Origin of the sequence: Massilibacteroides sp., from assembly GCF_028705895.1 — a bacterium.
GTDB lineage: Bacteria > Bacteroidota > Bacteroidia > Bacteroidales > Tannerellaceae > Massilibacteroides.
The window spans coordinates 57,672-113,737 of sequence record NZ_JAQWCQ010000003.1 but is presented as its reverse complement, the minus strand read 5'-3'; the positions used below and the strand labels follow the sequence as shown (position 1 = coordinate 113,737).

Annotated in this window: 44 protein-coding genes (1 of these 44 only partly in view); 26 read left to right on the top strand and 18 right to left on the bottom strand. The window is 39.3% G+C overall.

Features of this window, described 5'->3' with window-relative positions:
* Window positions 1–138: 138 nt before the first annotated feature.
* A complete protein-coding gene (locus PHT93_RS01635; protein ID WP_300238670.1) occupies window positions 139–1,242 on the top strand; it encodes a hypothetical protein in 1,104 nt (367 codons plus the stop codon).
* A 135-nt stretch (window positions 1,243–1,377) separates the two neighbouring features.
* The gene (locus PHT93_RS01630) at window positions 1,378–3,156 is read left to right on the top strand and encodes an SUMF1/EgtB/PvdO family nonheme iron enzyme (protein WP_300238667.1); all 1,779 of its coding nucleotides are present in this window, start codon (window positions 1,378–1,380) and stop codon (window positions 3,154–3,156) included.
* Here the strand turns inward: PHT93_RS01630 and PHT93_RS01625 are convergent.
* Window positions 3,131–3,541, bottom strand: coding sequence for a DoxX family protein (locus PHT93_RS01625; protein WP_300238665.1), 411 nt, complete (start codon window positions 3,539–3,541; stop codon window positions 3,131–3,133). The genes PHT93_RS01630 and PHT93_RS01625 overlap by 26 nt on opposite strands.
* Before the next feature lie 352 nt (window positions 3,542–3,893).
* Between PHT93_RS01625 and PHT93_RS01620 the strand changes: the two genes are divergently transcribed.
* The 11 genes from PHT93_RS01620 (at window position 3,894) to PHT93_RS01570 (ending at window position 15,502) form a co-directional block, all read left to right on the top strand.
* Window positions 3,894–4,847 carry a metallophosphoesterase gene (locus PHT93_RS01620; RefSeq protein WP_300238663.1) on the top strand — a complete coding sequence of 318 codons (954 nt, stop codon included), beginning with the start codon at window positions 3,894–3,896 and terminating at the stop codon, window positions 4,845–4,847.
* A gap of 269 nt (window positions 4,848–5,116) precedes the next feature.
* On the top strand, window positions 5,117–6,571 hold the full coding sequence (gene rpoN / locus PHT93_RS01615; protein WP_300238660.1) for an RNA polymerase factor sigma-54: 1,455 nt from the start codon (window positions 5,117–5,119) through the stop codon (window positions 6,569–6,571).
* Window positions 6,572–6,576: 5 nt separating this feature from the next.
* The gene (locus tag PHT93_RS01610) at window positions 6,577–7,197 is read left to right on the top strand and encodes a hypothetical protein (protein ID WP_300238658.1); all 621 of its coding nucleotides are present in this window, start codon (window positions 6,577–6,579) and stop codon (window positions 7,195–7,197) included.
* Window positions 7,198–7,215: 18 nt separating this feature from the next.
* The gene (gene gcvH, locus PHT93_RS01605; protein ID WP_300238656.1) at window positions 7,216–7,596 is read left to right on the top strand and encodes a glycine cleavage system protein GcvH; all 381 of its coding nucleotides are present in this window, start codon (window positions 7,216–7,218) and stop codon (window positions 7,594–7,596) included.
* 234 nt (window positions 7,597–7,830) lie between these two features.
* On the top strand, window positions 7,831–8,337 hold the full coding sequence (purE, locus tag PHT93_RS01600; protein WP_300238654.1) for a 5-(carboxyamino)imidazole ribonucleotide mutase: 507 nt from the start codon (window positions 7,831–7,833) through the stop codon (window positions 8,335–8,337).
* Between the two features lie 15 nt (window positions 8,338–8,352).
* On the top strand, window positions 8,353–10,188 hold the full coding sequence (locus PHT93_RS01595) for a 4-hydroxy-3-methylbut-2-en-1-yl diphosphate synthase (RefSeq protein WP_300238652.1): 1,836 nt from the start codon (window positions 8,353–8,355) through the stop codon (window positions 10,186–10,188).
* A gap of 391 nt (window positions 10,189–10,579) precedes the next feature.
* The gene (locus tag PHT93_RS01590; protein ID WP_300238650.1) at window positions 10,580–11,032 is read left to right on the top strand and encodes a transposase; all 453 of its coding nucleotides are present in this window, start codon (window positions 10,580–10,582) and stop codon (window positions 11,030–11,032) included.
* A 124-nt stretch (window positions 11,033–11,156) separates the two neighbouring features.
* Window positions 11,157–11,591: a dUTP diphosphatase gene (gene dut / locus PHT93_RS01585; protein WP_300238648.1), complete on the top strand. Its 435-nt coding sequence runs from the start codon at window positions 11,157–11,159 to the stop codon at window positions 11,589–11,591.
* Between the two features lie 12 nt (window positions 11,592–11,603).
* Window positions 11,604–13,364 (top strand): tetratricopeptide repeat protein, encoded by a 1,761-nt coding sequence (locus PHT93_RS01580; protein ID WP_300238646.1) that lies wholly within the window; start codon window positions 11,604–11,606, stop codon window positions 13,362–13,364.
* Window positions 13,361–14,209, top strand: a complete 849-nt coding sequence (locus tag PHT93_RS01575; protein WP_300238643.1) for a DUF4292 domain-containing protein — start codon at window positions 13,361–13,363, stop codon at window positions 14,207–14,209. Before PHT93_RS01580 ends, PHT93_RS01575 begins: the two co-directional genes overlap by 4 nt.
* Window positions 14,210–15,502, top strand: a complete 1,293-nt coding sequence (locus PHT93_RS01570) for a peptidoglycan DD-metalloendopeptidase family protein (RefSeq protein ID WP_300238641.1) — start codon at window positions 14,210–14,212, stop codon at window positions 15,500–15,502.
* Window positions 15,503–15,531: 29 nt separating this feature from the next.
* Here PHT93_RS01570 and PHT93_RS01565 read toward each other — a convergent pair whose 3' ends face one another.
* The 4 genes from PHT93_RS01565 to PHT93_RS01550 all read right to left on the bottom strand — a co-directional run bounded on the left by PHT93_RS01565 (window position 15,532) and on the right by PHT93_RS01550 (window position 21,746).
* The gene (locus tag PHT93_RS01565; protein ID WP_300238639.1) at window positions 15,532–18,327 is read right to left on the bottom strand and encodes a T9SS type A sorting domain-containing protein; all 2,796 of its coding nucleotides are present in this window, start codon (window positions 18,325–18,327) and stop codon (window positions 15,532–15,534) included.
* A 4-nt stretch (window positions 18,328–18,331) separates the two neighbouring features.
* Window positions 18,332–19,435 (bottom strand): heparan-alpha-glucosaminide N-acetyltransferase domain-containing protein, encoded by a 1,104-nt coding sequence (locus PHT93_RS01560; RefSeq protein WP_300238636.1) that lies wholly within the window; start codon window positions 19,433–19,435, stop codon window positions 18,332–18,334.
* Window positions 19,419–21,143, bottom strand: coding sequence for a sulfate permease (sulP, locus tag PHT93_RS01555; RefSeq protein WP_300238633.1), 1,725 nt, complete (start codon window positions 21,141–21,143; stop codon window positions 19,419–19,421). Before sulP ends, PHT93_RS01560 begins: the two co-directional genes overlap by 17 nt.
* A gap of 99 nt (window positions 21,144–21,242) precedes the next feature.
* Window positions 21,243–21,746, bottom strand: a complete 504-nt coding sequence (locus PHT93_RS01550; RefSeq protein WP_300238631.1) for a GNAT family N-acetyltransferase — start codon at window positions 21,744–21,746, stop codon at window positions 21,243–21,245.
* A 375-nt stretch (window positions 21,747–22,121) separates the two neighbouring features.
* Here PHT93_RS01550 and PHT93_RS01545 point away from each other — a divergent pair, with 375 nt between their 5' ends.
* The gene (locus PHT93_RS01545) at window positions 22,122–24,926 is read left to right on the top strand and encodes a TonB-dependent receptor (protein ID WP_300238629.1); all 2,805 of its coding nucleotides are present in this window, start codon (window positions 22,122–22,124) and stop codon (window positions 24,924–24,926) included.
* A 78-nt stretch (window positions 24,927–25,004) separates the two neighbouring features.
* Complete coding sequence (gene cls, locus PHT93_RS01540; protein ID WP_300238626.1) at window positions 25,005–26,441, top strand: cardiolipin synthase; 1,437 nt, start codon at window positions 25,005–25,007, stop codon at window positions 26,439–26,441.
* Here cls and PHT93_RS01535 read toward each other — a convergent pair.
* From PHT93_RS01535 to PHT93_RS01525, 3 genes are read right to left on the bottom strand one after another with little or no spacing between them, the layout of a single operon-like run.
* Complete coding sequence (locus PHT93_RS01535; protein WP_300238624.1) at window positions 26,413–26,973, bottom strand: RsmD family RNA methyltransferase; 561 nt, start codon at window positions 26,971–26,973, stop codon at window positions 26,413–26,415. The genes cls and PHT93_RS01535 overlap by 29 nt on opposite strands.
* Window positions 26,964–27,785: a DUF3822 family protein gene (locus PHT93_RS01530; protein WP_300238622.1), complete on the bottom strand. Its 822-nt coding sequence runs from the start codon at window positions 27,783–27,785 to the stop codon at window positions 26,964–26,966. The genes PHT93_RS01535 and PHT93_RS01530 overlap by 10 nt, the downstream gene beginning before the upstream one ends.
* A 22-nt stretch (window positions 27,786–27,807) precedes the next feature.
* On the bottom strand, window positions 27,808–28,434 hold the full coding sequence (locus tag PHT93_RS01525) for a hypothetical protein (protein ID WP_300238620.1): 627 nt from the start codon (window positions 28,432–28,434) through the stop codon (window positions 27,808–27,810).
* A 92-nt stretch (window positions 28,435–28,526) separates the two neighbouring features.
* On the opposite strand from PHT93_RS01525, the gene PHT93_RS01520 reads away from it, so the two are divergent.
* The 5 genes from PHT93_RS01520 to PHT93_RS01500 all read left to right on the top strand — a co-directional run bounded on the left by PHT93_RS01520 (window position 28,527) and on the right by PHT93_RS01500 (window position 35,280).
* A complete protein-coding gene (locus tag PHT93_RS01520) occupies window positions 28,527–29,954 on the top strand; it encodes an AAA family ATPase (RefSeq protein ID WP_300238617.1) in 1,428 nt (475 codons plus the stop codon).
* A 169-nt stretch (window positions 29,955–30,123) separates the two neighbouring features.
* Window positions 30,124–32,229 carry a ribonuclease R gene (gene rnr, locus PHT93_RS01515; RefSeq protein ID WP_300238685.1) on the top strand — a complete coding sequence of 702 codons (2,106 nt, stop codon included), beginning with the start codon at window positions 30,124–30,126 and terminating at the stop codon, window positions 32,227–32,229.
* Window positions 32,230–32,245: 16 nt separating this feature from the next.
* Complete coding sequence (gene umuD / locus PHT93_RS01510) at window positions 32,246–32,683, top strand: translesion error-prone DNA polymerase V autoproteolytic subunit (protein ID WP_300238615.1); 438 nt, start codon at window positions 32,246–32,248, stop codon at window positions 32,681–32,683.
* 10 nt (window positions 32,684–32,693) lie between these two features.
* Window positions 32,694–33,944 carry a Y-family DNA polymerase gene (locus PHT93_RS01505; protein WP_300238682.1) on the top strand — a complete coding sequence of 417 codons (1,251 nt, stop codon included), beginning with the start codon at window positions 32,694–32,696 and terminating at the stop codon, window positions 33,942–33,944.
* A 94-nt stretch (window positions 33,945–34,038) separates the two neighbouring features.
* Window positions 34,039–35,280, top strand: coding sequence for a hypothetical protein (locus tag PHT93_RS01500; RefSeq protein WP_300238613.1), 1,242 nt, complete (start codon window positions 34,039–34,041; stop codon window positions 35,278–35,280).
* A 12-nt stretch (window positions 35,281–35,292) separates the two neighbouring features.
* On the opposite strand, the gene PHT93_RS01495 is transcribed toward PHT93_RS01500, so the two are convergent.
* The 3 genes from PHT93_RS01495 to nadB all read right to left on the bottom strand — a co-directional run bounded on the left by PHT93_RS01495 (window position 35,293) and on the right by nadB (window position 40,013).
* Window positions 35,293–37,020 carry a S41 family peptidase gene (locus PHT93_RS01495; RefSeq protein ID WP_300238609.1) on the bottom strand — a complete coding sequence of 576 codons (1,728 nt, stop codon included), beginning with the start codon at window positions 37,018–37,020 and terminating at the stop codon, window positions 35,293–35,295.
* A 51-nt stretch (window positions 37,021–37,071) separates the two neighbouring features.
* On the bottom strand, window positions 37,072–38,289 hold the full coding sequence (locus PHT93_RS01490) for a GNAT family N-acetyltransferase (RefSeq protein ID WP_300238607.1): 1,218 nt from the start codon (window positions 38,287–38,289) through the stop codon (window positions 37,072–37,074).
* 146 nt (window positions 38,290–38,435) lie between these two features.
* Window positions 38,436–40,013 carry an L-aspartate oxidase gene (gene nadB, locus PHT93_RS01485; RefSeq protein WP_300238605.1) on the bottom strand — a complete coding sequence of 526 codons (1,578 nt, stop codon included), beginning with the start codon at window positions 40,011–40,013 and terminating at the stop codon, window positions 38,436–38,438.
* Between the two features lie 153 nt (window positions 40,014–40,166).
* Here nadB and PHT93_RS01480 point away from each other — a divergent pair, with 153 nt between their 5' ends.
* The 6 genes from PHT93_RS01480 (at window position 40,167) to tyrS (ending at window position 44,268) form a co-directional block, all read left to right on the top strand.
* On the top strand, window positions 40,167–40,898 hold the full coding sequence (locus PHT93_RS01480) for a DUF4271 domain-containing protein (RefSeq protein WP_300238603.1): 732 nt from the start codon (window positions 40,167–40,169) through the stop codon (window positions 40,896–40,898).
* Window positions 40,895–41,653, top strand: coding sequence for a uroporphyrinogen-III synthase (locus tag PHT93_RS01475; protein WP_300238679.1), 759 nt, complete (start codon window positions 40,895–40,897; stop codon window positions 41,651–41,653). The genes PHT93_RS01480 and PHT93_RS01475 overlap by 4 nt, the downstream gene beginning before the upstream one ends.
* Entirely contained in the window at window positions 41,653–42,045 is a 393-nt protein-coding gene (gene rnpA / locus PHT93_RS01470; protein ID WP_300238601.1) for a ribonuclease P protein component, read from the top strand. The genes PHT93_RS01475 and rnpA overlap by 1 nt, the downstream gene beginning before the upstream one ends.
* Window positions 42,042–42,263 (top strand): membrane protein insertion efficiency factor YidD, encoded by a 222-nt coding sequence (yidD, locus tag PHT93_RS01465; protein WP_300238598.1) that lies wholly within the window; start codon window positions 42,042–42,044, stop codon window positions 42,261–42,263. The genes rnpA and yidD overlap by 4 nt, the downstream gene beginning before the upstream one ends.
* Before the next feature lie 3 nt (window positions 42,264–42,266).
* The gene (locus PHT93_RS01460; protein ID WP_300238595.1) at window positions 42,267–42,908 is read left to right on the top strand and encodes a TatD family hydrolase; all 642 of its coding nucleotides are present in this window, start codon (window positions 42,267–42,269) and stop codon (window positions 42,906–42,908) included.
* A gap of 67 nt (window positions 42,909–42,975) precedes the next feature.
* Entirely contained in the window at window positions 42,976–44,268 is a 1,293-nt protein-coding gene (gene tyrS, locus PHT93_RS01455) for a tyrosine--tRNA ligase (RefSeq protein ID WP_300238592.1), read from the top strand.
* 209 nt (window positions 44,269–44,477) lie between these two features.
* Here the strand turns inward: tyrS and PHT93_RS01450 are convergent, their stop codons facing one another.
* The 7 genes from PHT93_RS01450 to PHT93_RS01420 all read right to left on the bottom strand — a co-directional run.
* Entirely contained in the window at window positions 44,478–47,198 is a 2,721-nt protein-coding gene (locus tag PHT93_RS01450) for a prolyl oligopeptidase family serine peptidase (protein ID WP_300238590.1), read from the bottom strand.
* 311 nt (window positions 47,199–47,509) lie between these two features.
* Window positions 47,510–48,676 carry a glycoside hydrolase family 130 protein gene (locus tag PHT93_RS01445; protein ID WP_300238588.1) on the bottom strand — a complete coding sequence of 389 codons (1,167 nt, stop codon included), beginning with the start codon at window positions 48,674–48,676 and terminating at the stop codon, window positions 47,510–47,512.
* A gap of 81 nt (window positions 48,677–48,757) precedes the next feature.
* Window positions 48,758–49,450 carry a DUF3823 domain-containing protein gene (locus PHT93_RS01440; protein ID WP_300238585.1) on the bottom strand — a complete coding sequence of 231 codons (693 nt, stop codon included), beginning with the start codon at window positions 49,448–49,450 and terminating at the stop codon, window positions 48,758–48,760.
* 18 nt (window positions 49,451–49,468) lie between these two features.
* The gene (locus tag PHT93_RS01435; protein WP_300238582.1) at window positions 49,469–51,319 is read right to left on the bottom strand and encodes a RagB/SusD family nutrient uptake outer membrane protein; all 1,851 of its coding nucleotides are present in this window, start codon (window positions 51,317–51,319) and stop codon (window positions 49,469–49,471) included.
* 13 nt (window positions 51,320–51,332) lie between these two features.
* Window positions 51,333–54,740 carry a TonB-dependent receptor gene (locus PHT93_RS01430; RefSeq protein WP_300238580.1) on the bottom strand — a complete coding sequence of 1,136 codons (3,408 nt, stop codon included), beginning with the start codon at window positions 54,738–54,740 and terminating at the stop codon, window positions 51,333–51,335.
* A 94-nt stretch (window positions 54,741–54,834) separates the two neighbouring features.
* On the bottom strand, window positions 54,835–55,764 hold the full coding sequence (locus PHT93_RS01425) for a FecR family protein (protein ID WP_300238578.1): 930 nt from the start codon (window positions 55,762–55,764) through the stop codon (window positions 54,835–54,837).
* A 129-nt stretch (window positions 55,765–55,893) separates the two neighbouring features.
* Window positions 55,894–56,066 carry the final stretch of an RNA polymerase sigma-70 factor gene (locus PHT93_RS01420; protein ID WP_300238576.1) on the bottom strand. 400 nt of this gene lie beyond the right edge of the window, so 173 of the gene's 573 nt are visible here — the last part of the coding sequence; the start codon falls outside the window, past its right edge — the gene reads right to left on this strand; the stop codon is at window positions 55,894–55,896.

Sequence of the window (56,066 nt, the reverse complement as noted above, 5' to 3'; positions counted from 1 at the left end):
AATCCAGCTTAGGCTGGCTTTATAAACAGGGGGTAGGGTTTCGAAAAAAAGAAATATAACACGATACAGACCGTGTAATTAAACAAATCCGACTGTCTGGAATTTTAGTCGGTTAATAGTGATTTATAAATTAGATTTATGAAAAAAGTACTATTTTTTTTCGCTGTGGGATTGGTTTTTCTTTCTACAGGTTGTAAGGAAAAAACGATACTTGGAGATGTTGATCTGCAAAAAAACTCTTATACACCAACAACATTGTCCTCTTTTCTGGGAAATCATCGCGTTGTCAAACTAAAGAGAGACAGTGCGCTTCTTATATCTGCCTTTCCGCGCGTAATAAAACGACAAAACTTTTTCTATATCCCGACCAGTGAATTCTGTGTTGTTTATGATATGGATGGGAATTTGGTGAGAAAAATAACTTATCCTAACCCTTTGGAAAATGAGAACTCATGGGTAACCGGCTATGATATTTGTATGATCAACGGAACACCGGAATTGTGGATTGCCTCAGGCTTTAAAGAACAAAAGTTATTCCGTTTTTCATTGGAAGACGGACAAGGGAGAGGGGTGATAAAAACAGAATATCCATTTTTTGATTTTAGAGTGATTGAGGAGGATAAAATACTCTTAGTTTTGGCTAATAATCATTATCTGATGGGGGTATCAGACTTTAATGGAAAGATAAATACGGTAGGGTTAAAAAAGAGAGATAAAGACAGTTTCGACAGTAATGTTTTTCTTTCTTATGATGAAAATTATTATGTACAGTATTCTCATACAACTTTGGTCGGTTGTTACGACAAGAAAACAAATCAAATTAAAGAGAAGTTACTTATTGAAGATAATCCCTACACCAGCACCCTTGAGAAATTGACAGAATTGATAAAGAAACAAGGAGCCAGAAAAGGCACCCAATCTGCTTCAAATAGTTATTATTGTATTACGAATATCGCGAAGAAAGGGAATGTGGAATTGCTTGGATTCAGTTATAAAGAGAAAGAATTTCTTTCTATTCGAAGAAATAATAAGAAGTTTAATACGATGGAAACAATTCCCAACAAGCATAATTACTTAACGAATGATATCTACCCTCAAAAAAATGATTTTCTACAACTATCGCATAGTGCTGATGGGAGAACAGACAGTGATAGTTCAATCCTTCTCTATCTATTAGACGACAGATCCGATCCGGTAAATCGAAAAGAGAGGGAAATGGTAATTATTGAAATTCTTGAATGAGGTTTTTGGAATAAAGATGTTAAAACATAAAGCTTTTGGTGAAATATGCGTTAAATATTAGCATGTTATAGCCATCTGATGGATGCTGCATAGAAATAAATACTATACATTAGTAAACATCTATGATGTTACCCCATGATGAAGTTTCTGAAAGTAAGTCTTTTTTTTTCTGTTGTATGGTTTTCGTTTCCTGCCTTGGCCAGTGTGTTTGTTATTGATGCACGAATCAGCGGGGTCAAAGATGGAACTATATTCAATCTAAGGCAGTTTGATACACAACGTGTTATTAATGCAGGACAAATCGAGAAAGGAAGATTGGTTATTGTTGGAGAATTAGCCGATGTGCCTCAGCATCTATGGCTTTGTACTACTATTGATGATGTGTTTCACTATTGTGATTTGTTGCTTGATCGGGATACGCTATATATTGAAGGCAGTATTACCGATTTTCCCTATTATCTGAAGTTTCGGGGTGCAAATACGCAGGTAGAGTATGGACGCTATCTTGATTTAGTCAGTGACCTTAATCGGCAACGGGATAGTTTACATGTTCTTTCCACATTGTTTCACGAGTTGGGAGCATGGGGCACAGGGAAGGGAAAAGCAGGAGTCGTAAATAGCCCGTTCAGGAAAAAGAATATAAGCGCAGAAAATAGTGATAAGCGAATGGGGTTAGACGTGGATTGGGAGTTGAAGGATGTTGAACATCTGCGAGATTCTATACGTTTGGATTATGTCTATAAACATATGGATACCTATGCGGGACAATTCTTGCTGACACGTTTTATGAAACAAGTCTCGATTGACTCTTTGAGGCAATTCTACCGGCTGATACCGATGGATATGAAGCATTCGAAATTTGCCCGTATGCTAAGTAATCAGATCAATCCTTATGCAGAAGCCTGTATTCGTCAGGCTAACGACCTGTTGTCGATGAAAGCGAACACTCCGGCGGAAGAATTTCGCTATGTTGAAGAGGCTTTCAAGCTATACGAACAAGGTGTCCGTCTTGATCCTGACCGATTGGATGGCTATATTGCTATTGGAGGTTTGTATGATCGTTTGCTTTCTTGCCGGGGTATCGAAGCGTTTGATATTTCCATTAAATATCTTCAATTGTTTATGTCGGCCCCTAATGTCAGGGAATCCGAACGGGAGGTCGTGCAGAAACGGATTGATGAGATAATTTATCGAAAAGACCTTGCTACGAATACGAAACCTGAAATGTTACAAATAAAAGGAGGTACTTTTGTTATGGGTTCTACTTATCCGGAAGATAATAATCCGGAACATAGTGTAGAAGTCGGTGATTTTCAGATTAGCAAATATGAAATCACGAATAACCAGTTTGCTGCTTTCTTGAGCGATTACAAAAGCAATAAAGTAAAAAACGGTGAATACACGGGTGAAATACTTTACTACGAATGTAATTGGGGAATTGAAGGAGGAAGGCCAGTGAAAGGTTATGAAGCACACCCTGCGATTTATATAACTTGGTTTGGAGCCAATGAATATTGTAGATGGGCAGGAGGTCGGCTACCAACGGAAGAAGAGTGGGAGTATGCTGCACGAGGAGGCCATAGAGGTAACAAAGATCACCTCTATAGCGGTGGTATGGAGTTAGACAGTTTGGGCTGGTACGAGGCCAATTCTGAAGGGAAACCTCATCCTGTGGGGATGAAAAGTCCGAATGAACTGGGACTTTACGACATGAGTGGTAATGTCTGGGAGTGGTGTTCGAATATATTTTTTCAGGACGACCGACTGTACGCTCATGTCAGAGGTGGTTCATGGTTTATTGAACGAGCCATTTGTCGCCCGACCTGTCGTTATTACATTTATGCTTCCAGCAAACATTTTAACAATGGCTTCAGATTGGTGAAAGACATTAATCCCACCAATGTTTATGACTGACGGCATACTTGCCACCACCGGTAAATACTAATGTCAATGCCCCGAAGAAGTACAATCCTAATAATTCTACAGCCCATCCTCCGTGTTGACTTAATGTAAATAGTTCTGCTCCATGCGCCAGGAATACGGCAAATAAACAATTAATGGCGAAGATCAAAGCAGAAAACCGCGTGGCATAACCCAGAATCAATAGGATCGGTACAATGATTTCACCTATATACACTCCGTAGGCAACAAAAGAAGGTAGATCTGCACCAACAACAATCTGTTCAATAAACCCTATGCCGTGAAAAAGTTTCGATACGCCATGTAATAACATTAATATACCCAGGCTTAACCGAAGCACCAATAATCCTAAACTGGTGTTTTTATCTAAAATAGTCATGATAATTTGAGTTTATAATTCAATTTAAACAACAATAAGTTTGTCTAAGTTGTTCATGTCTGCTTTTATGAAACCACATAATATTCTTTTTTAGGCTCTTAATCTCTATGTAATAATAATGGGGCTTTTCTGTAATATCAATTCCTGTTCTTTGTTGCGAAATATTAACGATCATTCACTTTTTAAAATAATTGAACAAATGAGAAGGTTTTTGCCGAAGCAAACAATCTGACCAATCAGCCGTTGCGTTATTATCAGGGAGATAAAGACCGCATGATGCAGTTGGAATATTATAAACCTTCATTCACCGTAGGATTAAAATTTGATTTATAAATTCAATAGAATAAAAGCTATGATTAAGAAGTTTAGAGAATGTGTCTTATTCGCATTTGCGATTGTATTAAGTACTTGTGTTCAATCATTGAACGCGCAAAAGTTAAGTGAATTACCTGATAATAGTTTTAATTTCATCATCGCGACTGATCTTGGTCGTAACGGGTATTACGATCAGAAGCCGATAGCGCATCAGATGGGTGAAACGGCAGACCAATTGGGTATTGAGTTTGTGATTGCCTCTGGTGATGTGTTCCATTATGATGGTGTTCAGAGTGTGAACGACCCACTGTGGATGACTAATTTTGAATCGATCTATTCTCATCCGGAACTTCAGGTAGAATGGTATCCGTTACTGGGAAATCACGAATATAGAGGAAATACACAAGCGGTGATTGATTATAGTCAGGTAAGCCGTCGCTGGTGTATGCCCGACCGGTATTACACGCAGTCGTACGACTTGGAGAACGGCGCAACGCTTCGTATCGTCTATATTGATACTCCTTCGCTTATTGACAAATACCGTAACGGAAAGAAAAAATACCCGGATGCAGGTCATCAGGACATGGAGAAACAATTAGCCTGGATTGATTCTACACTGAATGCTTCAACAGAAACCTGGAAAATTGTAGTTGGTCATCATCCGGTCTTTGCCGAGACCTCGAAGGACGAAAACGAAAGAACGGATATGCAGGCACGTGTGGCTCCTTTGTTGAAGAAATACAAGGTTGATTACTACATCTGTGGACATATTCATAACTTTCAACATATCCGAAAAGACGGATTTGATACGGACTTTGTCGTTAACACCTCTGCGTCACGTAGCCGAAAAGTGAAACCTATCGAAGGAACAGTGTTCTGTAATCCTGAAACCGGATTCTCCGTTATGTCGGCTACCAATAAAACACTGGACCTGTATTTGCTAAACAAGAATGCTGAGGTATTGCATAAAATAACGAGAACCAAGAAATAAGATTATTTGTGTTTCCCTTTTTCCATATATATGGAAAAACTTTTCGACAACTGTAGTAAAGTTTTTCGACAACTATCGAAAAGCTTTACTACAGTTGTCGAAAAAGAGAATAATAGAACCAATAAATATTCCTTTTCAATGTGTTAAAGCAGAAATACATTTTTTAAACCTGTCCCTTTCAACGACTATTAACGTTTCCCCCTGTCGGTTTTTTTGACAAAGGGTTATATTTGCATAGTTATTGTTAATCCATAAATGGGTTTAGTCAAATGTTAAGACAGCATTTACAGCAGAAATTACAGCAAAAGCTTTCCCCGCAACAGATTCAGTTGATCCGTTTGCTTGAGCTTCCTGCCATTGAATTGGAAGAAAGGATCAAACATGAACTGGAGGAAAATCCGGCGCTCGAAGAAGGGGCTGAACCAGTCGAAGATTTTGATATAAATGACGAAACAGGAGCCGATGAGCTTTCTTCCGGTGATTCTGATCTGGATATTTCTCTTGGAGACTATCTGACCGAGGATGATATTCCGGATTATAAATTGAGAGAAATGCGTGAGCGAACGGAACAGAAAGAAGATATTCCTTTTTCTGTTAGTCAGTCGTTGAATGAAAGTTTGCTTCAGCAACTCGGTCTGCGTGATCTGCCGGAAAAGAATCGAAAAATAGCCGAATATATTATAGGTAATATGGATGACGATGGATATCTGAGGCGTGACCTCGGAGCCATTGCAGACGACCTGATCTTTCAGGAAGGGCAGGATGTGGATGAAAAGGAGGTAGAGGAGATGCTCTACGTAATTCAGGATCTTGAACCGACCGGGGTAGGGGCGCGTACGTTGCAGGAATGTCTCCTGATTCAATTGGAGAAAAAAGAACCGACATCGGTTACCGATCTGGCTATTCAGGTCGTAAAAAACTATTTTGAGGAATTTACCCGAAAGCATTATGATAAAATACTGAGAGGGCTCTCTATTGACGAGGAAACGCTTAAAAAAGTGTTTCACGAGATAACTCTGCTTAATCCGAAACCGGGCGGCTTTCTCGGGGGAGCGATGGAGACGGCGATGAGTCGTGTTACTCCGGATTTTCTTGTAGAAGCGGTAAATGGTGAATTGTTCCTGAGTATGAATAATCGTGGAGTTCCGGAAATGCGCGTAAATCGTGAATATACGGAAATGTTTCAGGATTATGTGGCGAATAAAAGTAATCAGACTTCTGAAATGCGTGATGCGGTGCAGTTCGTAAAACAAAAACTGGATTCTGCACAATGGTTTATCGAAGCTATCAAGCAACGAAACGATACCTTGAGACGCACGATGGAGACTATCATGGTTTTGCAACGGGATTTTTTCCTGACCGGTGATGAAGCCTCTCTGAAACCGATGATTCTTAAAGATGTGGCTGAGCGAGCCGGATATGATATATCAACTATTTCGCGGGTAAGCAATAGTAAGTATGTGCAAACAAACTTCGGCATATACCCGTTAAAATATTTCTTTTCGGAATCGATGCAGACCGATAGCGGTGAAGAAATATCTACCCGTGAGGTAAAAAAAATAATGAAAGAACATATTGAAGCGGAAAACAAACGGAAACCGCTGACGGATGAAGAGATAACCGCTATCCTGAAAGAAAACGGGTATGTTATCGCCCGCCGGACTGTTGCCAAGTATCGGGAACAGATGGATATTCCTGTAGCACGCTTACGTAAAGAAATCTAAATAACATGAAACTTTTTGCAAATATAGTCTCCACCGTGTTTCATCCTTTATTGATGATTACTTATGGTATGGTTTTGACGCTTTTATATACCTATCTGGCAATCTATCCGGTAAACATGAAATTGATTATGATTGGCGGAGCTTTTGCTTGTACGACAGTGATCCCCGGATTGTTTATCCTTCTGCTTAAATATAGCGGCAGTATTTCAGATCTTGAACTTACCGACAGGCGTGAGCGGGTACTCCCTTTTTTGATTATGATTTTTTCCGTACTGGTTTTTGTGTTTTTTATCCGAAGGATGCAAGTTCCATTCTGGCTGATTGGATTGTTGATTGGGGTTGCTGCAGCACTACTATTGTCTCTGTTAGTTAATTTTTATTGGAAAATCAGTATTCACGGAGTCGGTATCGGAGGATTGATCGGAGCCGTTATGGGAATAGCCCGGATTCATATGATGAATGCTTATTGGCTGTTCATTATTTTGATCCTTACTGCGGGATTAGTAGCTACCGCCCGGATAATTTTAAATAAGCATACGCCAATGCAGATGTATGCGGGTATTTGTTTGGGATTTATATGTACATTTGTTGCATCTATATTTAGTTATATATATTTATTAATCTAACTTAAAAACACGGAGATTATGAATTTTCCTGCTGAATTAAAGTACACGAAAGACCACGAATGGATTCGTGTGGAAGGTGATGTGGCTTACATCGGTATCACGGATTATGCGCAAGGCGAACTTGGCGAAATCGTTTATGTTGATATAACAACAGAAGGCGAAACGGTAGATAAAGAAGAAGTGTTCGGAACTATTGAAGCCGTTAAAACGGTATCTGATTTGTTTATGCCTGTCAGCGGAGAAGTACTTGAAGTAAACGCAGAGCTGGAAGACAAGCCGGAATTAGTAAACGAAGACGCGTATGGTAAAGGCTGGCTGATCAAGATTTCAGTAAAAGATGCAGCAGACTTGAACGAACTATTGTCGGCTGAGGACTATAAGGCCTTGATTGCAAAATAAGATATTTATTATAACCCCTAAATCCCCTGAAGGGGACTTTGTTTGTTGGTTTCAAAAGCTCCGAGCATATCCAATCCAAAGTTATTACTGACTATCAGGAGACTTTGTTTTTGGGCTCAAAAGCCCCAGACACATCCAACGCAAGGTTTCCTACCTATCAGGGACGTTTGTTTGTTGGTTTTTCAAAAAGTCCCCTTCAGGGGATTTAGGGGTCATCTCTTAAGTAAACAAAAAATGACTCCAATCGTAAGTATAATAATGGGCAGTACTTCGGATCTGCCTGTAATGGAAAAAGCAGCTAAGTTATTGGATGAAATGGAAATCCCGTTTGAGATCCATGCATTATCTGCGCATCGTACCCCCGAAGAAGTAGAGGCCTTTGCAAAAGAAGCAAAAGGTCGTGGTATTAAAGTTATTATTGCCGCAGCAGGTATGGCGGCTCATTTATGTGGGGTTATCGCTTCTATGACGACTTTGCCTGTTATTGGAGTTCCGATTAATTCTACACTTGACGGAATGGATGCCCTATTGGCGATCGTACAAATGCCTCCGGGTATCCCCGTAGCTACGGTAGGAATCAACGGAGCTTTGAATGCGGCTATTCTGGCAGTACAAATACTCTCTACCGGAGATGAACAATTGCAGGATAAGCTTGTTCTTTACAAAGAAGATCTGAAGAAAAAGATCGTGAAGGCTAATGAAGAATTGGCCACTGTAAAGTTCAAGTATAAAACCAATTGACATCTTATTTCCTCTATGGATTATTTCAATTATAAACGCCGCGTATCTTCTGTTACCCGTATAGGAGATACACCGCTGGGAGGCGAAAACCCCGTTCGTGTTCAGTCCATGGCCAGCGTATCTACAATGGATACCGAAGCCGCAGTACAACAAGCTATACGTATTATTGATGCCGGAGCAGATTATGTGCGTTTCACGGCTCAGGGTGAGCGTGAGTCGCGTAATTTAGGCGTGATCCGACAGCTTTTAGATGAACAGGGATACCGTACGCCCTTGATTGCCGATATACACTTTAATCCACGTGCTGCTGATGTTGCCGCTACGACAGTCGAGAAAGTACGCGTGAATCCCGGTAATTATGTGGACAAACAAAAGACGTTTAATCATATTGAATATACCGAAGAGGAATACGCCGCAGAATTAGAAAAAATCAGAGCGCGTTTTGTGCCTTTTCTCAATTTATGTAAAGAACATCATACCGCTGTGCGAATCGGAGTGAACCATGGTTCGCTCTCGGATCGAATCATGAGCCGCTACGGTGATACCCCTGAAGGAATGGTGGCTTCGTGCATGGAGTTTCTGAGGATATGCCGTGATGAAAATTTTCATGATGTGGCCATCTCCATGAAGGCTTCGAATACGGTATTGATGGTTCGTGCCGTACGCTTGTTAGTTCGCACGATGGATGCGGAAGATATGCACTATCCGCTACATCTGGGTGTGACGGAGGCTGGCGACGGAGAAGACGGACGTATCAAAAGCGCCGTAGGTATCGGTACTTTATTGGCTGATGGGATAGGAGATACAATCCGTGTCTCGTTAAGCGAAGAACCGGAGGTAGAAGTGCCGGTTGGAAGGAAACTGCTGGCTTATATCGAGAAAAGAAAAGGACATGCTTCGATCAACGCAGAATCCACTCCCGGGTTTGATCCGATAACAACGGAACGTCGTCATTCCCGTGTAGTTAAAGGAATTGGTTTTCCCCATCCTCCTGTAGTGATTTCTGATCGTAGAAATGGAAATTATGCAATAGATAAAAATGCTGTTCCTGATTATTTCTATACAGGAACGATTGTCCCCGAAAACTTACCTCAAGGCGTACCGTTGATCTTGGATGGATCCGCATGGAAAGGAGAGAAGGACACGTATCCTTACTTCAGAGCCGATGAAGTGGGGAGCGCTGTTTCCTGTAAAGCAGAACTTAAATTCATTCGGCTCTCTTATGATGATCTGTCTGAAGAAGTAATTACCTTCCTTAAAGAAGATGAAACAGCCGTTGTTATTCTGACAACAAGCCATGTGAACGGGTTAGGTCACCAGCGGGCAGCTATGCATAAATTATTAACAGCCGGATGCGATGTCCCTGTCATTCTGAACAGAGAATATACCGAAGCCGATAAAGAATCCCTGCAACTTGAGTCAGCTTCCGATTTCGGAGCACTTTTCTTGGATGGATTTGGAGACGGAATCCTGCTGCAGGATGAAAACTTAGATGCATTAGTCATTGATAACTGCATGTTTGGTATCCTTCAGGCAACGAGAACAAGAATCAGCAAGACCGAATTTATCTCTTGTCCGGGTTGTGGACGAACATTATACAATCTCCAATCCACTATTGCCCGCGTAAAAGCAGCCACCTCGCACCTGAAAGGCCTTAAAATAGGAATCATGGGCTGCATCGTTAATGGTCCCGGAGAAATGGCTGATGCCGATTACGGCTACGTTGGAGCCGGAAAGGGCCAGATCAGCCTGTACAAAGGAAAGACCTGTATCGTGCGCAGTGTCCCCGAAGCAGAAGCCGTAGAACGCTTAGTTCAGTTAATAAAAGAGAACGGAGACTGGCAAAACTAAGCTGTCAGAAATTTCTATCATGTCCTTTCAGTACGAAAGATATAGCCATCATTACCTAACGTAAATGTATTAGGCTGGTTAAATGATTCCTCAGTTCGATAAATAAAACGTATAATTGAAATAAAAATTTAATTTGAAGCTTTGCTTCGTTACAAGGTGTGAAAAACTGTTCATTTCATAAGTTTTCTCACTCAAAAACAGTATATTCGCAACGAAAGGAGAAAATGTTTCACATGAGTATCGGAGAGATTAAAAACGTCGTGTTTTCGGTTGATAGTTTTTATGACTCAATCTAAGAAAAATATGGGCTGAAAGCCCTAAATAATATAGCCCAATGCAACGCATTGGGTATTTATGTAACGAACAAAGCGTCCTGTAAGGACAATATAAAATGGCACAATCGTTATCCAAATTATACATACATGTTATTTTTCATGTAAAAGATAATACTTGTTTAATTAAGTCTGAGATAGAGGCTGAATTGTATGCTTATATTGGTGCAATTATTAAACAGTCCGGCTCTATTCCAATACTCCTTAATGGAACGGAAAATCACATTCATATTTTATGTGTTATGTCAAAGAATATTGCCTTGTCAACTTTGGTTGAGGACATAAAACGTAATAGTAGTCGTTGGATAAAAGCTAAAGATCGATATTATGAAAATTTTGCATGGCAGGGAGGTTATGCGGGATATTCCGTTAGTCAGTCTAAAGTTAAGGTTGTGAAAGAATATATAAACTTGCAGAAAGAGCATCATAAAAAATATTCATTTAAAGATGAATATCTTCGCTTTTTAAGTGAGTATAATATTGATTTTAATGAACAATATTTATGGAATTGAAATTATTATACTGCCCATTCAGGGCGTTGATAAATCTTAATTATATACCCAACGCGTTGCGTTGGGCTAAGTTATATCAGGCTTTCAGCCTTAATAAATTTGGGTATAAATAAAAAATAATTCAATGAAAGTAAAGATTATAAATAAATCTCATCACCCGTTACCTCAATATGCAACACCTCTGTCTGCGGGGATGGATATTCGTGCTTTTCTGACAGAACCGGTTGAAATCAAACCTTTAGAACGTAGGTTAATTCCGACAGGATTATATATTGCTCTCCCTGAGGGTTATGAAGCACAGATGCGTCCGCGTAGTGGGCTGGCCATTAAGCATGGTATTTCTTTGTTGAATACGCCCGGAACGATCGATGCGGATTATCGTGGCGAAATAGGAATTATCCTGATCAATCTATCCAATGAGCCTTTTGTCGTAAATGATGGTGAGCGTATTTGCCAGATGGTAATTGCTGCGCATGGTCATGTAGAATGGCAGCCGGAAGAAACTTTAGATGACACGGAACGAGGTGCTGGTGGATTCGGACATACCGGAAAGCAATAAATCAGATTAATTATGTTGACACGACAGCCATACCGTTTTTTCTTTTTTGTTTTTGTGTTTGCTGCCTTTTTCTCTGCCTTCTCCTGGGCTGAAAAGAAAGAGACAATTTCTTTAAAAAAGGAACTGAGTGAATCTCAAAAGCGGAAATTTGACTATTTCTTTTATGAAGGATTGAATCTTAAGAACGCAGAGAAATATGATGCGGCTTACGAGGCTTTTTCTCATTGCCTCTCTATTGATTCGACAGCCGCTCCCGTTCTTTTCGAGCTTTCTTCGTTTTACATACAACAGCAACGTCCCGAAAAGGCATTGGATATGTTGAAACGAGCGGTTGCAAATAGTAACAATAACTTCACGTACAGAATGAGGTTGGCTACATTTTCCCGGAACATGGGCTTGTATGGTGAAGCTGCTGAAGAGTTTGAGGAGTTGGTTAAAGAATATCCGGCGAAAGCGGATCTGAATTACTATCTTGCTGAATCGTTGACGCAACAGGGTGAAATTGGTAAAGCGATAGACGCCTTTGATGCGTTAGAGTCTGTTATTGGAATGAATGAGGCTCTGTCGATGCAAAAATATAAGTTGTATAATACGCTGGAAAAGCCGGCCGAAGCATTCAGGGAAATTGAAAAATTAGCTGAGAAATATCCGATGGAGTCCCGCTATCAGATTATCATGGGTGATTTGTATTTAGAAAAAGGAGAATTGGAGAAAGCGTTAGAGCATTATACAAAAGCTAAAAGTATAGACCCGGAGAATCCGTATTATATTGTTTCCATGGCGAATTATTATGAAGCAAAAGGAGACAAAGAAGCCGCTGAAACTCAAATCAATGATGCTTTAGTTAATGAGAAGTTAGACGTGGACGTAAAAGTCGGGATCCTCTCTCGTTATATATTAAAACTGGGGCAGACGGAAAAAGGATCGGAGCGGGCTAATAATTTGTTTAAAACACTCTTAGAGCAACATCCCGAGGATACGGAAATCAAGATGATGTATGCCAGTTTGCTTGCATCTCAGAATAAACTTGACGAAGCAAAGTTTCAGATTCAGCTTGTAACGGAAATGGAACCGGATAATATCGGAGCATGGCAACAATTATTGAATTTAGCTCTCCGTTCGGAAGATACTGATGAAGTTATTCGTATTTGTAATCGCTGTATGGAGCTTTTCCCGGAATCCCCCGAATTCTATTTTTATCTTGGAATTGCCCATTACCAACAGAAAGAATACGAAAAGGCATTGGACGTATATAAAGCGGGAATTGAGATAATTCCAGCAGAAAATTTGCCGCTGAAATCAGATTTCTATGGTCAGATAGGAGATATATATTATCAGATAGATCAATTGGATAGCGCATTTGTGGCCTATGATGAAGCCTTGAAATATAATGATAAGAATGTCGTGGTTCTGAACAATTATAGTTATTTCTTGTCGCTTGCTAAGAAAGATTTGAAGCGGGCTGAGAGAATGAGTGCGCAATGTATAAAATTGGAACCCGATAATGCAACTTATTTAGACACCTATGCCTGGATCTTTTTTATGCAAGGAAATTATACGTTGGCTAAGATCTATATAGAAAGTGCTTTAGAGAAAGACAAAACAAATAGTTCAGAACTGCATGATCATTACGGAGATATTCTTTATATGATGGGTGATAAAGAGAAAGCGGTGGAACAGTGGAAAAAGGCTAAAGAGTTGGGAAAAGAAGGAGACGTATTGGATCGTAAGATAAGTGAAGGGATATATATAGAAGACGAAAACGCGAAATGATGAAAAAAACGGTTCGTAATTTAAGCTATGCGGGAATCTTATTGCTGCTCCTTTTGTCTGGCTGTAAATCATCTCAGAAAGTCGGAACAGTCGGATTGGGAACGGCTAAAGCGCATAAAGAATTCTTTGATTCGATGAAAGAACAGGCTTTTCAATACACGACTCTTTCAGCGCGTATGAACGCGGAGATTACGACTACAGATAAAACATTAAGTTCAAGAGTGGACATGAAGATGGTAAAGGATAGTGCCTTCCAATTGTCTGTTGTTCCAATGTTAGGGATCGAACTTTTTCGGATTGAATTCACTCTGGATAGCGTAAAGGTGCTGGATCGCTTGAACAAGCGTTATGTAGCAGAAGGATATGAAGGGATGAAAGGAAGCCTTCCGGTAGATTTTAACTATTATAATCTGCAGGCCTTGTTTACCAACCGTATTTTTCTTCCTGGAGAACAGGATATAACCCCTGAAAAATACAATCGATTCAAACTTTCTCAGGAAGGAGTCAAGGCTATAGCTAAAACACAAGATGTAATGGATTTACTTTATACGTTTCTTGCAGACGGAGAAGAAAAGCTATTGTCCTTGCATGTGACCGATAAAGACGAACGTTATAATTTATATTGGGATTATCAAGATTTCAGACTTGTGGAGAAGCAACCATTTCCGATGTTGATGGATGTACGGATTGTTGCGAACAATAAACAAACGGGTAAAGCAACATTCTCTTTTTCGCGTGTAGAGCCGGATGTTCCGGTTAATTTGAGTTTTTCTATTCCTTCAAAGTATAAACGTGTTACCTTTGCACAGATAGTCAAAAGTTTAAGAAATAGTAAAACAGACTAAATGAAGTTTCTCTGGTTGGCCATATTATGCGTATCTACATTAGCTGCCACAGCTCAGAATTCATCTCGAGTGAAAGAGCTGGAAAGGCAACGTAAAGAGGCTTTGGCTGAAATTGCAGAAACAGATAAACTGTTGAAAGAAACTACGCTTACAGCAAAGAATTCTCTTAAGCGATTGACTCTCCTATCTAACCAACTTCTGAACAGGAAGAAAGTGTTAAGTCTTCTGACTCAGGAAATGACTGCGATAGATAATCAGATGGAATCTATGCGTCAGGAAATAGCGTCACTGGAAAATGAGTTGACAGTAAAACGGGAAAACTACAAGAAGTCTGCTCAAAGCATTCAGAAACACAGATCATCACAAGATAAACTTTTGTTCATCCTCTCTGCTGATAATTTTTCTCAATCGATGAGGCGTATGCGTTACCTGCGTGAATATGGAAATTGGCAAAAGCTTCAAGCGACCGAAATTATCGAAAAACAAAAGGAAATAGAATCTAAGCGGGAAGCTTTACAGAAGACAAGAGCCGAGAAGGAAGCGTTGGTGCAGGTCAGGGAGCAAGAAAAAAACAAACTGCAACAGGAGGAGTCAACTCAGAAAACGGAAGTACAACAACTCAATAAAAAACAGAAAGAGCTACAGGCAGAACTCCGAAAGAAAAGACAGCAAGCCGCTGCCTTGAATAAGCAAATAGAAAAATTAATTGCCGAAGAGATTGCGCGCGCTGAAGAAGAAGCCAGAAGAGAAGAGCGCGAACGATTGGCACGTGAGAAAAAAGGAGAAAAGACAACTGAGCCTGAGACAGAATCTAAGAAACGCGTTGCTGATACGAAGGGAGGATATGCCATGACACAAGCCGAACGGAAACTCTCTACCGATTTTGCAAGTAATAAAGGACGACTTCCGGCTCCCGTAAATTCAACATATACGATTGTTTCTTACTTTGGTGAACAACAACATCAGGAGTTAAAGAATATCCGTATGAATAATAATGGAATCGATCTGCAGGTGAAGCCTGGAGCAGATGCTCAGGCTATATTTAGTGGAGAAGTAACCCGTGTTTTCGTTGTTCCGGGATATAATAACTCGGTAATAGTCCGTCATGGAAATTACCTGACGGTATATAGTAATCTGAGTCAGGTGTATGTTAAACAAGGCGAAAAGGTTGCTACCCGCCAGTTGTTGGGTAAAATATTTACAGACAAAGAAGACGGTAACTCTACTATTCTGCACTTTCAGCTATGGAAAGAACGAACCAAGCTGAATCCCGCTCCATGGATTACCCGATAATATCCATTCGGGTTCCTATGACTTACGGATTATTTCTTTATGGTTTGAACCGATTTTATTCCATCTTTGGTGTATAGTTTAAAGATATAAGCACCCGGAATAAGCGCAGACGTATTTATCGTTTCTTCCGGAGAAACTATACGTGTTATCAATTGTCCGGAGATCGAATAGATCTCCAATTGTGTCACCTTATCTGCATTTAGAATCCGGATTTGTTCCTTAAATACTGCCGGCGATAGATACACTCCGTTTTCAGGTATTTGTGCATTCGAAACGCTGATTGAGGACAATAAAACCTGTTCGCTCTCCTCCCCAGAATATACAGTTGAGACTCCATATGAATACACACCCTTAGCGGCCTTGTCTGTATATTCAAGACCTTTAACAGGCTCAGAGTTTAACAAGATGGAATTACGATAAACATTATATCCTGTTATTTCCGGGAAAGCGGCCGGATATTGTAATTGAGTAGATCGGGTTGCTGAAATAGCCCTTAGGGAAAGATTCGGTATATCTGTTTTTATCACAGAAACCGGATAAGCTTTCTTCGTATTTTCAGCCTCTGCTGCAGCTGCTCCCATTCGGGTTGTAGTTCCTTGTTCAGAACTTACGATTGCTGCCAGATAAAAATTATTGTCAAACTGATTTTCCGAATCCTCCGTTCCGTCATACAAGACGAACCATTTCACAGCGTCTTCTGAAATTAAATTCCCTTTACCTATAACTGCCGGACCTTCATCAATTCCCATTGTTCCCACTTCATCGTTTGAACTATATGTGTATAGTGCAACAATAAGTTCTTTTGTAGCATCAATCACAAAGGGCGTTGTCAACTCTACAGAAAGAATGCCCGATGTTGCAGGAGAGACGACTGCCTGTGTATAACGATTATTCCCCTGAATTAAAGCCAATGAATACGTAGCTTCCTTTGCAGCATAAAATTCTACTGCTGTTATTGTGTTGTTCGCTATGCCTTTAAGGTCATCTGCTTCCCATAGATGTCCGAAATAAATCGGAATATCGACTCCCAATACGCTGTTGGGATCTCCGGTTGACCACGAAATAGCTTGTTTATAAATTGGAGCGTCCCAATTAAGAACCACGCCCCCTGCTTCCGTGCTCAATGTCAGATCCGATGGAGCTTTGTATTCCTGAATAACGATCGATCCCATTAGAGGTAAAGACTCGCTCTCGTCTGCATATTCTGCTGTAACACTATAGATTACTTCTCCGACGACATCAACATTCATGTCCGAATAGTTCGTGTTTTGTGTTGTTCCTATTAGTTGATTTGTTCTATAAATAGAATAAAGTGTCGGGGTTTCAGTTGACACAGGAGCTTGCCAAGAGAGATTTACAGTCTTATTCATATAGCTAATCTGCAAATAGGTGGGTGAAGGTTTACTTACTGTATGTGATAATCCGGATAAGGTTTCTGCTCCCGTATTGTCAGGATCTAACCAGACATCCATACGCGTACTATCATCTTGTGTGAATTTGTTCCAATGGTAGCTCAGTTTTCCGTAGAGGTTTACTCCTGTGGGTTTCTCACAAGAAGACGTTCCTCCGGAAAGAGTTCCCACAATTAAATGATTCTCATTAAAAAGAGGAGAACCGGAAGAACCTCCTTCAGTAACTCCATGTCCGTTTTCTGTTTCTGAAAAGATAACGTTCCAATGAGCATTTTTTGCGCCGACCGTTGAGTTTGTTCCATTCCATGTCGTTGCTTTAGCTTGGGAAGTATAGGTCGATATTTTTTTATAATCGCCTTCCGGATGGTGAATGCCGACACCGGACTGAGCCGCAATATTTCGCCTGTCCCATCCATTATAATATACATTATAGCTTTCAGGCACATCCTGATCTAATAATAACAGCAAACCATCCGAACCTCCATCTATATTCGTGGCGGCCACTTTTTTACAACCGGTCATCGTTCGTTGAATAGCCGGAGAAGAATCGGAGCATCCCTGCCTTTCACGATTAAAATAAAACATCCACTGTTTCATATCTTCCGGTGTACTTACTACCGATACATCATCGCTCTGAGTCTCTTCCATGCAATGATAAGCCATAAGTACATACGGTTTAAAATCCTGTGCCGTATTATTTACCAGCGAACCGGAACAAATATAAGAATTGGAGCCAATCTTTTGAATTGTATAGCAAACGCCTGCTTTCTCTTTCTGCCAGGCCGCTCCTTCTGAACAATTTATATTTACCATACAACTGCCGCTGCTTCTCAGTTCGTTACTATCAAAGACTTGCAAATGGTTATATCCATATCCGATTTCTTCGATTTCAATATCGGCAACTTCTCCTGAAGGAGCAGGTACATATTCAAGTATCAGATCATCGCCCGCAATAAACTCTGTTGCAAATCGGTCGCCACGCGGGTTTGTACGATGAGTGTATGCCCCTAACACCTGCGTTTTGTCGGCGTTGTAAATAAATAGTTTTCCTCCTTCCGGAATACGAAAAGTTTTATAATAAAGCATCAGAGCGATAGCCTCTTTAGCCTGAATGCGAAGTTGCCAGATTTTTTCTCCTCCCGGAAGAACCTGCCAGTTTCCGGAATTTGTCAAAGTTAAATCTACCGGAATGGACGTTGCTACTTTCAGAGGAGCTCCATTAGAGACCTGCCATTCATCTACTAAAATTAAATCTTCCACATTAAAAGGTACCGAAATATCCGTAACGGCAATTTCGCTTCGAAGATTTGTCTCGTAACTAAAACTTGGTGGAAGTCCTCCTTCGCTGATTTGCGCTTTTACCTGAAACAGAATAAAGAACGTAAAAAAGGAGATAAGTATTCTCCTGATCATAAGTTTATAATTTTATATAGATTTGTTTCTTATATAACAAATATCCAGGTATCCAGTTCAGTATAACAAAGAAAAGTGCCCATGCTAATGAACCCCCGTAGTCACCAAATATAGGATTAAAAATTGTATTATACATAAAAGAAGTAAAACCGATCATTGAAAATACGGTTGATAATATTGCTGCCTGAACATATAGGTAAAGCGGGTTGATCCCGAAAGATTCGAAGAATTTTGACCAGCGTTGTTTCCCGTTTATGTCAATAATCCAGATTAGCAGAGCAAGAAATAAAGAGCCTAACCCACAAGTAGTTAACACAAATGTGCTGCTCCAGATTTTCTTATTGATCGGGCAACCATAGCTTAATAATAATCCGGCAAAGGTTATGATCGTTCCAAGAATGAAGAGATTTCTGATAATTAGTTCATTGTTCTTTTTGGCATCTAAGATTAGTTTCCCCACATAAAAGCCAATCAATACGTGAGCCACACTGCCGATTGTACTTAAAAAACCTTCCGGATCGAATGCAATGCGCGTTCCATCGGCTAAGGTATCTTTGTACATATGTGTCTCGCCGAACAACGCGCGATCCACTACTGCAATGATATTGTCGGCAGACAAAACGGTGCTTCCCGTAAAGCCCAGTAGTGCCGCATAAAAGAGCAGTATGCCGGCTGCTGTATGAAGAATATATTTGTGATTAATGGCTAATCCGATTAACGATCCTGTGCCATAGGCAAGAGCAAGTCGTTGCATAACCCCCAGAATACGAAGATTTTCAAAATGATCAAATCCATTCCGGCAAATATGCCCGAAAAGATTCAGACCAAAACCGACTAAAAAAATAAGAACAGTCCTTCTTAGTACCTTTGTTACGCTTTTCTTACTTAGCTTGAAGTCGTACTTTCTAAGTGAGAAAAACATGGAAACGCCCATGATAAACATAAAAAAAGGAAATACCAGATCCGTTGGTGTGAAGCCATCCCATTTCGCATGACCTAATGGTTTAAATACATATTCCCAGGTCCCCGGATTATTTACCATGATCATTCCTGCAATTGTAATGCCTCGCATTACGTCTAACGAAAGTAATCTACCTGACTGTTTCATTTTGTTTCTCTATATGGTTCTCTACATAATTTGTTGCTTTTTCTACTGCCTCGCTAATATGGCTACAGATATTTTCTTCACCGATTTTTTCTTTAAAGCCTGTTTTAACAAGTACGTCACGAACGCGCTCATTAACCCCCGACAAGATCAATCTTATCCCTTCCTTCTCAGATAGACGATGCAAACTACTCAGGTTATGTAATCCCGTAGAATCAATAAAAGAGACTTTACGCATTCTGATAATACGTACTTTGGGCTTATCTCCTAAAATCTGCATTACGCCGTCAAACTTATTGGCTATTCCAAAGAAGAACGGACCATCTATCTCATACACCTCAACCCCCTTGGGTAAAATGAGCTTCTCTTCATCCCGATATACATCACTTTCCGACGAGAGATCAATTTCATCTGTAGTGACGGATACTTGTGTTGTCTCAGCAACACGCTTCATGAACAGGAACATGGCAATCAGTAACCCTATCTCAATTGCAATCGTTAAATCAAAGATTACGGTAAGAAAGAAGGTAACTAATAAAACGGTGACATCACTTGGTGAATTTTTCAGCAGTGAACGGAATGTACGCCATTCACTCATATTATAGGCCACAATTATAAGAACTCCTGCCAGGCAAGCCATAGGAATATGTTTTGTTAATGGCCCTAAAAACAGAAGGATTAAGAGCAATACCACTGCATGAATAATTCCTGCTACCGGCGTTTTCCCCCCGTTATTTATATTTGTCATTGTGCGTGCGATGGCTCCTGTTACAGGTATTCCTCCAAAGATGGGGACGATGATATTGGCAGCCCCCTGAGCAATCAACTCTGTGTTGGAGTTGTGCTTTTTACCAATTACCCCGTCTGCCACTGTGGCAGAGAGTAATGATTCGATGGCCCCCAACATGGCAATCGTAAATGCCGATGGGAGGAGTAAATTGATCGTTTCAATGTTGAACGTAATTGATTCAGGCTGTGGCAATGAAGGGTCAATCGTAAACCTGTCGCCAATGGTTTCAATCTGAGTAATACCAAGATAATGACGTAGCACATAAGCAATGATTGTCATAACAACAATAGCAATCAAGGATCCGGGTATCTTCTTGGTGAATCGAGGTGAAAAAATAATAATCAGCAGACTGAATGCTCCTATAAGAAAAGGCCAGAAATTGAATGTGTGGATGTGTTGAAAATAAACCAACCATTTTGTGAGAAAATCGGCCGGTATTTTCTCTATTTCAAGTCCGAACCAGTCTTTTATCTGTGTCGTAAATATCGTAACAGCGATGCCACTGGTGAAACCGACGATGATCGGGTAGGGGATGAACTTAATAACTGTACCTAATTTTAGAAACCCCATAATCAACAACATGACTCCTGCCACAACGGTGGCGATAGCCAGTCCTTCAATCCCAAAATTCTGAACAATCCCGTAAACAATAACAATAAATGCTCCGGTAGGTCCGCCGATCTGTACAGAACTCCCCCCAAGAAAAGAAACGATAAATCCACCAATTATGGCTGTGATAAGACCTTTCTCAGGACTTACACCCGACGCGATACCAAAGGCAATCGCTAAAGGCAACGCCACAATTCCTACAATAATGCCTGCCATCAGGTCAGACATAAATTTTTCTTTAGAGTAATCCTTTAATGAATCAAATAAACGAGGATGAAAATCAATCCCGTTTTTGAGTTTTAATTTAATCATAAATCAATCGGAGTAATTCTCCGCCAATATCTTGTTAGTATTTCAAAGTAGATGACCGCAAAGATACGAAAAATCAAGATCAAACTTAAATTCACCTGTTTATAGTAAACGTTTGCCCAAGATACAGAGATTATACTCCTGTCCATCGAGTAGAGCAATACGAGGTAATTTCCCCCAAAGGGTAAAGCCTGAGTTCTCAAAAAGAGTCATGCTGGACTTATTATGCTCGAAGATAAAACCCAGAAGCGTTTTGATTCCGTATTCAGGTGCTTTTTCAATGCAAAACAAAAGTGTTTGTTTGCCCAGCCCTTTTCCACGTGCTGATTCTGCTAAATAAATACTGATTTCTGCAGTTGCAGCATAAGCAGGTCGCCCATAGAAAGGTTGGTAACTTGCCCAGCCTATAATCTCATTTTCATCATTCTCCATCACCCATAAAGGATGTTTTTCGGGTTGATGCGCCTCAAACCAACCTTGTCTGCTTTCTACAGAAACAGGTTCTGTGTCTGCTGTAACAATGCGGGAAGGTATTGTTGAGTTATATATATCAACAATTTTAACTAAATCTTCTTGCCTGGCAATTCGAAAAATAACATGTTCCATTGTCTTCATTTTTCCATCCAAAAATAGTGATAAGCGGTGAACTGTGTGGGTTTGGTTTGTGAATTAATGTGAAACAACTTGGCTGAAATTTTAAATTATTCACAAGTTGTTTGCTGTTACAAGGCTGTTGTAATCTCATTGAAAATCAAAGATAAAAATGAACGCAAAAATATAAAGGTTATTTTGGGAAAAATAAAGGATATTTTTGCAATTATATCCTTTATAATTTTCATTTAATACTATGCTTTGGCAATTGATAAATTCGGCCATTATCCGAAGGTTAATAAATGCAAAATATAATAATGGAGATTAAACGTACTATTCATTGTTTTGTCTATGAATTCAAGTTGAAAAATATATTAGTACGAACTGATTATGAAATTACATCGTTTCCTTTTTATTGTGTGGTTATTGGTTTCTCCAATATTGGTTTTTGCGCAGCAAAACAAGGTGAGTGTTATAGGGCAGGTGGTTGAAGAAGGAAATGACTCTCCTATTGAACAAGCAACAGTCAGACTGCTTAGTGTGAAAGACAGTACATTGATAGGTGGTGTGGTTACTGAAAAGAGTGGTAATTTCACGTTGAAAAGCATTCGTCCGGGTAACTATTTGCTTCATGTGTCTTTTGTTGGTTTTGATCATTTGTATCAGCCGCTTAGTATTACGGGAAAGAAGAATCCGGTCAATGTGGGGAAACTGGCTTTAAGTGATGGAGTGATTCAATTAGGTGAAGCTGTTGTGATTGGGAAAGCGCCTGAGGTCGTTGTAAAGAACGATACCGTAGAATATAATGCCGATTCGTATAAAGTAACAGAAGGCTCCATGCTGGAAGACTTGCTGAAAAAGATGCCGGGAGTAGAAGTAAGTTCTGACGGAAAAGTAACGGTGAATGGGAAAGAGATAAAAAAAATCATGGTGGACGGAAAAGAATTCTTTACGAATGATCCCAAGGTGGCTTCTAAGAATCTTCCGGCACAAATGGTAGAGAAGGTACAGGTATATGACAGGAAGAGTGATATGACGATGATGACCGGCTTTGATGATGGAGATGAGGAAGCTACGATCAATCTTACGGTAAAGCCGGGGATGAAACAAGGCTGGTTTGGAAATGCTTTTGCCGGTTATGGCAGTAAGGACAGATATGAAGGTAATGCGATGGTTAACCGTTTTATAAATAATGACCAGATGACTTTCATGGGGGGACTCAACAATACAAATAATATGGGTTTCTCTGATCTGGCATCAACCATGTTTTCGGGAATGGGAGGCGGAGGAAGACGTTTTAGTGGTGGAGGTGCCGGAAATGGTATCACTTCTTCCGGAAATGCCGGCCTGAATTTTAGTAAAGAGTTTAACTCGAAGCTAACCTTGTCCGGTAATACCCGCTACTCTCACTCTGATAACGATGCTGAAAGCAATGTTCGTAAAGAGAGCTTTGTTGCTCAGGATAGTACGCTGCTTGAATATTCTAAAAGTAAAAGTAATCCTGTAAGCGACAATATCGGAGCCGAATTCCGTTTGGAGTGGAAACCTGATACATTAACAAATATCATATTCCGTCCGGAGATAGGGTATAGCCGTAGTTCTTCAGCCGGTAATGAATTGACGGATGTGATGAACAACGAAATGGATACAGTCCGCAGAGTAAATTCGCAGAATAATTCGGATGGAGAAGGTTATGATTTAAGTGGTCGGTTAGAGTTCAGCCGTAAACTTAATTCTCGCGGTCGGGTGTTTAGCGCCTCTTTGTCCGGAGGACTAAGTGATTCATACAGCGACGAAGATTATTATTATAAGGAAGAGGTATTAAATGGAAATGATAGTATTCTTGATCAGCGAATCCGCTATGATAATTCCGGTTTTAATTATCGTGCTTTTGCTTCTTGGGTAGAACCGTTAGGGCGGAATAATTTCCTCCAGGTTACGTATAGTTTTAGTCAGCGAAGACAAGAGTCTTTAAAAAACTCGTATAATCTTGACTTTGCTTCCGGCGAATACAATCAATTGGATACAGCTTACAGTAAGAATTTCCGGAACGATTTCATCTCTCAACGAGCTGGTGTTAGCTTTAAGGCGCAACGCGAAAAGTATAATTATACGATCGGATTTAATGTGGATCCGTCTTATAGTAAAAGCGAAAATTTTGTTGGAGACTCGACGCTTTCCAGCTTCTCACGTAATGTGATTAATCTCTCGCCGACAGCGCAGTTTAATTATATGTTTAGTAAACAATCCAATTTACGCGTTTGGTATAATGGTAGAACAAGTCAGCCGAGCATGACTCAGTTGCAGCCTGTTCCGGATATTTCAGATCCGTTGAATACAATTAAAGGTAACCCTGATTTGAAACCGACTTATACGAATAACCTTTCGGTTCGTTTCCATCGGTTTGTTCCTGAACAGCAAACAGCGTTTATGGTAATGGCGAATGGAAATTATATAATAAATGATATTGTCTCTTCTTCTGTTTACAGTAAAACCGAAGCCGGAAAAAGAGAAACTACTTACGAGAATATGAATGGAAATTATAACGGGAATGTACGTGTGATCGTGAATACACCGTTGAAGAATAAGAAATTTTCTGTTAATAGCATGACGTTTGCTTCCTTCCAGAACAGTAATGGTTTTTCTAATGGAGAAAAGAATAGGAACAGAAGGCTGACTCTTTCGGAAAATGCCGGTATTGATTATCGTTCCGATTTGTTTGACTTGGGTATGAATGGAAGCATCTCGTATAGCAAAACAAAAAATACCATCCAGTCTCAGAATAATCTGGAAACATTTAATTACAGATTAGGAGGAACTACAACGGTCTATCTTCCATATAACTTTAAGTTAGAGAGTGATATAAATTACTCGACTAACTCTGGTTATGCCAATGGATATGAGCAGGAAGAGTTGCTTTGGAATGCCGCTTTGTCAAAAAGTTTTCTTAAAGGAAATCAGGGAACTTTACGGTTCAAGATTTATGATATATTGCAACAACGAAGTAATATCTCATATAGCACTACAGCAACCGCAACGACTTATTCGGAATACAATACGCTGAATAGCTACTTTATGGTTCATTTGATCTATAAGTTCAGTATCTTTAAAGGTGGAGGATCGGCCTCTGATATGCGAGGACCTGGTGGTAGAAGAGGCTTCGGCGGACCTCCTCCGGGTGGCGGACGTCCTTGATCTTTTGCAACTTAGTTTGTTTATTCGATATCATTCTCTATCTTTATTTGCCTGTTACGATAAAAAAATAGGATGGAAATGTTTCTGACAATACAAATACAGACTGTTTTAAGTACAATTTTTTTTCTTTTGTACGTAATTACGATTCTCGGACTGATCCTTGTGATCATTACCGAGAACCGTAATCCGTTGAAAACTATTCCATGGGTAATTGTGTTGTTGTTTATTCCCGGTCTTGGTATTGTCTTTTATTTCTTCTTCGGACAAGATAACCGGAAACAAAAAGTTATTTCGAGGCGTACGTATAAACGTATAAAAAAACGACCGTTGCAGGGAGGGTATAAAAAAGATATTTGTTTGCCTCCTGAAAAATATAATCCTTTAATCACACTCCTTGAATCCAGTAACCAGGCCGCTCTTCTGTATGGAACGAAGATTAAAATCTACACTACGGGAGAAGAAAAATTCAATGACTTATTGGATGCGATCCGGAATGCGAAACATCATATACATCTCCAATATTATATTTTTTGCGATGATAAAATTGGAACGGAAATAAAGAATGCCTTGATTGCTAAAGCGCAAGAAGGTGTTCATGTGCGCGTTCTTTATGATGATGTGGGATCATGGAAAGTGAAGAGCCGTTTTTTTAAAGAAATGACTGAGGGCGGGGTGGAAGTACATCCTTTCCTGAAGGTTGTTTTTCCTATCCTAACCAGTAAGGTTAATTACCGTAATCACCGAAAAATAGTTGTTATAGACGGAACTGTCGGTTTTATGGGAGGGATGAATATTGCCGACCGGTATATCAACGGCATGAAGTGGGGAAAATGGAGAGATTCTCATTTTAAGTTTACAGGAAAAGGGGTGCATGGATTGCAAGCAGCATTTCTGGTAGATTGGTATGTGGTGACGAAGATTCTGATTGATACGCCGGTTTATTATCCTAAAACAGACGTTTATACAGATAATTTGATGCAGATTGTTAGTAGCGGCCCAACCGGGCTTTGGCGTACGCTGTTGCAGGCTACTATTTATGCTATAGCGAATGCGAAGAAATATATCTATATACAAACGCCTTATTTCCTGCCGACGGAAGGGCTAAATCAGGCGCTTCAAACGGCAGCTCTCGCCGGTATCGACGTGCGTTTGATGCTGCCGAATAAATCAGATACACGCTTAGTTAATATGGCCAGCCATTCATTCATTGATGAAATGGAGAAAGCAGGAGTAAAGGTTTATTTGTATAAACCCGGTTTTTTGCATGCAAAACTAATTGTCGTTGATGATGAACTGACTATTGTTGGTTCTGCGAATATGGACTTCCGTAGTTTTGAGCATAACTTTGAGGTTAATGCTTTTGTCTATCAAGAAGAATTTGCACGAAATATGAAGCAGGTTTTCTTTGATGATATGAAAGAATGTGAATTATTGATTGCCTCTGTCTGGTTAAAGAGACCTTTGAAACAACGGTTTATTGAATCTTTTATGCGTTTGTTTTCTCCACTGTTTTGATGAACAACGAAAAATTTACTGACCCGTAAATCCGTTTCTGAGAAAAATAAGAAAGATCCGAGAAGTCATATTCCTTTGGATGCTCCATGACAAAGATTCCCCCTGTTCTTAACAGATCGCGTTCAAGAATTAAATGAGGTATTTGTTCCAGGTTGTCTAAAGCATAAGGAGGATCTGCAAAGATGAAATCATACGATTCCTGTCTGGCAGTTTTTAAGAAACGGAAGGCATCTCCACAAATTAGATTAAGAGAGTCGGTCTTAAGCTCTTTCGCCACCTTTGTGATAAATCCTGCGTGCGTTCGGTTTTTTTCAATGGCTGTTACTTTATTGCAACCTCTTGAGATCAGTTCGAAAGCGATGCTTCCTGTTCCAGAAAACAGGTCTAAAGCATCTGTCGTCTCTTCCAGATCGATAAGGTTCATCAATACATTGAATAGATTTTCTTTAGCAAAATCAGTCGTAGGTCGTGCTTCGAATGAAGACGGCACAGAAAAACGACGATGTCCGTATTTTCCACTTATTATTCGCATACAGATAATATTATGTCGTAAGGAGCTTGTTTTATTTCGGGGTTGCGCAGGTAAACGTCTGCAGGAAGTTCTATCTCGGAGACATAGTGAATATACTGTCTGATATTGTTCATTAGGTCTTTTTTATAGTCGGCATTTCCGAAAATATATAAATGATCTTTTAACTGATCTAATTCTGCTTGCTTCCAGATACAGGAAACAAAATAAAGAATATCTTCCGGAGTGGAATAATCAAATGAATTGAGAAAGATTGGTTGTCCATGCCTGAAGCATGTAATGTCAACCGTTTTATTGTTTAATAAGACATACATCTGTCCAGAGAAAGACAATGCGCTTTGTTGCTTCCAGTTCTTAAGCGGAAGAGCCATATGATGGATAAACTCCGGGTTAATAAATGAACGCGAGAGAAAGGAATAAACTTCCGGGTCTATTTCATAAAGGAGCTTTCCCGAATCCGGGTCAATCGGAGTTGAAAGAGTTTTTTTAGATGATGAGAAGAACGTATATTGGAATAACTCTTCTTTCTTATCTTCCCGATAGTATTCGTCCGGAGTAAAAATATAATTAGGGGTAAAGCAAAATATTTTTATTTTCTCGTACGACCAGGTTAAACATTCCTCTTCAAAAAAGGCTTCTTTTAAAGACGTTGCATAATCTTTTGACCGTTCAAAAGTTATTCGTTTGTAAAAGAAACTACTACTTTTTGAAGGGATAGATCCTGAAAAAGAAAATCCATCCGGAGTAATCCGGATGGATAATATATATCTTTCAGAAGTTTCTATTGTTAACGTATCAGGAATACTGACCGCCATAAAACTTTTGTTTTTTTTGTTATTACTCCCAGTTACCAGCGTTGTTGTTGATCTCTTTCAGTGAACCAACACGTAAGCCTGCATATTTTTCGTACACTTCTGCTTTTTGCTTCATGTTGTATAATAACTGAGGATTAAGATCTCCCAAATATTTATCATACGGTACACCACATTCAAATACCTTTACTGTATATCCTGTCGGAGAAATGATCGTGGCTGTATCCATAGAGAATGTGGTCTGAGTTCCAGGAACAAAACGCATAGATGCAACATCGTAATTTGGGCCTAAGATTGTGTCCTTAGCTATAATCCAGGATGTATCACGGGTTATGATCCCTTTCTTTACAGCTTCCTGTTCTGTCATTCCCTTTTCCAATTGTTCGTCTGTTAAGACTCCCACTTTAAGGACAAATGGAATTTTATCTTCATTTAAGAAATGAGCCAACTCGTCAAAATTAGCAGCGTGTACACCGTATTTGTTCTTATATTCAATCTGTGCTTTACGGATGTCAATCAGACGTGCAGTGATGGCTTCTGTGCGTTCTTTAACAGCCTCGTCAAACCGTATTGGTGTCATGATGCTTTCATAGCACATATAAGTCAACAAGACAATTGCTGCGGCTAATACAATTTGTAATACAATTTTCATGGTTTATATTTTATTTTAATTTATTTCGTCCGGCAAATTTAAAAAAGAATCTTTAATGCACTATCTTTATCATTAAAATTATTATTCTCAAAATGATAAATAGCTATTTACGCGACCAAGTTATACAAAATTTCTTACATATTCCTACCGAAAATCAGTTTTTCGCTTTAAAAATGCTTTGCGACTTTTTGTTATCCAAAGAGAACGATTCGGTTTTCTTACTTTCGGGGTATGCGGGAACGGGGAAAACATCTTTGGTTGGCGCATTAGTTAAGACTATGAAAGCACTGAATCAACCGACGGTTCTTTTGGCTCTGACGGGTAGGGCGGCCAAAGTGTTTTCAACTTATGCCAATCAACCAGCAAATACAATACATAAGAAAATATATCGTCAGAAATCAGCTGTTAATGAGTTGATGGGTTTTGGGGCTGCTTATAATGCGCATAAAGATACGTTATTTGTGGTAGATGAAGCGTCAATGATTTCAAATGACGGGTTTGATTCTTCTTTGTTTGGAACAGGCCGTTTGTTGGATGATCTGATCCATTATGTCTATTCAGGGGAGAATTGCCGGCTGTTATTGTTGGGCGACACGGCTCAGCTTCCTCCGGTAACGCAGACTGAAAGTCCGGCTTTGAATGTGGATGTATTGAAAGGCTATGGTCTCTTGGTTTATGAAGCATCTCTTACACAGGTTGTCAGACAAGATGAGGAATCCGGAATCCTTTTTAACGCGACTATGATCCGGGAGCATTTGCGCAAGAATGAAGTGGAGATGTTCCCCAGACTTTTTACTAAGGGTTATTCCGATCTGCGCTTAGTTTCAGGGGAAGACCTGATAGAAACTATTTCATCGTCTTATAGTCGTGATGGTGTTGAAGAAACCATGATTATTACGCGTTCAAACAAACGAGCAAATATCTATAATAATGGCATACGAAATCGCATATTATATCGTGAAGAAGAGTTGTCGGGTGGAGATCGACTGATGGTTGTCCGAAATAATTATTACTGGAAATCGAAAGAAAAGCCCGAGGTGAAAACAGCGGACTTTATAGCAAATGGGGAAGTAGTACAAGTTCTCCGGGTACGTAGAACTATGGATTTATATGGTTTTCGTTTTGCCGATGTTTTAGTTCGTTTTCAGGAAGACGATTCAGAAGCAGACATTAAAATCCTTCTTGATACTTTGCAAAGTGAAGCCCCTGCTCTATCTAAAGAACAAAACGAACAACTCTTTTATGCTATTCTTGAAGATTATGCAGATATAGCTACAAAACCTGCAAAAATGAAGAAACTTAAAACCGATCCCTGGTATAATGCATTGCAGGTAAAATATGCGTATGCGATGACCTGTCACAAAGCGCAAGGCGGACAGTGGATGAATGTCTTTCTGGATGTTGGCTATATTACCGAAGAAATGCTTGGAGAAGACTTCTATCGTTGGCTTTATACAGCACTGACACGCGCCACGCATCGTCTGTATTTAGTGAATCTGCCAAAAGAATTTTTGGCTTAAGAGATTCTGTCTTTGAAAAGGTTATGTTCATAACATGTATTATCTTTGTATAGCATGCTTTTATAAATTAGTGAAACAAAAAATGAAAGATATGACAAAGAATAGAAATAAATCAGGAAAAAAGAAAGACTTAGATAAGAATAATAAGAGTAAATCAAAAGGAACCCGTATGCGTAAAGAGGCTATGCTGACAGCGATAATGTCTCTTTTTCATTCTTCGCCTAAGGAGCCGTTCAATTATAAGCAGGTAAGTAAGATTATTGGTGTGGATAATGCGGTGCAGAAATTACAGGTCGCTGATATTCTCTATGATCTTTGTGCCGAGGATGTTATTACGGAAATAGATCGTGGACGCTATCGGCTGAATAGTTTGGGGACGGTTGCTGTAGGAACTTTTTCCCGCCGTAGTAATGGAAAGAATTCCTTTATTCCTGAGGATGGAGGTAGTCCTGTTTTTGTGGCTGAACGGAATGCGATGCATGCCATGGATGGTGATAAAGTGAAGGTGCAGTTATTGGCTAAACGACGAGGAGCTGAACCGGAAGCCGAAGTGGTGGAGATTCTGGAAAGTAAGGAACGTACTTTTGTAGGAAAACTGCAAGTTGCCAGAGGTTTTGCCTTTTTAGTGACGGAAAATAAGACGTTGGCGAATGATATTTTTATTCCGAAAGAAAAGCTTAAAGGTGGTAAGAATGGTGATAAAGCAATCGTACGAATCGTAGAATGGCCGGATGAAGCCAAAAATCCACTTGGTGAAGTTGTCGATATCTTGGGGACAGCCGGACAGAACAATGCCGAGATGCATGCTATTCTGGCCGAATTCGGATTGCCGTATAAATACCCTGTTTCTGTGGAAAAGGCGGCAGATAAAATACCTGATGTTATCTCTGCGGAGGAGATTGCGAAGCGTGAGGATTTTCGTGGTGTCCTGACTTTTACGATAGACCCGAAAGATGCGAAAGACTTTGATGATGCGCTTTCCTTCCGCGTGTTGGATAATGGGAATTACGAGATCGGAGTACATATTGCGGATGTGACGCATTATGTAACGCCCGGAAGTATTATAGATCGTGAGGCTGAAAGCCGGGCAACATCTGTTTACTTGGTAGATCGTACGATCCCCATGCTTCCAGAGCGCTTGTGTAACCAGATTTGCTCACTTCGCCCTAATGAAGAAAAACTCTGTTTCTCTGCTGTTTTCGAAATGAGCAAAGAGGCTGAGGTGTTGAATTCACGTATCGGCAGAACGGTTATTAATAGCGATCGCCGCTATACGTATGAAGAAGCACAGGAGATTATAGAAACAGGCGAGGGGGATAATAAAGAAGCTATACTTATACTGAATGGATTAGCAAAGAAAATACGGGAACGTCGTTTTAAAGACGGAGCGATTAATTTTGAACGTTATGAGGTTAAGTTCGAAATAGACGAAAACGGTAAACCTTTGAGTGTTTATTTTAAAGAATCTAAAGACGCCAACAAGCTGATCGAAGAATTTATGTTGCTGGCTAACCGGACTGTTGCTGAATTTGTGGGCAAGGTGAAAAAAGGACAAGCTAAAAAAACCTTTGTTTATCGTATCCATGAGTTGCCGGATCCGGATAAGATGGAAAACTTCGCGTCTTTTATTCGCCGGTTTGGTTATAAACTTAAAACAGATGGCAGTAAAACAGAAGTGTCTAAGGGTATTAATGGCCTGTTGGACTCCGTACAGGGAAAGCCTGAAGAAAACCTCATTGAGACTGTGGCTATACGTGCTATGCAGAAAGCAAAATATTCAACGGACAACGCAGGCCACTATGGTTTGGCATTTACTTATTACACTCATTTTACATCGCCTATCCGTCGTTATCCGGACATGGTGGTGCATCGCTTGCTGGAACGTTATTTGGCTGGCGGACTCAGTGTGATTAAAAGTAAGTACGAAGAGATTTGCGAACATTGTTCTACGATGGAACAGACTGCCGCAAATGCAGAGCGGGCATCTATCAAGTACAAACAGGTGGAATTTATGAGTGATAAATTAGGCCGGGTGTATGATGGCGTGATCTCGGGAGTGACGGAATGGGGGCTTTATGTAGAGCTGAATGAGAACAAATGTGAAGGTTTGGTGCCTATTCGCGACTTAGATGATGACTATTATGAGTTTGACGAGAAGAGCTATTGCCTGATCGGTCGTCGTAAGAAACAGCAATATCGTTTGGGCGATCCGATTACGATCAAGGTGGCGCAAGCTAATCTTGAACGTAAGCAACTTGACTTTATGTTGGTGTAATATCCAAATTCAGAAGATGCATAAATGTAGTGGCTTAGAACTTTTTTCTGCGGACACCTCTTCCGAGCTTTCATTACCGATAGCTGATGGCGGAATAAAGGCCGGATTTCCCAACCCCGCTCAGGATTTTATGGATTTGGTGATTGATCTCAATAAGGAATTGGTGAAACATCCTGCCAGCACCTTTTACGGTCGGGTGACTGGTGATAGTATGATTGATGCGGGGGTATATGATGGAGATATCCTGATTATCGACAAATCATTGGAACCGCGTGACGGGGATATGGCCGTTTGTTTTGTGGATGGCGAATTTACTATTAAGTATATAAAAACAGAAAGGGAAGTTGTTTGGCTTGTTCCAGCAAATAATAAATATGAACCGATCAGGATTACAGAAGAGAATGATTTTCTGATCTGGGGGATTGTAACTTATTCTATCAAAAAACAACGGTAGCTTGTCGTATATGTACGCTTTGATCGACTGCAATAATTTCTTTGTTTCGTGTGAGCGGGTGTTTAATCCTGCACTGAACGGACGTCCGGTTGTTGTTCTCAGCAACAATGATGGCTGTGTTATTGCCCGGAGTAATGAAGCCAAACAATTAGGTATAGCAATGGGCGTGCCCTTTTATCAGGTAAAACAACTTGTCGAAAAACATCAGGTAGCCGTCTATTCAACGAATTTTACCTTGTATGGAGATATGTCCGACCGGGTAATGACGATTCTATCCGGACTTGTTCCGGAAATGGAAGTCTATTCTGTTGACGAAGCTTTTTTACATTTACATGGAATAGAAGACCTCTATAATTATTCCCGGCATATTGTCAAGACTGTTTTAAAAAGTACCGGAATCCCTGTTTCTATTGGAGTCGCACCAACGAAAACATTAGGTAAAATAGCGAATCATTTTGCAAAAAAATATACCGGTTATAAGAATGTCTGCATTATAGATTCCGAAGAGAAGCGCATAAAGGCCTTGCAACAGACGGAGATCGGAGATGTCTGGGGGATTGGGCGAAACCACAGGAAGATGTTAGAATATTATAGTGTGAAAACAGCATTTGATTTTACACAAAAAAGTCGCTCATGGGTTCGATCGAAAATGACAGTTATCGGAGAACGAACCTGGATGGAATTGAATGGCATTCCCTGTGTCGAAAAAGATGATCTGACAACGGAAAAACGACAGATATGTACCTCGCGAAGTTTTGGCCAGCCAATCACAAGCCAATCAGAACTGGTCGAGGCTGTTGTGGCTCTTGCGTCTCTTGGTGTCGGAAAACTTCGCAAGCAAAAAACTTTAACAAAAGGAATTTATGTCTTTGTCCAGACAAATCGTTTTGACGCAGATGCTTATAAATCTTCGAAGGAAATAGTCCTGTCTTTCTACACATCAGACCTTGCCGAAGTGGCTACGTATTGCCACAAAGCATTAAACGAGATATATAAAGAAGGACTTGAATATAAAAGAGCGGGTGTTGTTCTGCTTGACCTTATCCGAGAAGAATATGTACAACGCGATTTGTTTGACCCGATAGACCGCGAAAAACAGACTCGTCTTTCCAAGGCCTTAGATATGATTACCCACAAATACGGCCGTGAAGCTATCAAGGTAGCTGTAGAAGGGGAAGGTTATAAACTAAAAATTAAACAGGAACACCTCTCAAGACGTTACACAACTAATTTAAAGGAAGTCATTAAGATTAAAATTTAATCTCGTTTCTTAATAAAATCTTCATAATTTCTTCATCCAAATATATAGATGAAATGTTTTATTTGTAGATTAACATAAAGTCAACAATAAAACAATGAGAAAAGAATTATTAATATGTATAGCCTTTGTTTTGGCTATTTTGTTTCCTTGTAAAATATACGCTCAGTTTGGGGGATTGTTAAATAAGGCTGTGGAGAAATTAGCCGGGAAAGTGGTGGAAAAAAGTCTTCCCGAAAAGAATGAAGCAAATGGATCGATAATTGACTCAGATAGTATTGATGATGAAGATATTGAGAATTTGTTGAATAAAAACATGGCCGACAGAGAAATTAAATTCCCTGAAACCGGGAAAAAGGTCAATGCGGCAATTCTGGAGTATGGCTATAATCTCGAAAAGGATATTGAAACATTAGCGGCACATCCGAACGGGAAAAAACTGGCTGCAGAATGTCGGAAGTATGGTTTGTCCGGAAGTGATAAAGAAGTGATAGCAGCTTACTTGGAGAATCCCCAGTTAATTGCTAAAATGTCGGCAAAAGCGGAAGAAGAAAGTGAAGAAGATTACGATATTAGTGATAATTTAAAGTTGTCGCCAGCCATGTTGGTGAAAGCTTTTGTTGGAACGTTTATTTATACTTACACACCCAACTATACAAGAGTAGAGTTGCAAAAGGAAGAACAACCGAACTCCATTATGCAAATGATAGGATCTTCCGTTGTTATTCTTGATATGGAAGCTAATGTCTCATATTCGCTAATAAATACTTTTGGCGTAAAGGCCGCGATAACCTCTCCTATAAATAATGAAACAAACGAACTTGGATTCTCTGACTATTTCCTTAAGCTATACAATACTCCGGATGCTAAAGTAAGCAAACGGACAGACAAATATTCCGCTTATAACTGTCAGGCCCATTTGATCGAAATCCCGGTTCGTGAAGGTAAAGACAAAGAAGGCAAGCCTGACCATACACTTCATTCATTCCATCAAATGCTTTCCGGGGATTTCTCTCCCGAATCAGAGAAAGTAACGTATTCCCCGGATGCTAAAATCTTTATAGAGGCCTTCTTTACCGAAGATTTAAAAAATAAATTACCCAAAGCAATTACCCAGAATATGAAACAGGCGCAAAAAACACCGGGAGTCATGGTTGCCTATAAGATCAAAGATGAAAAAGGCAATGAGGTGATTTATGAATTGAAGAAAATACTGTTTGACCAATTGGTTGATGAAGGACAGTTTATCATACCCACAGGATACGAAAAAATGACGGATGAACAATTTCAGGAAAAATTAAAGTCTCAATTCAGTATTGGCAATCTGCTTAAACGATAGCCTCCACCTATCTTATGTTTTACCGTTTACTTTCCAGATAATTTCCAAGGCCTTCTCCAGCAACTCGTCCCTCCCTTCAATAATACCTTGAATGGTGGGGAGAAGTTGGATGTCGGGGACTATCCCGATTTGTTGGGTTTCTGTCTTATCTGGATAATATACGCCGATTCCGCTTATCCAAGAATTAATACCTCCGGGTAAAACGATTGTTGATACATTGCCGTCTGCTCCGGCTGTTGTAGAACCGACTACGGTCGTGTTTGGAGCTGCTCTGAATGCCATTGTAGTGTATTCTGCCTGACTTTGTGTGGTCTCATTTATTAAAATGACAATTTTTCCCTTATAATAATCGGGATTCTTTTTCCCTACTGAGAGTGATTCTGTAAAAGTAAATAGTCCCGGAATTTTTACGCTGCCATGAGTGAATCGTGCAAAAGGGGTTGCCTCAGGCATCAATTTCTCTCCTAAAGAAAAAACAATAAAATCAGAAGGATAACATCTGAGATCGATGATGAGCCCTTTGGTGTCTTTAACCTTATTCCATAATTCGTGGATTTCTCCTCTTTTTAATGAACCGGGAAATAGATAAGCTATGTCATTCTGTAACAACTTGAAACTCGTGTCGCTCGTTGAAAGAAAATGGGCATTAATCTCGTTCGACTTGTATGTTGTCAATGTTACTTTATTATGAAGATTATTTCTTATATATTCCACATCAATACTTTGAGCGTTAGTTCGCAATAAATCTTGTGCTATATTCCTTAGTTGAGTTGGATAATTTGAAGCGGGCGTGAATGGTAACCTTTCTTCAATGATTGTTTCAATTGTCTTTCCGCTTATTTCGGTTAATATATCACCAATTTGTAAGCCTGTGTGTTTTCCATATCCTTCATTGTAAAATCCTGTAACAACGGCCTTGTTTTCTATGAATCGTATTCGTGGAGCAGCATAGAAACCCCCTTTATACTTTTCTACCTCATAATTATTCATCACAGTAGCATGCGTATCATGAATATGGGCGATAAGAGCCAGTGTTGTCAGTGCATATTTTGTTTCATCATTTGCCTTGATAAATTGAGGAATAAACTCTTCGAGTACATCTTTCCAGTCTTGTTCGATCAGGTTTTTGTATGGAAAATAATATTGTATTGAATTCCAATACCTAAATAAGGAAAGAAGCCGGTATCCCATGTCTGAAATTATTGCATTTTCATACGCTTTTTCGTTTGTAAATTGAGGATTTTTGACTCCCGGGACAAACTGTATATAATGATGACTATCTTTTCGTTTAGCACGTCTTATATCGTTTAGTTTTTTTACTAATTCTTTTGAAAAACCAGATTGATTGATCCAATCCAGATCCGGCTTAATCTTAATCTTATCATCCGGTTGATTATCAGTCTTTTCTGTCTTAAATTTCCCAAGCAGATCAATCCATTCAGAAAAAATCTTGTCTTTTTCCTTTCGGCTGTTCTTATCTATAACTTTAGGGATAATCCGAAATAATTCATAATCCCAATTATATGCTCCCTCAGCTATGGCTGGATGGTGGTATTTTAGAAATCCCCAGATTAGTCCGACCTCTTTAAGCGTGTTTATATTATCCGAGTTAATTGCTATCTCAGAAATTTGTGAACTATAATCAAATTCATTATCGGACGAAGGTGTCTGATTCCTTGAACAGGAGATGTTCAGAATAGCAAGTGTGATAATAAACACAAAACAACAAACGCGTTTCATAATAATTAGATTTGTGATTCAATTATAAAACGCTAAGTATAAGCTTTTATTCTAAAAGTAATCCGAAAAGAAAGGAGTCTCGTTCGGAATAATGTTTTCCAACATCTTTAGTGTTTTTGCATCTGTTTGGAGATGTTCTACTTTATAGAAGTAAGACGGACGACGGAAACTCATCAGCATGGCGGTTAAAGTCTGGATGGTTAATTTTACTGACCTACCTGTCTTTTCACGAGAGATCTCAATCTTACCATCTTTTGTCCAGCTTACTCCAAAGACTCCACAATTCCAATCTGCTATCGGATCGGTGACAACAAAGTGGAACGCCCGTCCTTTCATGGCAAAGGGATATTCTTTCAGAAAAGCCTCTACATCCACAATCCGTCCCATAAAATAGGGTTCGATGGATTCTACTATCTGGCTGTCTTGCAATAAATAAGCTATGGGTTCATTCTTATAGTCGTGCCCTTCTAATTTGTCTATCATGGAATCGTGAGCATGAATAAAGTTCCACAATCCTCTCCGGGCTTCTTGATTGAGATAGATAAATTCCTTGATGTGAAACACATCGTCCTCAATCCAATACATAATATAACCCATTGGTTGGTTGTCGCCATCATAATAGACAGCAGCATTTCGTTCGTCTTCATTCTCCCAACGCCAGTATTCGTCCCATTCTAATTTTTCCCGGATCATAGCGCCATGATTACTTCTTGCAAAACGATCATAAGTGTCTATCACGTCTTTGTCATCAATCGGCACACGTTCAACATAGCCGGGTAAATTAGGATAAGTCGGTATCTGTGTGTCTTTTAATGTAAAAGTAAGGTGTTCAGAGATAATTTCCCAGCCTTTGCGCCGATAGTAAGCAATAGAATAGGGATAGAGATAAGAAATCCATTGTTTCTTCTCACGCATTTTGTTGAGCCCTACTTTAATAAGTTCATTCATCAGCCCCATATTCGTATATTCCGGGTATGTCCCTACACCGGTGAGCCCTCCCATCTTGAAGAGCTTGCCATGTATATTCACAATACAGGGATAAATACAGATTTGTGAAATAAGTCGCTCTCCGTTGAACCAACCCAGTACTTCCGACTTCTGCAGTACCGGGCGTTTCGCTCGGACTATTTCACCATCTTCATAACCACTCTCTTCTAATTCCTGATTGGTTACTTGAAAAACATAGCGCAACAGTTCGTTGTACTGATCTAAGTATTTAATGCTAACCGGTTTTAATACTAATTGCTCCCGTAATTTATGGCCTTGCATGATTCTTTGTAAATTCACTGCAAATGTATCATTATTTTGATACCGATGTTCTCAGAAGGTTTTCTAATTTATACCTACCTCTAAACAAATTTATACCTACCTCTAAATGTGATTAGACCTACCTCTAAATTTTGATGGATCGGGACTTACTTCTTTGTCTCAACCGGAGGATAATCCAGCGTATAATGCAACCCTCTGCTTTCTTTGCGTTCGATGGCCTGACGCATGATCAGGTAACCGGTGTTGACCATGTTGCGGAGTTCACAGATGTCTTTTGAGGCGACGGAGCGTTTGAAGAGGCTTTCTGTTTCTTCGTAGATAATGTCTAATCTGTTCCATGCGCGTTTCAGACGAATATCCGAACGCACAATTCCGACATAGGTACTCATAATCTGTCCAACCTCCTTGATGCTTTGCGTGATAAGTACTAATTCTTCCGGAGAACTTGTGCCTTCGTCATTCCACTCGGGAATGTTTTCCTGATATGAAAGGCTGTTTAATATGGAGCTGCTGTGCTTCGCTGCCGCATCGGCATAAACGACGGCTTCGATCAGTGAGTTTGATGCTAAACGGTTACCACCGTGCAAACCTGTACAGGAACATTCTCCTACCGCATAGAGTCGGCTGATGGATGAGCGTGCATCCAGATCTACTTTTATTCCTCCACAGAGGTAATGGGCAGCCGGTGCAACAGGTATATATTCACGCGTTATATCAATACCGATTTCAAGGCATTTTTTATAAATGTTGGGAAAATGTTTCTTCGTTTCCTCTGCGTCTTTGTGTGTAACGTCCAAATAGACATGTTCATCTCCCTGGTTTTTCATTTCGTTGTCTATCGCCCGAGCAACAATATCTCTTGGAGCAAGTGATAAACGAGAGTCGTATTTCTGCATGAACTCTTTTCCGTCTTTTGTGCGAAGTACCCCTCCGTATCCACGCATCGCTTCGGTAATAAGAAAAGAGGGGCGGTCTCCCGGATGATAAAGCGCAGTTGGGTGGAATTGAACAAATTCCATATCTTTCACGGTTCCTTTAGCACGATACACCATCGCAATCCCATCCCCTGTTGCTACCATTGGATTTGTGGTGGTCTGATAGATTGCACCTATACCGCCTGTTGCCATCAAGGTGATTTTGGATAGAAATGTATCTATTTTACCCGTCGTCATGTCCATCACATAAGCGCCGTAGCATTCGATGTCCGGAGTCTGGCGAGTCACTGTTACGCCTAAATGGTGTTGTGTTAAAATCTCTATCGTGAAATGATTCTCGTAGATGTCAATATTCGGATGCTTCTGTACGGCTTTGATCAAGCTGTCCTGTATCTCTGCTCCGGTATTATCTTTATGATGTAGTATTCGGAATTCGGAGTGTCCCCCTTCCCGATGGAGGTCAAAATTACCTTTGTCATCTTTGTCAAAATCAACTCCCCAGCTAATCAACTCCTTTATCTGTGCAGGAGCATTACGAACTACTTTCTCTACAGCTTCACGACTGCTAAGCTGATCTCCCGCAATCATGGTATCTTCAATGTGTTTCTCGAAATTATCTGTGATCAGATTTGTAACCGATGCTATTCCGCCTTGCGCGAAATAGGTGTTTGCTTCTTCCAGATTTGTTTTTGATATTAAGGCAACTGTTCCTTTACCTGCTACTTTCAGCGCAAAACTCATTCCCGCAATTCCTGAACCGATTACTAAGAAATCATATCTTTTTATCATCACTTACTTTGTTTAGACTTACAAAAATAAAAATTAAAACAGTTCGATAGCTCATATAAAACAAAATATGATGAAAGATCATATGGTAATAAAGATAAACTACTCTTGAAATTTTCCATATCTTTGCGCTTGAAAAAGAGGGTGATATAAGGCATGAATGATTTGTTTGAAGGATATGTAGGGATTCGTTTATGGGACGGACAGGTGTTGAATGATTTATTATTCACGCTGATTTTCTTTGCCCTGCTTCTCTTTGCTCTGGCCTTTCGCTTTAATTATCGGGCTTTTCTTACCATGCTGAAAGATGTTTTCTATCTGAAAGAACGACAAAGCCTTTTTGAAAAACGCGTAGTACCTGATTCCTATTTCCGTTTCTTTATGATTTTGCAGACGCTTTTTCTTTGTTCTCTTTTTCTCTTCTCCTATTTTTATTCTAAGAATTATCTCACCTTTGATTTGACCGGCAAGAATATACTTTTGTGTATCGGAGGTGTTTTTGGGGTTGTTGTTCTGTTCTTTTTTTTCAAATGGCTTTTATACGCGATAACCGGTGTTATATTTTCGGATGTACAAAAATATAGACTTTGGCAAAATAGTTATATTGCAATTATGGGAACTTGGGGTATTCTGCTCTATATTCCGGTTGTATGGCTCTCGCTCTGGGGAAAATATCCAATAGTACCCATTGTTTTGTTCGTTATTTCGTATTTTTTGTGTCGTTTTGCAATTATTGTAAAGACATTACGGATATTTCACAAGAAAAACACAGGTTTATTATATATAAGTTTGTACCTTTGCGCCCAAGAAATTTTACCTCTGGTATTTTTGTACGAAGGTATGGTTTATTTGTATAACTTTATCAAGACAAGTACTTTATGGCATTGAGTATAAAGAAAGTATTAGTATCGCAACCCCGCCCTACGACCGAAAAATCACCCTATTTTGATATTGCAGAAAAATATGGAGTAGAAATAGATTTTCGTCCTTTCATTAAAGTAGAACCGTTAAGCTCTAAAGAGTTCAGACAACAAAAAGTATCCATTTTAGATTATTCTGCTGTTATTTTTACAGCACGTACTGCTATTGATCATTTCTTCCATTTATGTGAAGAATTGAGGGTCACTGTTCCTGAGACGATGAAATATTTCTGTATGACAGAAGCAATTGCTGTTTATCTGCAGAAATATATTGTCTTTCGTAAACGTAAGATATTTTATGGTCAGACAGGGAAAATGGATGAGCTTGTTACAATTATTGGCAAGCATGCAAAAGAAAAGTATTTTATTCCTGTATCTGACGTGCACAAAGATGATTTGATGCGGATGCTGGAAACTAAAAAAATAAACTTTACTAAAGCGGTAATGTACCGTACGGTGAGTAATGATTTTGCAAAAGATGAAGCATTTGATTACGACATGCTTGTCTTCTTTAGTCCGTCCGGAATTACCTCCTTGTTGAAAAACTTTCCGGATTTCAAACAGGATGATATAAAAATCGGATGTTTCGGGCCCACTACAGCCAAAGCTGTTAAAGAAGCAGGTTTGAGATTAGATGTGGAAGCTCCTTCGCCTGAAGCGCCATCAATGACGGCTGCTTTGGAATTATTCCTGAAGAAAGAGTTGAGCGATAAAAAGAAATAATGACAGATAAGAATAGGTTTACTCTATCGAAAGAGGAACGCCTGTCATGGAAACGCTACATTGACTTGTTGTTTGAAAAAGGACAGTCGTTTGTAGCGTTTCCATTACGGGTTATCTACTTAACTGTCGAGCCGGAAATGCCCGCCACTTCTTCGATTCTTATCAGCGTATCAAAGAAGAAATTCAAACGGGCGGTAAAGCGTAACAAAGTCAAACGGCAAATAAGAGAAGCCTATCGGCTTCAAAAGCCGGAATTGATTACCTTTCTCAAAGACAGAGATAAAAATCTGTTGATTGCTTTTCTCTATTTAGATAAGGAGATTCATCCTCATACCACAATAGAAAAAGCTATGCGGAAAACGATCGGACTATTAATGGAGAATATAAAATGAAACGTTTCTTTACGGCAGTCCTTCTTTTGCCGGTTTACTTTTATAAATATTGCATTTCTCCTTACACGCCTCCTTCCTGTAGATATACGCCTACCTGTTCGGAATATGCTGTGCAGGCGTTGAAAAAACATGGACCGATTAAGGGCTTGTATTTAGCAACGAAGCGTATCCTAAGTTGTCACCCTTGGGGTGGTAGTGGTTATGATCCTGTACCCTAAGATATGACATACTGCGATATACATACCCATAAGACGCAGATCTCGTCTGATGATAGAATCGTTATTGTCAATAAGATTGTGGATATGCAGCGGTCGCAATGTTTCTTGCCTGGTTGCCTATATTCGTACGGCATTCATCCTTGGTATATAACGGACTTTGAGATGCAATATCTTTTACTCACAGAAGCCGTATTACATCCTTCTGTTGTCGCGATAGGAGAGGCCGGATTAGATAAACAGGCCGAAAAGCCTATCGGTGAACAAGTAAGAGTGTTTTCTGAACAGGCAAAACTTGCAGCAGAGATGGGTAAGCCGCTTGTGATCCACTGCGTAAAAGCGTGGGACGAGCTATTGGCCGTCAGAAAAGATTTTTCTTCCTCTGATATCTGGGTAATACATGGTTTTCGTGGTAACAGACAACTTGCAGAGCAACTTATCAGAAAAGGGCTTCGGCTTTCTTTTGGTGAAAAATTCAATCCTGAAGCGTTACGTGTGGCATGGCCGGATTATCTTTTTCTTGAAACAGATGAATCCGATAAACAAATTGAGGAGATCTATCGCCTTGCGGCAGATTCGTTAGATATCTCTATAGACTTATTAGCCTTAACATTAAGACGAAACGTTAAGGAAGTCTTTTCTGTTTGATTCTAAAAATAAGTCGTACCTTTGTTTTCTGAATTTAAAGAAACAAGAACACAGAATAAATAATACGATGAATTTTGTAGAAGAATTAAGATGGAGAGGCATGATACACGATATGATGCCGGGTACAGAAGAACAGTTGCAGAAGGAAATGACATCGGCTTATGTTGGTATTGATCCTACAGCTGATTCGTTACATATCGGACACTTGGTCAGTGTAATGATGCTAAAACATTTTCAGCGTGCAGGACATCGTCCGATCGCTTTAGTTGGAGGTGCCACCGGTATGATTGGAGATCCTTCTCTTAAATCGGCTGAACGTAACCTTTTAGATGAGGCTACCCTGCGTCATAATCAGGATAGTATCAAAAAGCAATTGGCTAAATTTCTTGATTTTGATTCTGATGCTCCCAATTCGGCTAAGTTGGTAAACAATTACGACTGGATGAAGGACTACTCTTTTCTTAATTTTATTCGCGATATTGGTAAGCACTTAACGGTGAACTATATGATGGCGAAGGATTCAGTGAAGAAACGCTTGAGTAGTGAGTCAAATGTGGGCATGTCATTTACTGAATTTTCTTATCAGTTATTGCAGGGTTATGATTTCCTTTATTTATATGAACACGAGGGATGTCGTTTGCAAATGGGTGGTTCTGATCAATGGGGGAATATTACCACCGGAACGGAGCTGATCCGTCGTAAATTAGGAGGTGAGGCTTTTGCTTTAACATGTCCGTTAATCACGAAAGCAGACGGAGGAAAATTCGGAAAGACCGAATCCGGTAATGTTTGGTTGGACAGACGATATACATCCCCATATAAGTTTTATCAATTCTGGTTGAATGTGAGCGATGATGACGCTGCTAAATATATCAAAATATTCACCGCATTGTCACAAGAAGAAATTGCAACTCTTGAAGCAGAACAAGCTGCAGCTCCACATCTTCGTCCTCTGCAGAAACGATTGGCAAAAGAAGTAACCGTAATGGTTCACTCCATAGAAGATTATGACGCTGCTGTCGAAGCTTCTAATATTCTGTTTGGAAACTCTACTTCCGAAGCATTAAAAAAATTAGATGAAGAAACCTTGTTGGCCGTTTTTGATGGAGTTCCTCAGTTTGAGGTTTCTTTGGACGAACTAAAAACCGGAGTGAAAGCGTCCGATTTGTTCACAGAAAAAGCCTCTGTATTCCCCTCAAAAGGAGAAATGCGTAAACTTGTTCAAAGTGGCGGTGTAAGTGTAAATAAAGAAAAGCTGGCAGAAGCAGATGCTGTAATTACAGATGCCTCTTTACTTGATGAGAAATATTTGTTAGTACAACGCGGAAAGAAAAACTATTTTCTGCTTATTGCAAAATAACAAAACGACAACAAAATTTGCAAAGTTTAAATTTAGTTCTTACCTTTGCATCGCTTTAATGAAAGCGTCGGATTGTCTCATGGTGTAATGGTAGCACTACAGTTTTTGGTTCTGTCTGTCGAGGTTCGAATCCTCGTGAGACAACAGAAAAAAGAAACCTCTTATTATCGATCGGATAATAAGAGGTTTCTTTTTTTAGGTAAGCGTTGTTAGTATCCTAATTCATATGGCTGATCTACGGCCTTTACTCCTTCCTTCATCCATTTTGGCATAGCCTCTCCTTTCAGATAGTGATTAAAGAACTGGAACATCCGTTTCTGGAAATCAATACGGTTTGCCATTCGCATTGGCCAATGTGGTTCACCTGTATAGTTTAGTAACCATACCGGTTTTTGTAAGCGCTTTAATGCTACAAAATATTCGATTCCCTGATACCAGGGTACATGTCCGTCGGCATCGTTGTGCATAATCAGGATCGGAGTGTTTACTTTATCCATCGTGAAGAGCGGAGAGTTTGTTTCGTAGCGCAGAGGTGCATCCCATGGCGTTCCATCAATACGACTTTGTCCGTGTTCGTATTGGAAAGAGCGATTTAGCCCTGTTCCCCAGCGGATACCACCGTAGGCGCTGAACATATTGACAACCGGAGCACCACTTTCTATTGCAGCAAAAAGATTGGTTCGTGTTGCTAAATAAGCAACCTGATAACCTCCCCAGCTATGCCCTTGCGCTGCGATTGCCTTTTCATTAATATATCCTTTGGCAATAAGGGATGCTATACCGGGCATTACGCTATTGAAACAACTTTCTCCGGGGTAACCATCTTCATAGCGGATATCCGGATTGAAGATGATATACTCGTTGCTGTTATACAGGCGATAGTCAACCGTAGAACGATGTGGCTCCGGCGTGCGGTAATTATACAGAGTTTCCGAATTTCGTTCATAGAAATTGACGATAAGCGGGTATTTCTTGTTCGGGTTAAAATTCGCCGGTTTGTATATCACACCCTCTAATACTTTTCCGTCCAACGAAGTCCACGAAGTCAGTTCCGCCGTTCCCCAAAGGATACTGTCTTGTTGGTTCCCTAAGCTTGTTAGCTGTACAGGATTCTGGAAACGTAGATTTGAGTACATAATCTCGGGGTAACGCTCGAATGTTTCAGTCGTATAGATAATCGCGTCTGAATCTTTAGCTTTCTCTTTAAAGCCAACTTTAAATTCACTCGTTAGCAGCGCTTTCGGAATACCTGCTTTCTTAAGATTAGCAGAATAGAAACCTGAAGCCTTCGTCTTCTCGTTGAACCCGATTAATAATTGAGGTTCATCCAATTTTACGTATTTTATATCCTTGTCGACTGGGCGTAGTTGATAACGCAAGCTCTCTTTCTTGCCGTTTACGGTTAAGTTTATGGGTGAGCCTGCCCCTGTGGGATCAAAACTCCAGATATCGTTCCTGTCATACAGTAGCAGAGACTTATCATCCTTGCTCCAGCCGGCAGACCCGTATGAACCGGGATAATCCGGAACATCATTGTCCGTATCCCATGCAGCGAATGTATCCGGTGTTGTAAGTCTGTATATTTTCTGACTGTTTAAATCTACTGTAAACCAAGAACTATCCGGTGCACTATACCAGAACCCATATTTTCCGGCCGGAGAGATACGAACCCTCGCTTCACTTGCCTGTAAAAGAGGAGTACGCGTTCCTGTCTGTATATCTACAATATAAATGTCTTGTTTGCTTTTACCTGTCCACATGCGCTCTGTGCCATAAGGATCAGAAGTAGAAGCTAACGCTAACGTTCCATTCTCCGGAAGCTGAAGATATGGCAGCTCTAATGTGCTAAGTTGGCTAACCTTACCTGAAGACAGATGATATGCAGCCGTATAAGTTTTACGTTCATTTTCTTTTTTGTCCACCGTCTGTTGCGTATATTGAACAGATTCATTCCAACTCCATACCTGCACATTCGGCCTGTTTTCATCCAATACGGTAGTATCCCGTTGACGAGGCTCCGGTGAGGTTCCAAAAAAAAGAAATTCCCCATTCTCTGAAAAACGAAGATCTCCGTTCTCACTGATAATCCATTTCTCCGGAATCGCTTCGTTTCCCGCTTCAACTATTCGTTTTGCCGGATCACAAGTTACAGACAAATAAAGCGCATACTTGTTTTCCTTACTATCAGCAGAATCCTTACTTAACGTATCCGCATATAAAAACGTCAGTTTATCACCCGGTTTGTTGAATGCGATCTGTTTGAAGTTGCCTTTTCCCTCTTTTATAAGCCTTTGCTTCGGCATCTTTGGTTGATAAACATAAAGTCCTGCTTTAGTTCCTAACGAATCACCACCTGTGATAAAATACATCACATCCCCTTCTTTCGCAAATCCATAATCCATTACAGCGGGAATGCTATCATTCATTTTTCCGTCCAAAGAACGAACATATAAAGTGGAGTCTTTTTTATCTCCCTGATGAAAAGCCATCCAATCGGAAACTTCAGAAAGCTTAGACTTCCGAATAGAGTCAAGAACCTCCTGCCTGCCATCCATGCTGACAAGTACTAACTTATCCAAAGGCATCTTATCCTTTTTTGTTTTCTTCAGTTTTAAAGCCTCTATTTCGGCTAAAGGTGTTTTCTTTTCCACAAGCAGATAATCCGAAGAAGTTGAAAACTTGACGAATCCTGCGGGAATAATCCGTGCCAATTCCTTACCAGATCTGTTAAACAGCAAAACAGTCGCATCACCCTGCCAAGGCTCATGCTTAACGGCAACAAATTTTCCATTATTCGATATACTACTCTGCGTTACCCGTTGCCAATCTACTAATTGCTCAGGTGTCAAAGCCCGATTTTTCTCCTGCGCTGAGACAAAAAATGCACTTAATAACAAACAAGAAGATATTGTCAGAATTCTAAAAACCATATACTTGATACTTAAATGTTGAAACAATATACAATATTACATTTTTTCAACGGATAAAATCTTATTCCCGCTACTCCTTCTTTCTTAATGTTAGGGGAATAAAAAACATTCTTCCTTTATTTTTCTTTTGAAATAAACGACTTAAAAAAATTAAAGGCGCCTGGAAACGAATGTTGAGGCGCTTCAACTTTCGTTTCCAAGCGCCTCAGCAAACAAGTTGAAGCGCCTCAAAAATTTTAGAACTACTATTAGCTTTGAAGTTCTTGGGTTTTTATAGTGGGCTCATCACTTTTTATATCAAAAGTCAAGTTTTATAATACAGGCAACGCATCACCCGGCGTTGTCTTGCTTGGGTCATAGACCGCTACCCCTACTTGAGAATCTGCACAGCCATAATATAAAAACCATTTTCCTTTAAAGAAAACTAATCCTTCAATAAAAACGGTACCGTCCACATATTGTCCGCTTTTTTCGAAAGAGGCCATTGGGCGAAAGAATGGAACATCTAAACGAGCGATCATCTTTGTCGGATCATTTTTGTCCATCAAAACCTGTCCGGCACAATATGCACCTGTCGTAAAGCGTTTATCGCTGTCTTCTGCTTTATTCGAATTTTTACCATTATACAACAGAAGAATTCCGTCTTTCGTTTTAACAGCAGGAGGGCCACATTCAGTAAGCGCACTATCAAAATATCCTTTACGAGGCTTTATAACATAGCTCAATTCGTTCTTGTCATTCAACAGAGGCGTCCAGTCTAACAGATCGTCCGACACAGCCATACAAACCTGATGTTCACCCCAGTACATGAAATAGCGTCCGTTAACTTTAGAAATTACTTGTTTTCCGTTCTTAATTTCAGTAACGATAGAACCAGACTTACAAGCCATATCCTTAAATCTGCCCTCATAAGCATCCTCGAATGCCGGACCGTGTTTTTCCCAGTTTTTTAAATCACGTGATGTTGCAATACAAAGGCGGGGAACCTGGCGATTCCATGACGTATAAGTCATCACATATAATCCATCTTCCGTTACACAAACCCGCGGATCTTCACATCCCCCCGGCCATTCGTATTCCTTCATATTATCCTCTGCAGGAAATAAGACCGGAAGCTTTCCCCTCTCCATATGTAGTCCATCACCAGATCGAGCCAATCCGATTCTGGAAGTACGTTTACCTATCCCTGTTGCCGAATTATCCTCAGCCCGATATAACACATACAAACTCTCTCCTATTACAGTTGCCGCCGGATTAAACGTATCGCTTTCTTCCCAACCGACAGAATCGTTCTGCATCGGACAGAAAAATTTTGTATTGGCATTCGGTGTAATCAATGGATTTACACCCTCAGGCCTTTCAAAGCCACCCAACGCCCATTCAGGTAAGTTATTAATGCTGTTATTTTCCGTTTTCGGATTACAAGCCAAAAGCAAAACAGGTGCCCATACACCTAAAAACCATTTCAAATTGTTCATTTCGTTTCTAATAATATCTAAAACAAGATTTTTCATAAAATTGTCACCCCGGATCATAGCCGGGATGACAAATTTTATTTCTTATTGTAATGTTACTTCTAAAATAGGACTGTAATTTACAACATTATTAATAGTTGCACCCATACGTACATATACTTTATTACCATTTGACTGTATTTTGTACAAGTTCGATTTGTAATTATTATCATCTGCCAGATTAAAAACAATGGTTCCCTCCAAATTTTCACCTGTTTTCTTTCCTGCCTGATTTGCCTGACCATTATCAACTCCAGGAGCAAAATTCCATAACCCGAATATACTTGTTACCTTATATGAAGAATTAGTAGGAACAACCTTATAAGAGATTGAAACAGTTGTTCCCGAAATCGATGCTGTTGCACTAATTCTGGAATAGGGAGTAGCAACCAGGTCTAATTTAGTCTGCCCATTGATTTTTAAATTACTTTCGCATGGCATAATAAAAGGTCCATTTACCACTATTTTATATTCCCCGTTAAAAACTTTTGAATTTTCATATATACCTTCTGCCTTAGCGTAAAAGTCTATTGATTTTGTTGCGTCCGTATTCTGCTCATACAAATTGATAATAACTCCAGTAGAACCGGATACTGGTAACGGTATCGGTGTATTAGTCTCCGAATCAAGAATAGACCCACTTACTCCTCCGTTTGGTGCATCATAATTGTCTATATCATTCAGACAACTTGTGAAACCAATAATGAAGGAAAATAATATTAAATTTATTGTTTTCATAATCTACTCAATTTAAATTTAGTTTGTATAACCCGGGTTTTGGACTAATTTCGGATTCGAGTTCATATCATCCGAATTAATCTTTGTGTAATAGTTCTTCTCAAGGAATACACGCTTTTGTTTTGGAGTACTACTACTTTTTTCAAAGATGTATTTGTTGTCTCTGATGTCAAACCATGGATACAGAGCAGAGCCTCTGAATCCATTTAAGCCTCCTTGTTCAACATCTAAATGAGCAATTCTCCAACGTTTCATATCCCAGTAACGATGTCCTTCAAATGCCAATTCTATTTTCCGTTCATGTCTGATTTTATCCATTGTGATGTCGGTAAGTGCTTTCAAACCGCTACGTTCACGGATGGTGTTTATGGCAGTAAGAGCTTCACTGTTTTTCCCAAGTTCATAAGCAGCTTCGGCAAGGTTTAGATATGTTTCTCCTAAACGAAATACCGGCCATGGCGTCTCTGACTTTCCCATATTCATATCTGTAAGAGTTTCATCCCAGAATTTCTTTTGATAGAAACCTGTTTTAGATGCGTCTCCAGCATCTGCCCCTCCATCTTTTCCTGAAGTACTGTAAACTACCCCATCTACATCAACAGTATTTCCTCCATCGGGTTGACTGGTTGCAACGTGGCGTACATTATCTGAAACAATAATCCCTCTAATCCATTCAACTTGGGTGGTCTGACACGGTGATCCAGGTAGATAAACAGATGCATATAAACGAGGATCTTTACCCTCGAATAACTCATACATACTATCAAAGCGACGAGGTTTTCCTGTATTATCGGTAAGAATAAGTGTTCCTTCTCTACCATCCACATATTCGTATTCTTCAATCATCTCAAGTGTTGGTGCTACACCACAACCCCAACCTCCAGCTCGATATGAGAAAGGAGCGTTACGTTTATCCCAATCATGACCTTTACCTCCGGCAACATTGTATTGCTTTTGGAAAATATATTCTCCATTATCGCCATTTCCTTTTAAGAAAATATCACAATAGTTCTGTGATTTATCATCCGGTTTCTTATTGTAAAGAGAATATTCATTTAGAGCAAGTAAACTGTTAGAGGCGTCATAAGCTTCTTGAAATAAACGAGAGGTTTCTGAGGATGGGATACCAATAATTCCATTTAATTGCACTGTTCCATACTTGGATATAGATCCAGCGTATAATGCAGCACGAGAACATAAGGCTAATGCTGCTCCACTATTAGCACGATATTTGTTTTCTGAATTACGTGTTACAGGTAAATCTTTTGCCGCTTCCTTTGTCTCAGTAATAATAAAATCGTATATCTCTTGTTCTTTGTTACGTTCAATTAAAAGAGATTCCAAATCTCCCGGATTATATTCTTGAGGAGAGGTCACAAGAGGTACACCTCCATATCGTTTCACCAGAGTGAAGTAATGCATTGCTCTGAGAAACCGTACCTCAGCTCCCAATTCTTTCTTTTCAGTCTCTGTCAAAGCAGTTGCATCGGCAAGTTGCGTCAAAAAATCATTACAATTTCTAATATATTTATATCTGTCTGAAAATTTCTGCTCAAATAAAGCATCTTCATAAGTGTAACTTGCGTTTCCATTATCAAACATCGGATCCTTCTGGAATGATCCTTGTGCTTCGTCAGAAAGTGTTGTCGGATTCATTAAACGCCAGGAGTCTCGATACCAATAATTAAAGTCTTCTAATTGCAGATTTGCGTATAGATTCACTAATGTCGCATTTATCAACTTCGGGTTTTGCCATACCTGTTCAGGTGTGATAATATTGAATGACTCTTTTTCCAAATAATCATTACAAGAAATACTCCCTGCAATAATAGCACCCAAAGCGATTGTTTTTATTATAGTTGTTTTCATACGTTTGTCGTGTTTAAAATGTAAGACTTACTCCAAAATTGAAAGATTTCATCTGAGGGTAATAGCGTAAAGATGAATTATCATTTTCAGGGTCCATATACTTCATGATACCTGTTCGGTTGGTAAAAGTCAAAGGGTTGAAACTATTTACATATACTCTTAACGCCTCAATAGAAAGTTTAGAGAGAACTGATTTCGGGAGAGTATAACCGATTTCAAGAGTTTTTAGTCTTAAATAGTCGGCTTTTTGTAAAGTCCATGTACTGTTTTGTGTGTTGTTTTGATATCCTGTTGGTCGTAGAGCCGGCATATATCCAGGTATCCATTTACTGTTCATATCTGTGGGATCTTCTCTATGCCAACGATCAAGCCACATGGCAAGACCATTTCCTAATCCTTGCTGAATAAATGGATCCATAAGGTCTCCACCCATAAATACACTATGACCAGCAGCTCCTTGGAAGAATATGGTTAAGTCGAAACCTTTATATGCTCCATATAGATTGATGCCGTAATACATTCGAGGACTACTACTATATCCGATAGGAAGATTGTCTTTATCGTCAATGATTCCATCATTGTTTACATCTTCGAATTGTAAGTCTCCCGGCAATAACGACTTATTACCATTGCCATCCTGAACAGGAGCATTTAATATTTCGTCAAAACTTTGGAATTGTCCGATATATTTTTTACCCCATTTAATGTCTTTATATCTGTCATTCGAGTTGTTTTTCCAGTTATCATACATATTGGAGGATTCTGCACGTTCGATATAATCATTGTATTGTCTTGTAGAAGAGAAGTTTGCTTTAATTTCATAAGTGAAATCGTTGATTTTGTTTCTATGTCCAATTACAATTTCAAAGCCCTTTGTTCTGTCGGAATTGAGATTCTCCTGAGGTAAAGCTTGGCCGAAGGTCGTAGGTAATGTTAATATGCGAGTAGCGAGCAATCCATCCCTTTTGCGAACAAAATAATCAAATTCGGCATTAAATTTTCCTTGTAAAACAGAAGTCTCAAATCCGACATTATATGTAGTAGATTTATACCATGTCAGGTTTGTATTAGGCATGCCTCTATCGGCTGCACCATTTGTTAGTCCTGACGAACCAAGTACGTAGCTATTATTAGGATAGGTGTACCCTGTTAGATACTGATAAGCATCAAAGTCTCCTTCATCACCTATTTTACCGATTGATCCTCTTAGTTTGAAGTTCTCGACCATAGGTAATGCATCCTTAAAGAATTGTTCTTCCGAAGCCCGCCATCCTAAAGATAATGCAGGAAAGAATCCCCAACGTTTATCCGGACTGAATTTATATGAACCATCATAACGGAAGCTAACCTCTGCCATATATCTATTGTCATATGCATAGTTTAACCGACCAACCAAACCTGCGTGAGCAGAAACTTTAGCTGTCCCTCCATTATTCATATTTAACTTATCTCCTGCATCGATCTGATCAATAGCTCCAATTGCAAACTGTCTATAAGCCATAGCATTGTCTGTTCTGTCATTATATGACTCAAATAAAGCTAATGCGTTAATATTATGTTTCCCATTAAAAGTCCTGGCATAATTAACAGATGTTTGTACGTTAGGCTTGAAATAATTTTTGAATTCTGTCGTAAGTTCAGATATCGTATGACTTGCCTGAGTTTTGTACTCTTCAGTACTTTCATTATATACGTATTCGTAATACTCTTTATACCATTTCTTTACATAGTTATTATTGTAGTCATAAGCGAACAATGCTTTTGCAGAAAGTCCTTCGACCCAAGGTATTTGCCAGTTTAAAGCAATTGATCCGTTAAACTCCCTGCGGTCTCTGCGGTCATAACCTACATTGTCTATATCTGAAAGATGAACGGGATTACCTTTGTCTCCGGGGTTTGACCAATAGTTTTCATTGTCATTCGCATAAATAGAGAAAACAGGCTTGGCCATTTGGATACTTCTGGTCAGAGGTTCTGCTTCGTATGGTTTATTCCTACTATCAAACCAACCTCCTAATTGTAAATCCACCGTAAATCCTTTAACAATTTCAGCACTGATGTTTGATCTTACATTGTATTTAGAATAAGTATAATCTTTTGATTTATACATTCCCTCTTGATCGGTGTATCCTAAAGAAAAATAATATTTGACTTTCTCTGAGCCTCCTGATACATTCAAATTATGGTACATTTGAGGAATTGTGCCTCGTATTACTTCGTCATACCAGTCTGTCGTTCCGATACCCTGCTTGTATTGTTCTAACTGTTCGTTTGAATAAGGTGCAGCTACACCAACATTTTGTTGTGCCTCATTGTATAGCATAGCGTATTCATACCCATTCAGAAGTTCTGGATAACGGGTAATACTTTGTAGCCCATAATATCCTGAATAATTGATTTTGGGTTTTCCTATTTCACCTTTCTTAGTGGTAACAAGAATTACTCCGTTTGCTCCCTTGAATCCATATACTGAAGCAGAAGCATCTTTCAGAACACTGATTGACTCAATGTCATTCGCGTCAATTAATGTAAAGTCACGCTCTACACCATCTACAATAACAAGAGCATTTCCAAAACCACGAATATCAATTGAGGCCGCATCATCACCCGGAGCACCGCTTCGTTGTACGGCACGTAGTCCTGGGAGTTTTCCTGCTAATGTGTTCGTAACGTTCGGTGTTTTAACAGTAGCGATGTCTTTACTCTGTAAGGAAGCAACCGACCCGGTTACTGAAGCCCGTTTTTGTACTCCATACCCAACAACAACAACCTCTTCTAAGGTTTCTGTGTCTTCCGTCAGCTTAATGGTTAGATTTTCTTCATTCCCAATGCGGACTTCCTGTGTTTTAAAACCTATATATGAGATAACAAGAGTTGGGTTATTTGTTTGAAGGATAAGATTAAATATTCCGTTTATGTCGCTAATAGTCCCATTTGTCGTTCCTTTTTCTACAACATTAGCCCCAATTATGGGCTCATTGTAGCTATCTAAAATGATCCCTGTGACTTTTTTTTCTTGGCTTTTTGTAGTAGAAAGAATATCTCTGTTTTTTATATCAGTATTTGTTGATAAGATAACATATGAATTTTCTATCGAGTATTTTATTGACTCATCAAATAACTGATCTAAAATCTCAAAAATAGTTTTGTTTTTTGCACGTATGGATACTTTCTTATCTAGGTTTACATCGTTATGGTAAACAAACAAAAAATCTGTTTGTGTTTCGATGTCGTTTAATATATTTTCGAGTTTCGTATTTTCTTTGTTTAAAGAGATTTTGACATTCTGAGAATTATTATTCTCAGCGAATATCGGGAATCCTTTGATGTTGAGAATTGTAGATAAAAACAGAAAACATACCATAATAAGTTTTCTATTCAGACTTAACCTGAAGTTTGTTAATGAGGGTTTTATTTTCATAATCATTTGATTTAATATTAATAAATAGTATATAGATGCCATCAGCATCAATAGTTTTTAGGTTAACAAGATTATATTACATAGGCGGTTTCTTTTAATTAATAATATATGATTCATTGCTTTGTCGCATGATTTTAAAATTGGAGTCTGTTTGTAAAACTCTTAGAATGATATCCAAACCATCCGATATTCTGAATTTTCCATTAAATTTTTGAGTTTTCACTGCTGTATTTCGTATTTCAATCCTAACGTCATAACACCTTTCTAATCGTTTTATTAATTGTTGGAATTCTGTTTCTTTAAAACAAATCAAACCTTCTTTCCATCGATATAAATCAAAATCACTTATCGGACTTATTTTTATATTTCCGTTCACGACAGAAGCAATATTGTTGGGAGAAAGCATAATTGAACGGTCTTTTTTTTCTTTATCTATAATTTTCAAAGAACCTTTCATTAAGGCCGTAGAAAAAATATTTGTTTCTTTGTAAGTTTCTACATTAAATTCAGTGCCTAATACTTCTATGTCGCATTGATTAGTTCTGACCGTAAAGTTCATATTGTTGCGTTTCTTTTTTACAGAAAAAAAAGCTTCACCTTCAAGAAAGACCTCACGGTTCCCTTCAGCAAAAGAAGACGGATAAGAAAATTTTGTTCGTGAGTTTAGCCAAACTTTAGTACTATCTGATAATGTGAGGCTAATGCTTTGTCCAGCAGGGACAGTAATAGTATTCATTGCTGTCTCATTTGTTTCTTTTTTTATCATGACAAAATTACTCATGTAGCCTAATCCAAAAATTAGCGTAATAATGGCAACCTTTGTTATAAGTAGAGAAAGTTTAATTGTTCTTTTCTTCTCTTTTTCATGAGATATATTAGCAAATTGTATAGCATCGAAGAGCTGTCTTTCCTTTATATATCTTTCCGTATTATCCGGATGCTCTTCCGTCCAACGTCTGACTTCTCTTAATTCGCTGGTAGAAAAAGTTCCTTTAAAAACCTTATATAGTTTCTCTCTTTCCATATTCTATTTTGATGCTACATATAAAAAGGCAAATAACTAACAGTTTACCCTAATGGAAAAATGCTTTTTATTCCTTTTACAAAGAAAATTACACTTGCGTCTTAGAAAAAGGACGGAGAGGAGAGTTTGTTAATTGTAGAAAAAGTCAAAGACTGGTAATAACAAAGGTAAGTAGTCTTTTAAACGTTGGCGTAAATGAGTTAATGCTTTGCTGATATGAAATTCTACACTCTTTACTGAAAGACCTGTAATCTCTGCTATCTCTTTGTAACTTTTTTCGTCTTCACGACTTAATAAGAAAA

Excerpts from the sequence above, each read along its gene's own strand:
- PHT93_RS01565 (WP_300238639.1), bottom strand. The coding sequence starts at position 18,327 with ATGATCAGGAGAATACTTATCTCCTTTTTTACGTTCTTTATTCTGTTT.
- PHT93_RS01635 (WP_300238670.1), top strand. The coding sequence starts at position 139 with ATGAAAAAAGTACTATTTTTTTTCGCTGTGGGATTGGTTTTTCTTTCT.
- PHT93_RS01495 (WP_300238609.1), bottom strand. The coding sequence starts at position 37,020 with ATGAAACGCGTTTGTTGTTTTGTGTTTATTATCACACTTGCTATTCTG.
- PHT93_RS01625 (WP_300238665.1), bottom strand. The coding sequence starts at position 3,541 with ATGACTATTTTAGATAAAAACACCAGTTTAGGATTATTGGTGCTTCGG.
- PHT93_RS01630 (WP_300238667.1), top strand. The coding sequence starts at position 1,378 with ATGATGAAGTTTCTGAAAGTAAGTCTTTTTTTTTCTGTTGTATGGTTT.
- umuD (WP_300238615.1), top strand. The coding sequence starts at position 32,246 with ATGCATAAATGTAGTGGCTTAGAACTTTTTTCTGCGGACACCTCTTCC.
- PHT93_RS01535 (WP_300238624.1), bottom strand. The coding sequence starts at position 26,973 with ATGCGAATAATAAGTGGAAAATACGGACATCGTCGTTTTTCTGTGCCG.
- PHT93_RS01610 (WP_300238658.1), top strand. The coding sequence starts at position 6,577 with ATGAAACTTTTTGCAAATATAGTCTCCACCGTGTTTCATCCTTTATTG.
- yidD (WP_300238598.1), top strand. The coding sequence starts at position 42,042 with ATGAAACGTTTCTTTACGGCAGTCCTTCTTTTGCCGGTTTACTTTTAT.
- PHT93_RS01525 (WP_300238620.1), bottom strand. The coding sequence starts at position 28,434 with ATGAAAATTGTATTACAAATTGTATTAGCCGCAGCAATTGTCTTGTTG.
- dut (WP_300238648.1), top strand. The coding sequence starts at position 11,157 with ATGAAAGTAAAGATTATAAATAAATCTCATCACCCGTTACCTCAATAT.
- PHT93_RS01490 (WP_300238607.1), bottom strand. The coding sequence starts at position 38,289 with ATGCAAGGCCATAAATTACGGGAGCAATTAGTATTAAAACCGGTTAGC.
- PHT93_RS01445 (WP_300238588.1), bottom strand. The coding sequence starts at position 48,676 with ATGAACAATTTGAAATGGTTTTTAGGTGTATGGGCACCTGTTTTGCTT.
- purE (WP_300238654.1), top strand. The coding sequence starts at position 7,831 with ATGACTCCAATCGTAAGTATAATAATGGGCAGTACTTCGGATCTGCCT.
- nadB (WP_300238605.1), bottom strand. The coding sequence starts at position 40,013 with ATGATAAAAAGATATGATTTCTTAGTAATCGGTTCAGGAATTGCGGGA.
- PHT93_RS01530 (WP_300238622.1), bottom strand. The coding sequence starts at position 27,785 with ATGGCGGTCAGTATTCCTGATACGTTAACAATAGAAACTTCTGAAAGA.
- PHT93_RS01440 (WP_300238585.1), bottom strand. The coding sequence starts at position 49,450 with ATGAAAACAATAAATTTAATATTATTTTCCTTCATTATTGGTTTCACA.
- PHT93_RS01550 (WP_300238631.1), bottom strand. The coding sequence starts at position 21,746 with ATGGAACATGTTATTTTTCGAATTGCCAGGCAAGAAGATTTAGTTAAA.
- PHT93_RS01520 (WP_300238617.1), top strand. The coding sequence starts at position 28,527 with ATGATAAATAGCTATTTACGCGACCAAGTTATACAAAATTTCTTACAT.
- PHT93_RS01590 (WP_300238650.1), top strand. The coding sequence starts at position 10,580 with ATGGCACAATCGTTATCCAAATTATACATACATGTTATTTTTCATGTA.
- rpoN (WP_300238660.1), top strand. The coding sequence starts at position 5,117 with ATGTTAAGACAGCATTTACAGCAGAAATTACAGCAAAAGCTTTCCCCG.
- PHT93_RS01425 (WP_300238578.1), bottom strand. The coding sequence starts at position 55,764 with ATGGAAAGAGAGAAACTATATAAGGTTTTTAAAGGAACTTTTTCTACC.
- PHT93_RS01505 (WP_300238682.1), top strand. The coding sequence starts at position 32,694 with ATGTACGCTTTGATCGACTGCAATAATTTCTTTGTTTCGTGTGAGCGG.
- PHT93_RS01620 (WP_300238663.1), top strand. The coding sequence starts at position 3,894 with ATGATTAAGAAGTTTAGAGAATGTGTCTTATTCGCATTTGCGATTGTA.
- PHT93_RS01560 (WP_300238636.1), bottom strand. The coding sequence starts at position 19,435 with ATGAAACAGTCAGGTAGATTACTTTCGTTAGACGTAATGCGAGGCATT.
- rnr (WP_300238685.1), top strand. The coding sequence starts at position 30,124 with ATGCGTAAAGAGGCTATGCTGACAGCGATAATGTCTCTTTTTCATTCT.
- rnpA (WP_300238601.1), top strand. The coding sequence starts at position 41,653 with ATGACAGATAAGAATAGGTTTACTCTATCGAAAGAGGAACGCCTGTCA.
- PHT93_RS01500 (WP_300238613.1), top strand. The coding sequence starts at position 34,039 with ATGAGAAAAGAATTATTAATATGTATAGCCTTTGTTTTGGCTATTTTG.
- PHT93_RS01580 (WP_300238646.1), top strand. The coding sequence starts at position 11,604 with ATGTTGACACGACAGCCATACCGTTTTTTCTTTTTTGTTTTTGTGTTT.
- PHT93_RS01460 (WP_300238595.1), top strand. The coding sequence starts at position 42,267 with ATGACATACTGCGATATACATACCCATAAGACGCAGATCTCGTCTGAT.
- PHT93_RS01545 (WP_300238629.1), top strand. The coding sequence starts at position 22,122 with ATGAAATTACATCGTTTCCTTTTTATTGTGTGGTTATTGGTTTCTCCA.
- gcvH (WP_300238656.1), top strand. The coding sequence starts at position 7,216 with ATGAATTTTCCTGCTGAATTAAAGTACACGAAAGACCACGAATGGATT.
- PHT93_RS01570 (WP_300238641.1), top strand. The coding sequence starts at position 14,210 with ATGAAGTTTCTCTGGTTGGCCATATTATGCGTATCTACATTAGCTGCC.
- PHT93_RS01430 (WP_300238580.1), bottom strand. The coding sequence starts at position 54,740 with ATGAAAATAAAACCCTCATTAACAAACTTCAGGTTAAGTCTGAATAGA.
- tyrS (WP_300238592.1), top strand. The coding sequence starts at position 42,976 with ATGAATTTTGTAGAAGAATTAAGATGGAGAGGCATGATACACGATATG.
- PHT93_RS01575 (WP_300238643.1), top strand. The coding sequence starts at position 13,361 with ATGATGAAAAAAACGGTTCGTAATTTAAGCTATGCGGGAATCTTATTG.
- PHT93_RS01480 (WP_300238603.1), top strand. The coding sequence starts at position 40,167 with ATGAATGATTTGTTTGAAGGATATGTAGGGATTCGTTTATGGGACGGA.
- cls (WP_300238626.1), top strand. The coding sequence starts at position 25,005 with ATGTTTCTGACAATACAAATACAGACTGTTTTAAGTACAATTTTTTTT.
- PHT93_RS01450 (WP_300238590.1), bottom strand. The coding sequence starts at position 47,198 with ATGGTTTTTAGAATTCTGACAATATCTTCTTGTTTGTTATTAAGTGCA.
- PHT93_RS01595 (WP_300238652.1), top strand. The coding sequence starts at position 8,353 with ATGGATTATTTCAATTATAAACGCCGCGTATCTTCTGTTACCCGTATA.
- sulP (WP_300238633.1), bottom strand. The coding sequence starts at position 21,143 with ATGATTAAATTAAAACTCAAAAACGGGATTGATTTTCATCCTCGTTTA.
- PHT93_RS01435 (WP_300238582.1), bottom strand. The coding sequence starts at position 51,319 with ATGAAAACAACTATAATAAAAACAATCGCTTTGGGTGCTATTATTGCA.